Below are 41,526 nucleotides of genomic sequence, written 5' to 3' on the forward strand. Positions count from 1 at the left end.
GCGCCGCGTCCACTGTGACGTCTTGGCCTCGGCCCGACCGCATCCGCCAGATGGCACCGACCGCCACACCCTGGGCAGCCAGGGCGGCCGCGGTGGCCGCCGCCAGGCGGTGACGCGAGCTGACAAGCGGATCGTCGCCCTTGATCGTCACTGTCCCGCCCAAGTCGGCCACGGACAGATCCAGGGATGCGAGCAGATCGGCGAGCACCTGATCTGCGGTGGGGGTCGGAGCAAGCCTGCCCTCGGCAAGTGCCGTCATCGGGTTCCTCTCGTTTCGCCAAATGCGGGTGTGGTCATGCGGCTTCGATGATCTTCTTCGCCCAGACCAGATTGGCTTTACCAGCAGGAGTTCGTTCGATCTCGGGTACGAACACCACCACGCGGGGCTTCTTGTAGTCGGCGAGCTGCGCCGCGACGGCCTCGACTACCTCGGCGTCGGTCATGGAGGCGTCCGGCTCCAGGCTGACGATGGCGGCGATGCATTGTCCCCATCGCTCGTCGTCGGCGCCGATCACCACGGCGTCCTTGATCCGCGGCTCCCGGCAGAGGGCCTGCTCGATCTCCTCGGCGAAGACCTTCTCGCCGCCGGTGTTGATGACCTCGCTGCCGCGGCCCAACAAGCGCACCGAGCCGTCCTCGTGCAGCTCAGCGACGTCGCCGGGCACGACCATGGTGCGCTCGTCGATGGTGCGGTAGACGTGCGCGGTCCGTTCGGGGTCGTCGAGATAGCACGCGAAGCCGGGGACCTCGGCGCACAGCAGCCCGGTTCCACGCTGACCGGCTCGCAGGAGCCGGCCATCGAGTGTCAGCACGCCAGCGCCGGGCACCAGCTGGAACGTCGCGGTCTCGGGTCGGGCCTCCCGGCTGCTGACGGAGACCGCGTACGGGCCTCCCTCGGTGGAGGCCAGGACGTCCACAAGCCGGACATCGGCCCGCGACAGCAGCTGGTCCTTGAGGTTGGCCGACCAGACCAGGCCGGAGCTGGAGATCCTGCGAAGGCTCGATAGGTCGTACGGCTGACCGGCCTCGGCGGCCCGCTGGAGTTCCTCCACCAGCGGTTTGGCGAATACGTTGCCGACGATGGCCAGCTCCGTGACGCGATGCCGTTCGACTAACTGCCAGATCTCGCTCGCCTGGAACGACGCTCCCGCGGTGAGCACGACCGTGCCCCCGACGAGCAGCACGCCGAGGCTGTGGAAGAGCCCGGTCCCGTGCATGAGCGGTGACGCGGGGATCGCGACCGGGGCACGCTTGGCGGCATTGACACTGTCGACGATCCGGTAGAGCTCGGCCGCCGTTTCCGGGGGATCGAGCTCCAGCCCGAGGAAGGCGCTCGTCGCGCAGGTGCCGAAGAGGTTGATCTGGTCGCGCAAGACACCCCTCGGCCGACCCGTCGTTCCGCCGGTGAACAGGAGGAAGCGGTCCGTCACACTCAGGCCGAGGTCGGTGATCGGGGCGTGCGCGGCGAGGAAGCGTTCGTAGTCCAGCATGCCGGCCCCGATCTGGCCGGCATCTGGATCGAGCCCGATCAGGACGGGCCGAGACGACAGGGATGCTGAGATCTCAACGGCCTGCGGTGTGCGCGCGGGATTCACGATCATCGCGTCGATGCGAGCGCCTTCGAGCAGGTCGGTCAGTTCGGACGCGCGGTAGCGGTAGTTGACGTTTACCGCGAGCGCGCCGAGCTTACCCAGCGCGAGGACCACCTCGAGGTATTCAATGCAGTTGTGCAGCACGATGGCCACGCGTGAACCATTGCGCACTCCCACGGAGGAAAGGCCGGCTGCGAGGCGGGCGGAGCGCTCATCGAGTTCGGCATAGGTGCGGGACCGGTCGCCCTGTACGACAGCAATCGCGGCAGGTACCTGCGCCGCCACACCGCTGAGGAGAACTGCCACGCTTTCCTTCACGAGGCCGTGCTCCGGCGCGAACTGAAAATGAATCTGCAGCATCGTGCTGGAATCGCATTATAGCGACTCATAACTTGCATGACGCACCTCGACGAACGCGTGGACGAGTGGGTAATGAAATGACGCTGATGCCGAACATCGTTGTGGCCTCGGTGTCCGTTCATATGCGGTCCAGAAGCTAGGTGGGCCCGGGCCAAATGTCAAGGTTCTTGATACAGACCCTGGCTCACGGTGTCCGGCGTGCCGTCGCAGGGTGCGACGAGCGCGGGTGGCTGCCGCTCCTCGCCGCACTGTATCAAGGCTCTTGACATAGATGCCACTCGTGCCCATGCTTGCGTGCGCCGCCTCGCGGTCGATCGAGAGCGGCCCGCCGCCTCCGCAGCCGCCCGGAAGACGGCGGTGCGGGTGCCACGACCTCACGCCGGGCTGGAGTAGGTCGATCGGACAGGGAAGTCAGGAGACCGTCGGTTGTCTGTAGTCAGTGATGCCCTGCGGGCAGGTTCGGCCACCCTCCATGAGGCCATGGGGCGTCAAGGCGCTCTGCCGGCCGCCGTCAAGCCTGTGTGCGAGGGGTTCGAACTCGCCGGACCGGCCTTCCCGGTGCGGTCCCCGGTCGGGGACAACCTGTGGTTGCACCGGGCTGTCTACGCTGCGCAGCCGGGCGAGGTGCTCGTGGTGGCCGTGCCGGAGCAACCCGAGTTCGGGTACTGGGGGGAGATCCTCTCGGTCGCGGCCGCCGCCCGAGACCTTGCCGGCCTCGTCATCACGGGGGGCGTCCGGGACGTCGCTGCGCTGCGGGACGTGGCGTTTCCGGTCTTCGCGGGCGTGGTGTGCATCCGCGGAACGATCAAGGATCCGGCCGGCAGGGGAGCGCTGGGCGAACCGGTGCGCATCGGCGACGTTGTCGTCCGGCGTGGCGATTTCGTGCTCGGTGACACCGATGGGGTAGTTGTCGTGCCCGCCGCCGACCTGCACCGCACGATCGAGGCGGCCGGAGAGCGCACCGCGAAGGAGAACGAGGTGCTGGCCCGCCTGCGTGCCGGAGAAAGCACGCTCGACATCTACCAGCTTCTGAAGGTGTGAATTTCAATGCCTCAGTTCGATCTGTTCGATCCGGAATTCCTGGACGACCCCTGGCCGACCTACCGGCTTCTCCGGAACGAGGCACCAGCCTTCTACGTCGAGGATCTCGGCGTGTGGTTGGTGACCCGGTACGACACGGTGCTGTCCGCCACCACCGACACGCGCACCTGGTCGAACGCGAAAGGCAACGCGTTCCCGCGCGATATCCCCGAACGGATGGGGAACACCCTCGGCGCGACCGACCCGCCCAAGCACGATCGCCTCCGGCGCCTGGTGATGAAGGCGTTCACCCCCCGGCGGGTGGCCGCGATGGAGCCGGTCGTGCGGACGCGGACCAAGGATCTGCTGAGCCGGCTCGCGGGCCGTGACCGGTTCGACTTCGTCGGGGATTTCGCCACGGACCTGACCTCGAGCCTGGTGGCACTGATCCTCGGCGTGCCCGAGGAAGATCTTCCCCGGGTCTCCAGGATGGTCGATGAGAGTTTCACCGTGGTGCCGGACCAGCCGACCGCCGGTCTGCAGCCGGTCTTCGACTACCTGGCCGGCCTGGTCGAGCAACGGACCCGCGAACCGCTGGACGATGTCATCAGCGGACTGGTGCAGGCCGAGGTCGAAGGGCGGCGGCTGGATCAGCACGAGGTGGTGGTGACCGCCGGGACGATCATGGCCGCGGGATACGCCTCGACCGTGCACGCGCTGGGCAACATGTTCGTCGCGCTGGCCAAGAACCCAGATGCCCGGCGAGAGATCCGCGAGGACCCGAGTCTCGCCGCGGCAGCGTTCGAAGAATCGCTGCGCTATGACGCCGCCGCGCATATCTTCGGCCGGACCACCCTCGTCCCCATCGAGGTGCACGGCAGGGTGATTCCCGAGGGCGCGCGCGTGGGCCTGTGCTATGGATCGGCGAACCGGGATGAACGGGCCTACCCGGAGCCGGACCGGTTCTGGGTGGGGCGCCCGCTGGACAGCCGGCACCTCGGTTTCGGGATGGGACCGCACTTCTGTCTCGGGTCACCGCTGGCCCGCCTGGAGGCGCGGGTCCTGCTCGAGGAGTCGCTTCCGGTCCTCGGGGACTACTCGGTGGACGTCGGACCGGCCCAGCGTCTGCGGACCCCGGCGTTCCACGGCTACACCAGCATTCCGACCCAGGTCTCGACGTCATGAAGCGGCGGACGATCGAGGTGCCCGGGCTGCATCACGGCGGGGCACCGTTCCCGATCGCGGCGGTCGTCGATCGGTTCCTGCAGTCGAGTGCGGTGCACGGGATGGACCCGAACACCGGGGAGATCGCCGGTACCGCGGAGGACCAGGCCGAGCAGGTCTTCCACAACGTCCGGCTCATCCTCGAGGCAGCCGGCAGCGGTCTTGACGACGTGGTCGCGGCGACGGTGTTCATCGCCGACGAATCGGTGCGACGGGTGGTCGACCCCGTGTGGGTGAAGACCTTTCCCGATCCGCGCTCCCGGCCGACCAGACACACGGTTCTCGCCCCGCTACGGCGGCCAATGCTCATCCAAGTCCAGTTCAACGCCGTCCTAGAGGAACGACAGTGATCATCGACAGCCACGGCCACCTCGTCGCCCCTCCCTCGTTCTACGGATCGTGGACCTACCTCGAGGGCGCCGGAAGGCACCACGGGCGACGCCACCTGGAGATCGACGAGGCCGCCCACCGCGCGGCGGCCGACGAGCACGTCCGTCTGCTCGACGCGGTGGGCACCGATGTCCAGCTGGTCTCCCCCCGCCCGTTCGTGCTCAAGCACTCGGCACGCCCCAAGGAGATCGTCCACTGGTGGGTGAGCCACAACAACGACGCGGTGGCCTTCGAGGTGAAGCAGCATCCGGACCGTTTCCGTGGGCTCGCCGGACTCCCGCAGGCCGACGGTGAGCCGATCGAATCCGTCTTCGAGGAACTGGAGCGCTGCCTCGACATGGGGTTCGTCGGGGTCCTGCTCAACCCCGACCCGAGCGAGGGGCGCGGCACCACACCCACGCTCGGCGACCCATACTGGTACCCGCTCTACGAGAAGCTCTCCGCATCGGACGTTCCCGCGCTGGTGCACAGCGCGGGCTGCTTCGGCCGGGAGAACTACAGCGAGCATTTCATCAGCGAGGAGAGCCTGGCCATCGGTTCGTTGATCGAGGCCGATGTGCTGGGCAGGTTCCCAGATCTGAAGCTGATCATCCCCCACGGCGGCGGCTCGATCCCGTACCAGCTGGGCAGATGGACCGCGCACTACGCGAGGGATGCACGGCCCGGGGACAGACCGTACCTCGACCGGCTGCGTGACCTGTGGTTCGACACCTGCCTGTACACCCAGGAAGCGCTGGAGCTGCTGATCAAGGTGGTTGGGCACGACCGGGTCCTGTTCGGCACCGAGCGCCCCGGCAGCGGTGGACATCTAGACGACCTCAAGCCGGTGGTGGAGGCGATCGAGTTCCTCACCCAGCAACAGCGGAACGATCTCTTCGAAGGAAACGCGCGCACGGTTTACCGCAGGATCTGACTCAGGAGTGAAAATGTCAGAAATCGTTGCTGTGGCGGGGAGCTCGCACAGCCCAATGCTGGCGCAGGAACCGGCGATGATGTGGAAACTGCGCGCCGAGCAGGACAAGACCTACGACCAGTTGCATGACACCGAGGGCGCCCTGGTGCCGTATGCCGAACTGGAGGCACGGGCGGGCGAAAGGTTCTCGTCCGACATCGTCCCCGAGATCTGGAACGAGCGCTATGCGCGGGCGCAGGCGTCGATCGAGCGGCTGAGTGCGGACCTGCGCGCGCTCGACCTCGATCTCGTGATCATCGTCGGCGACGACCAGGAAGAGCTGTTCGATTTCAGCAACCTTCCGGCGATCAGCGTGTTCTACGGCGAGATGATGACGATGGAGGACCCGGACGCCGACAATCACGGGCGGCCGATCCCGGCCGAGATCCAGCGCCGCCTCGGCAACGACGGCGCCGTCTATCGCGCGGACGCGGCGGCAGGCCGGTTCCTGATCGAAAGCCTGATCGAGCAGGAGTTCGACGTCGCCTCGACGAATGCCGAGCCGACGGGAACCGGTTTCGGGCATGCCTACGGCTGGGTCCTCGGACGCCTGCTCAGTGGGGCCGACATTCCGGCAGTACCGATCATGCTGAACACGTACTTCCCGCCCAACCAACCGACCGCCGCGCGGTGCTACGAACTCGGGCAGGCCCTGCGCAAGGCCGTGGAATCCCTTCCGGGGCAGCGTCGCGTCGGCGTCGTGGCATCGGGCGGTCTGAGCCATTTCGTGGTCGACCACGACCTCGATCAGCGTGTCCTCGAGGCCATGCGGGCACACGACGCGGCCTTCCTGCGCAGCATCCCCCAACGCAAGCTCCGCTCCGGCACCTCGGAGATCAGGAACTGGGTGACGGTCGCGGGTGCGTCCGAGCATCTGACGGCGCGATGGATCGACTACATCCCGGCGGTACGCACCCTCGGCGGCACCGGCATCGGCCTGGCGTTCGGGCTGTGGTCATGACCATCGACGAGATCATGCAGCGCCTGGCGACGCTGGACACCCCGACCGTGTCCGACGCGCTCGACCGTCTGGACTGCCCCGGCGCGGTGCTCGGGGTCCACGGACTCAGCGGGGGATCCCGGATCAGCGGCCGGGTCGTGACCGTCGAGCTCGGCCCGCCCGACGCCGGCCCGCCCGCGCCGAGCGGTCAGCCACCGTCGACCCCGGCCAGGCACCTCGGAACGGCCGCGGTCGAGGCGAGCGGGCCGGGTGACGTGATAGTCGTGGCCAACGGCGGGCGAACCGAGGTCGCGGGTTGGGGCGGGGTACTCAGCCTCGCTGCTCACCTGCGCGGTGTCGAAGGCGTACTGGTCGACGGCGCGGTCCGGGACGTCGACGACGCGGTGCGGCTGAGCTTCCCGGTCTACGCGCGGCGGGCCGTACCGCGCACTGCCCGTGGTCGCGTTGTGGAGCACAGCTGGAATGAGCCCATCCGCTTCGCCGACATCGCCGTGTCGCCAGGTGATCTGGTGATCGCGGACCGCAGCGGCGTGGTGTTCGTGCAGCGGGTGGCGGCCGTCGACGTGCTGCGGGTGGCGGGAGAGATCGCCGCCCACGAGTCGGCCATGGTCCGGCGGTTGTATGCGGGTGAGCCGGTGTCCCAGGTGATGGGCGCCCACTACGAGGAACTACTGGAGGACCGGTGAGTCAGCTGAGTGAGCGGGAGATTCTGGACCGGTTGCGTGCGCTCGATACGAGTGAGCTCAGCGACGCCCTCGACCGGCACGGGGTCGCGGGACAGTGCCACGGGTTGTTTCCGGTGGACCGCGCCATGCACTTCGCCGGCCAGGCGTTCACCGTGCGCTACGGCCCGGCCGGCTCACCTCCGGGCGACGTGGGTGATTTCATCGACGACCTCGGCCCCGGCACGGTTGTCGTCCTCGACAACCAGGGCCGCACCGACGCGACGGTCTGGGGAGACCTGCTCACCAGCGTCGCGAGCGTGCGGGGCGTGGCCGGCACAGTGATCGACGGGGTGTGCCGGGACAGCTCGGTATGTGTGGACCTCGGCTATCCGGTGTTCAGCCGGGGCCGCTGGATGCGCACCGGGAAGGACCGGGTCCAGGTCGAGGCCTACCAGGCCCCGGTATCGATCGGCGGCGTTCGCGTCGTTCCCAGTGACTACCTGATCGGCGACGCCGACGGCGTCGTGGTGGTACCGGCCGGCGAGGTCACGACGGTGCTCGCCAGCGCCGAGGAGATCCGCGATGCTGAGCAACAGATCCGCAAGCTCGTCGGGGCGGGTGCTCGCTTGCGCGAAGCACGGGAACAGACCGGCTACCACCGGCTGCAGTCGCGGGCCGAGGGCTGATCCGGATGCATGTGCGCATCGATCAGGAACTGTGCCGCGGTAATGGGGCATGCGTCGTCGCCGCGCCCAATGTCTTCGACTACGACGAGGGGACCGACCGGGGGACGGTGCTGATGCCCGACGTTCCCGCGTCCGAGGAAGCCAACGTGCGGATGGCTGCCATGCATTGCCCGACACGAGCCCTCGCTGTGGTGGAGCCGTAGGGCGCGTGCGCCCCGCGATCGGATTCGGTGAGAAATGACGAGGAGTAACAGTGTCGGCAATCACCGATCTGAATCCGGACGACACCCGCGAGGACAAGATGCTGGATTGTGTGAAGAACCGGCGTCGACCGCTACTCGGGACCGGTACATGAGCACCGAGCGGGGAACCGTCGTCGTCGGCGCCGGGCATGCGGGAACACAGGTCGCGTTCTCTTTGCGGGAGGCCGGATATCGGAAGCCCGTGGTCGTGATCGATTCGGAACCGGACCTGCCGTACCAGAAGCCGCCGCTGTCGAAGACCTTTCTCAGCGGTGACCAGAGCATCAGTCAGATCGTGTTTCGCCCGCGTGAGTTCTACTCGTCCCAGGGAATCACGCTACTGGCCGGTCGGCAGGCGGATGGAATCGACCGGAAATCTCGCACGGTCTTGCTCGCCGGAGGTACCGGTGTTCCCTACGAACACCTGGTGCTCGCGGTTGGGTGCACTCCGAAGCGGCCAGACATCGAGGGCGCCGGGCTGGATGGCGTGTTGACGTTGCGGAGCCTCCGCGACGCAAGGCGGCTGAGGAGCAGCCTGCTGACCGCCAGCAGAGTGGTCATCGTCGGCGGCGGATTCCTCGGGCTCGAGATCGCGGCGGCCGCGCGCACCCTGGGCAAGCACGTCTCCGTGATCGAGGTACAGGATCGTCTGCTGGAGCGTGCGGTATCAGCCCCGGTCGCAGCGCATGTCGCAGGCGTGCATGCCGACCGTGGTGTGAACGTTCGCTGCGGAGTCCAGGTCGGACGGATCGTCGACGACGGCAGCGGTCGGGTGGCAGCGGTCGAGACGACCGACGGCTCGGTCGTTCCGGCCGACCTGGTGGTGGTGGGGATCGGCGTGTCCCCGAACGAGGAACTCGCCACCACCGCGGGACTGGACGTGGCCGGTGGGATCGTGGTCGACTCCGAATTGTCGACGAAGGATCCGTGCATATCGGCCGTTGGTGATTGCGCGCGGTTTCCGAGCCCCGATGGAGCCGGCTCGGTGCGTATCGAATCGGTCCAGAACGCGCTCGATCAGGCAAGGTCGGTCGCGAAAAAGATCGTGGGGAGGCCGGCGCCCTACCACGCGATGCCGTGGTTCTGGAGCGAGCAGTTCGGCACGAAGGTCCAGATGGTGGGGCTGACCGGCGGTTGCGACAACGTGCGGCTCACCGGAAGCGTCGACGAGGGAAAGTTCTCCGCTTTTTGTTTCCGCGATGGTCTGCTGCGTGGTGTCGAATCCGTCAACTCGCCTCGCGACCATATCGTGGCCCGCAAGACCATGTCCGTTACGCGACTCTTGTCGCTCGATCAGCTGGACCGAGCCGGCTTCGATTTGCGAGATCTCGGCGGCATCCCGAGATAAGTCCCGCCTCGGTGCCCGACGGCGTACACCGGAAAGGAAGAACGGCGATGAAGAAGATCCTCGTCTTGGTGGCAGGTCTAGCCCTGCTGCTGTCGGGGTGCTCGGGTAACCGGGCCGGACAAGCCGGCCAGGGCGGCGACGCGGTCATCGATCGCAACGCCGAGATCCGGATGATCTACTTCCGGGACAGCCCGACCTGGGACCCGCACAGATCGCCCGCCACGATCGACGAAACCATGCTGTTCCTCGCGTACGACCGCCTGCTGCACCTGGACCGCGAAGGAAAGGTCATTCCAGGGGCGGCCGACCGATGGGAGCTCAGCCCGTCGGGGCTGAGCCTGCACATCCGGGAAGGACTCAGCTTCCACGACGGCACGCCACTCGACGCCGCAGCGGTGAAGGCCAATCTCGACCGGGCGCGCACCCTGCCTGAGTCGGTGGTACGAGGAGACCTGGCCAGCGTGACCGCAGTGGAGACCGAGGGGACGTCCACTGTTGTCCTGCGGACCGGCACCTCCGAGGTAAGCCTGCTCGGCGCCCTGACCGGGCGCGCTGGCGCGCTGATCAGCCCCAAGGCGTTCGACGATCCCTCGCTCGGCGTGAACGCCGCGGGCTCGGGCATGTATCAGATGGTGGCGCACAACCCCAACATCGCGGCCACGTTCCAGCGATTCGAGAAGTACTGGAATCCGGGGGCGGTTCAGGCGGCCGGGATCGAGCTGCGCTTCGTGTCCGATCCAGCCGCCCGGGTCAATGCGTTGCGGTCGGGGCAGGCCGACATCGTCTACCTCGACACCGATCAGATCTCCCAGGTGACCGACATGGGCGATGTCGGGGTGGTCTCGGGCGGTGTCGCGGGAGCGAAGGTCGTCCAGCTCAACCCAGATCGGGTCCCCGCCCTCAAGGACAGCCGGGTTCGGCAGGCGCTCAACTACGCGATCGACCGCCAGGGGATCATCAACGGCGTGATCTTCGGGAAGGGGACGCCGGCGTTCCAGCTCTACCCAGAGGGTCATGCCGCCCACAGCCAGGAAGCCGAGGGTCGTTACCCCTACGATCCGGAGAAGGCCAGGCAACTGCTGACTGAGGCCGGTTACCCGGACGGTTTCGAGTTCACCGTCCTGGCCGGTGTGGACTCCCAGGTCGACCTGCAGGCTGTTCAGTCCCAGCTGGCCGCAGTTGGGGTCAAGATCGGGATCGAGGTCGTCACCGGGAACAACGGGATCACCAGATTCTGGGTCGAGAAGGCCGCGGATGCTCTGGCGTTCCGGATCGTGGCCAAGGCGGACCCCGGGTCGACGTTCGCGCAGTACTTCCTGCCCAGCGCCAGCAACCCCGGTGCTGTGACCAGCGATGCCGTGGTGTCGCTGATGAAGGAGCAGGGTGGTGAGCAGGATCAGGAAAAGCGCGCCTCCCTGCATCGTTCGATCGCGAACCAGGTTTCTGAAGAGCCGTTGAGCCTGCTCTTCCTGTACAGCCCGCAGTTCGGCTGGGCGACATCGGACAAGGTGGCAGGTCTGCGTGTCCCCCTGGTCGGCATGACAACATTCGACGGAGTCGGCGTGGGTCGGTGAAGCGCCGTGTCGAAATTGACACCTACTTATGAGGGCCGATGACGAAATACGATGATTCGTCGATTGAGCGCAGGAAGGTCCCGAGAACTCGGACCATGTATCTAGTGAAGCAGCTGGAGATGGCGATTCGCGGCAAGATCGAGCGAGCCACTCGAAACGTCGGGCTGACGGTGCCGCAGTACATTGCGCTCACGATCCTGCAGCGAAACCCGGGAATCTCGTCGGCGCAGCTTGCCAGAGGGACCTTCGTGAGCGCTCAGGCAGCGAACGAGCTCGTCAACGCCTTGGAGGCGAAGGGGTTCATCAATCGTGCACCGAGCCCGAAACACGCGAAGGTACTTGAGATCCGGCTGTCGAACAAGGGCTCGAGCGTTCTGGATTCCTGCGAGATCGAGATCGACGAGATCGAGGAACAGATGCTCAGCGAGGTGAGTGAGTCCGAGGTCCTTGATTTCCGGCAGACACTGCGGGCCTGTATCACCGCGATGAGCAAACCGGCTGCCGACTGACGCTATTCCCACGTTTCGGCACGAGGCCGATTCGGTGCTAGATCCCGGTCCGGCGAGTGGATCGGGCATAGGAGCACGATCCGGCAAAGACGTCGGCAGTGCCGGCAAGTCAACCCGAGAGGAGTCACCTTGGCCGGTCTCCTGGTAAATCGAATCCTGCGATCGGTTCCCCTGGTCTTGCTCATCACACTCGGTGTGTACGGGCTGGTCTTTCTGATTCCAGGAGATCCCGCGGCCACCCTCGCCGGGGACAATCCGACCCCGGAGCAGATCGCGCACATCCGGCAGAGCCTGGGACTGGACCGTCCAGCGGTCGAGCAGTACCTGGGGTGGCTGCTGGACGCAGTCCGCGGGCAGCTCGGCCAGTCCCTCTACACCGGGGCCGACGTGACCGGGATGATCCTCGACCGGTTCGGCGTAACCGCGTGGTTGTCCGTCCTCGCCGTTCTGGTAGCCGTTGTCATTGGGATTCCGGCAGGAGTTCTCGCCGCGGCTGCGCGAGGGTCGTGGATCGATCGGGCCATCACCGTTGCCGTGACCGCGGGCATCGCTATCCCGGGCTTCTGGCTGGGGCTGATGCTCATCATCGTGTTCGCATTGCAGGCGGGCGTCTTCCCCGCCGGGGGTTACACTCCGATCTCGGAAGACTTCGGAGAGTGGCTCCTACATGTCACTCTGCCGGCGGTGACGCTGGCCGCCGCGCCGGCCGCTGAACTGGCGCGGCACACCAGGAGTGCGATGCTGGGCGTGCTCGAGCAGGACTACATCCGTAGCGCACGAGCCAAGGGCGTCGCGGAGTGGGCGGTGCTGATCCGGCACGGCCTGAAGAACGCCGCCGGTCCGGTCATCACGGTCCTCAGCTTCCAGGCTGCCCTCCTGCTGGGTGGATCGGTGATCGTCGAGCAGATTTTTGGGATGCCCGGGCTGGGCAGCCTTGCGATCCAGGCGGTTCATGACAAGGACCTTCCGGTCCTGCAGGGCGTCGTCCTGGTCGCGGCCCTGATCGTGATGATCATCAATCTCCTCACCGACTTGGCTTACGGCTTCCTCAACCCGAAGGTCCGCGCGGTATGACACACACGACCACCACCTCGAGCCCGGACTCGGCCACGACCTGTGGCGACGCCGCCTGGGAGCGACTGAACGCGACGTACGTCGATGCCGCGGAGGAGACCTCCGCAGCGCCTCCGGTGAGCGCGAAGAGGCGGTTCCTGCGACGTTTCCTGCGCTCCCGCGTTGCCGTCGTCGCGTTGCTCGTCCTGCTGCTCGGAGCGGCTGCTGCCGTCTTCGCGCCCGCGCTTGCGCCCGTCGACCCGCTGGCGCAGGACCTTGGCAAGGTGCTGCGGCCGCCCGGCGGGGAGAACCTCCTGGGAACCGACGAACTGGGGCGTGACGTTCTGAGCCGCCTGCTCTTCGGCGCGCGGGTATCCCTGCTCGCCGCCGTCGAAGGCACCGCGATCGCCCTACTGCTCGGGGTCCTGCCGGGCTTGGCCGCTGGATACCTGGGCCGTCGCGTCGACCGGATCATCATGTTGTTCACCGATGCGCTGATGAGCTATCCAGCGATCATCCTGGCCATTGCCATCATCGGTGCGATCGGACCGGGCCTGACGAACGCAATGCTCGCGGTCGGGATCATCACAGCACCCCGGGTGGTCCGGCTGGTGCGCGGTGTCGTGCTCGGCATCCGCGAGGAGACCTATATCGAGGCTTCGCGGACGATCGGAACGCCGACCGCGCGCATCATCGTGCGCCATGTCCTCCCCAACGCGCTCGCCCCTGTGATCGTCTTCGGATCGATCATGGCTGGGCAGGCGATGCTGATCGAGGCGGGTCTGAGCTTCCTCGGCCTGGGTGTCCAGCCGCCCGATGCGAGCTGGGGCAGCATGCTCGGCACCGCGTTCCGCTACGTCAGCCGCTCACCGACGCTCATCGTCTTCCCCGGTCTCGCGATCGCCGTGACGGTGCTGGCCTTCAACGTGCTGGGTGACGGACTTCGGGATTCGCTCGGCAGGGAGAACAGGGGTGAGCGATGATCACGAACGGGTCACGCGTCGAACAGCCAGCCATGAACGAGACGTCGGCACCGGTGCTGGCTGTGGAAGACCTGACGGTGGAGGTGCCCGTCGATCGTATTTGGCGGCCGGTTGTCGAGCAGGTGTCGTTCTCGGTGCGGAAGGGGGAGACGCTTGGGCTCGTCGGTGAGTCCGGGTCTGGAAAGACCATGACCAGCCTCGCTGTCATGGGCCTGCTCTCCAGGAACTCGGCCCGTATCGCACATGGCAGTATCCGCCTCACCGGGCAGGAGCTCGTGGGTGCGGGTCGCCGCCAGCTCGACCAACTCCGCGGCGACCGAATCGCCATGATCTTCCAGGAGCCGATGACATCGCTGAACCCCAGCATGAAGATCGGCGAGCAGATCGTCGAGGCCGTGCGGCGACACCGACCGGTGTCCAGGGCCGAGGCCCGGCGAAGGGCAGTGGAGGTGCTGGATCTCGTGGGCGTCCCCTCGGCCGCGAGCAGAGTGAACAGCTATCCGCACGAATTCTCCGGCGGGATGCGGCAACGCGCGATGATTGCGATGTCGCTCGCCTGCGATCCCGACGTCCTGATCGCGGATGAGCCGACGACCGCACTCGATGTGACGATTCAGGCGCAGATCCTCGACCTGCTGCGGCAGATGCGCGATGAGCTGGGGCTGGCCCTGCTGTTCATCACCCACAGCATGGGGGTGGTCGCCGACATCTGCGACCGCGTCGCGGTGATGTACCACGGCCAGGTCGTGGAGCAGGCAGACGCGGATGACCTGTTCGAACGGCCGAGGCATCCCTACACCGAAGGTCTGCTGCGGGCGATGCCCACGCTCGTCGTCCGGGAAGGTCGCTTACCCCTGATCCCGGGGCGGCCGCCGCAGGCGACGATGAGACCGACGGGATGCGCATTTTCTCCCCGCTGCCCGTACCGCATCGCCGCGTGCACCGAAGTGCCCCCGGCACTCTTCTCGACCGGTGATACGGGTGTGACGCGCTGCATCCGTCCCGGCCTGCCACTGCAGGGAGCAACATGAACGGCAACGTTGTCCTCTCCGTCTCAAACCTCTCGGTCGAGTTCCCGCTTCGCGGCGGCCTGTTCCGGCGGGCCGCGCGGTTGCAGGCCGTCCAGCATTTGAGTTTCGAGCTACGGCCGCACGAGGTGCTGGGCATCGTCGGTGAATCCGGTTCCGGCAAGTCGACCACCGCGCGAGCGATACTTCGCCTCGAGAAGCCGTCCGAAGGCACGATCTGGATGGACGGCGAGGATGTCTCGACGCTGTCGGAACGGCAGTTCCGGATGCGTCGGCGCAAGATTCAGATGGTCTTCCAGGACCCGTACTCCTCGCTCGACCCGTCCATGGTGATCGCGGACAGCATCGGCGAACCACTGGAGATCCACGGCGGGCTGCGCGGGGGAGAGCGCGATCGCCGGGTAGCCGAGTTGCTCTCACTGGTCGGACTCGGCCCACAGCAGATGAACCGCTATCCGCATGAGTTCTCCGGCGGGCAGCGGCAGCGGATCGCCATCGCTCGGGCCATCGCGATGGAGCCGAGCATCCTGGTGTGCGACGAGGCCGTCAGCGCACTGGACGTCTCGACACAGAACCAGATCATCAACCTGCTGGCGGACCTGCGTGAGCGGCTGGGCATGGCGTACCTGTTCATCTCGCATGACCTGGCGGTGGTCAGACATATCGCCGACCGGGTGCTCGTCATGTACCTGGGTCGTGCGGTCGAGGAGGGCCCCAGCACGCGGATCTTCGAGGCTCCAGCGCACCCGTACACGCGCGCGTTATTGGATGCCTTGCCGACGCCTAACCCCGCGACACAGCGGCGCAAGCGCAAGAACCGTCTCGAGGGCGAACTGCCGGACCCGGCGAGCCTGCCGAAGGGATGCGCCTTCCAGACTCGCTGTCCGCGGGTCATGCAGATCTGCCGCACCGAGGCTCCATCGGCGCGGCCCGTGAGCGGCGGCGGATCCGTCGCCTGCCACCTCCATCCCGACGAGCCGGCAGCGCCACCGCAGCACATTTCCGTCACCTCGGCCGGAATCGACCTCACCGATGAGACGAACGAAAGGCAGCCCCGATGAGACTTCGGGTGGCCACTCTCCTGACGGCCCTCTCACTGATCGCCGCCACGGCATGCGGGAACCCGTCCGGCGCGGGTCCGAACGGCCCGCCCGACCCGAACGCGGTCATCAGGGTGGCAAACCACCTCGCTTTGACCACATGGGATCCCGCGCGCAGCATCGGTGGGCCGGAGACACAGCTTCTCGGCCTCGTCTACGACCGGCTGGTCCACAGCACTCCGGAGGGGGAACCGGCCCCCGGAGCGGCGGAGTCATGGACCTTCGAGAACAGCGGACGGACTCTGCTCCTCAGCCTTCGGCACGGTCTGCGCTTCTCGGACGGCACAGCGCTGGACGCCGAGGTCGTCAAGCAGAACCTGGATAGGGCAAGGGACCTGCCGACATCCACCATCGCGGCCAATCTCGCCAACATCGAGTCCGTGGAGGTCACGGATGCGGTGACGGTTCGGATAAGCCAGCACAATCCGGACTTTGCGCTACCGATGTTGTTGGCCGACCGGCCAGGGATGATCGCCAACCCGAGGACCTTCGCCCAACTGGATGCGGCAGAAACTCCGATCGGTAGCGGACCATTCACCGTCGTTGCGCAGCAGCCGAGTGTGTCCATCACCCTCACGAAGAACTCCTCGTTCTGGGACGCGAACCGCATCAAGGTCGGTGGCGCCGAGATCCGAGTGATCCCCGACCCGACGGCGCGACTCAACGCGTTGCGATCCGGCGAGGTGGATCTTGCCTCCCTGGAGGCAGAGCAGGCAGAGGACGCCCGGCAGCTGTCGGAGCTGCGGGTGGACGCCGGCCCCAGCCTGGAGTCCGCCTATATCTGGTTGAACCCGAGCTTCGATCCCGCGTTGGCCGATCCCAATGTGCGAAAGGCGATCAGCTACGCGCTCGATCGGAACGAGATCGTGAACGGCGTCATGTTCGGGGAAGCCCGGCCTACGGCGCAGAGTTTCCCCAAGGGGCACTCGGCGTACGACGACGCCCTCGACGGGCAGCCCCAGCATGACCCGACGCGAGCCAGAAGACTTCTCGCGGACGCGGGTCTGCCCAACGGATTCTCGTTCGAGGCGGTCGTTTATTCACCGAAGATGGATCGGGTGGCGCAGGCCATCCAGTCCCAGCTGGCGGAGGTCGGCATCACGCTCACACTCCGTGCGCTGCCCGCATTTGGCTCAGCGACCGAGTATTTTCAGAAGAAGAGCGTCGACGCCGCGATCTTTTCGACCCGCAGCGGCCTGGAGCCAAGCCTGCTGTACCGACAGTTCTACCTTCCGGGACAGTACTACAACCCCGGTAATGTGAGCTCTGACGAGGTGTCCGGGCTTATCGAGAAGGCGAAACACGAGCCGAGTGTCGACGCCCGTATGGCACTTTATCGGGAGATCGCCCAAAACGTCGTCGCTCAACCACTCGGTGTCATCCCCGTGTACAGCGCGAATCAGATCGTCGCACACTCGAGGGTGGTTTCCGGTGTGCGGACGTGGATTGACGGGTTTCCTCATCTCGATGAGATCAGTATGAGCAAATGAGTTGACCTGCCCACTCGGCTTCGATTGTCGATACATCATCGGAGGTGTCGGGTGCGCGGAGAGTGAGAGTGTCGAAGTCTCGCTCGAATGATATTTGTTCTCGACTCGGGAGAAATATCTATGCGTGAGGTGGACGTTCTCGTGGTCGGCTCCGGCGTGGCTGGGCTGACCGCTGCACTGGCGGCGAGCCTCAAGGGCGCCGAAGTCGCCGTCATGGAAAAGTCGGCCTATATCGGCGGCACCAGCGCGATGTCCGGTGGAGTGTTGTGGATTCCCGCGAACCGCCACATGGTGTCAGCCGGTCTGGCTGATACCGGCGCCGAAGGCCTCCGCTACCTGGAGCGGGTCACGATGGGGCGGGTGCCGATCCCGGTGCTGTCGGACTACATCGACAGCGCAGCGGGAATGCTGGAGTTCCTGGAGGCCAACACCAGCCTCGAATTCGTATCACGGTCTGATCATCCTGACTACCTGCCCGAGAGTCTCGGCGGCAGGCTCGGGCGGGGTGTCCAGCCGAAAGAGTGGGACCCGTCCCCGCTCGCCCAAGCCTTCGAGCTGATTCGGCGCAGCCCGTCCGGATGGAAGGAGGACCTCCCCGACGTCGAGAAACCAACGCCAAGAAGAACCTTCGTCAGTTTCGGGCGGGCTTTGGTCGGTGGGCTGTTGTTCGCCTGCCTCAGGAACGGTGTGCATGTGCAGACTGCATCGCCGGTGGTCGACCTCTGGTTCGACAACGGGCGAACGCGCGGCGTGTGGATCGAGCACGACGCACATCGCTCGAAGATCGGTGCGCGATGTGGCGTCGTCCTTGCCAGTGGCGGCTTCGAATGGAACCAGGAACTCGTTGACACCTTCCTGAGCGTACCGCTCACGATGCCGGTCAGTTCGCCGTCCAACACCGGAGATGGCTTGCGTATGGTCATGCGCGCCGGGGCGGCGCTGGCGAACATGGGCGAGGCGTGGTGGACGCCGGCTATTCACATCGACGGAGAGTCGTACGAGGATGGCCCGTTGAATCGGTTCATCACGGGCGAGCGCTCAAAGCCGGGCAGCCTGATGGTGAACCGTCGGGGTCGTCGGTTCGTTCGCGAAAGCATGAACTACAACGACATCGCGAGGGCGATGGCGGCGTTCGACCCACTTGGGTGTGAGTATCCGAACCTGCCGTGCTTTCTGATCTTCGACGCCAGGTATCGTGAGTCTTATTCCGTCGCCGGAATTACGCCGGCAGATCCCACGCCTCGGTGGATGCACGAATCCGGTTCCATCGACGTGCTCGCAGCGAGGCTCGGTATTGATGCGGTGGGCCTGAATTGTCAGATTCGGGAATTCAATATGCATGCCGGACGCGGTGTGGACTTGGCTTTCGGCCGTGGAAGCGACCTTTACGATCGTTACGCCGGCGATCCGGTCGTCGGCGTGAATCCGACTCTCCGTCCGCTCGGTCGCGGCCCGTATTACGGGATCGAACTCCATATCGGCGCCCTCGGAACGAAAGGTGGACCGCGCATCGACCGCTGCGGTCGGGTACTCGATTTCGGAGGCGCTCCGATCCCGGGTCTCTACGCCGCCGGAAATGTCACCGGCAGCGTCATGGGTCCCAGCTATCCGGGGCCTGGTGCCACTCTGGGCCCCGCAGCCACCTACGGGATGAAGGCCGGAACGACTGTTGTCGATGACGCCAACTTCCGTAGCTGATGAGGTCAGCGTGGCACCCTCCTGTCAGGCCACCCACAGCCACGGAGCGGGCGCACCATCGCTTCCCAGGCCGGACGCTTCTTCTTGAGCCGCCCAGGTGCTGACGTCGGTACGTGTGCCCGTGTCGACATGCCGGAACGGGGTGACCAGCGGCCACCGGACCCTCCGTGCGGGACCAGTCGCTCAGCTGGGCCGGGACCTTGGTCCCTCCGGCACCGTCCTTCGACCGTGCCCGGCGGCGGTGGCGGCCGCCTACCGTCGGGCGACGGAGGTGACCGATGACGGACGCGTGGACGCTCGTGTTCGACGGGTGGGATCCCGCCGACGAGGGCCGGCGGGAGGCGTTGTGCACCCTCGGCAACGGACGGTTCGCGACCCGGGGCGCCGCCCCGGAGTCGGCCGCCGACGGCGTGCACTATCCGGGCACCTACGCGGCCGGCTGCTACAACCGGCTGCGGGACGAGATCGCCGGGCGGTGCGTCGAGAACGAGAGCCTGGTGAACCTGCCCAACTGGCTGGACCTGCGGTTCGCCGTCGGGGACGGGGAATGGATCGAGCTGTCCGGGGTCGGTGTGCTCGAGCACCGGCTGGAGCTGGACCTGCGCCGCGGGTTGCTGAGCCGCACGACGCGGTTCGTCGACGGGGCCGGCCGGCGGACCTCGGTGCACCAGCGCCGGTTCGTGCACATGGCCCGGCCGCACCTGGCCGGGTTGCACACCGTGATCACGGCCGAGGACTGGTCCGGACGGCTGTGCGTCGCGTCCGGGATCGACGGTTCGGTGACCAACTCCGGCGTCCGGCGCTACCAGGGCATGTCGAGCCGGCACCTCGAGATCGTCTCCACGGAGCAGCCGGACCCGGGCACGCTGCTGCTGGTCGCCCGCACCACCCAGTCGCGGCTGCGCTTCGCGGCGGCGGCGCGCACGCGGGTGTGGCGCGACGAGGTGCCGGAGGAGCCGCCGCGCCGGTTGCGAAGCGAGGCCGACCGGATCGCCCACGAGCTGGATCTGGAGCTGCGCGCCGGGGAGGCGGTGGCGATCGAGAAGGTGGTCGCGCTGGTGACCTCGCGCGACGTCGCCGTCTCCGAGCCGGCAGCCGCGGCCGTGGACCTGCTCGCCGACGCGCCCGGCTTCGACGAGCTGCTGGAAAGCCACGCGCTGGCCTGGCACCAGCTGTGGCGGCGGTTCCGGTTCGAACTCACCGACGGCCGCGGCCCCGGGACCGTCGAGACGCTGCGCACGCTGCGGCTGAACGTCTTCCATCTCCTGGCGTCGGTGTCGTCGCACAACGTGGATCTCGACGCCGGGATCCCGGCGCGCGGGTTGCACGGCGAGGCCTACCGCGGCCACGTGTTCTGGGACGAACTGTTCGTGTTTCCGGTGCTGACCCTGCGCCTGCCCGAGTTGCCGCGCGCGTTGTTGCGGTACCGGACGCGGCGGCTGGACGCGGCGCGGTGGGCCGCGCGGCTGGCCGGGCATACCGGGGCGATGTACCCGTGGCAGTCCGGCAGCGACGGCCGCGAGGAGACCCAGCAGGTGCATCTCAACCCGCGGTCGGGCCGGTGGCTGCCGGACACGAGCCATCTGCAGCGCCACGTCGGCCTCGCCGTGGCCTACAGCATCTGGCAGTACTACCAGTCCACCGGTGACATGGAGTTCCTCGCCACCCACGGCGCGGAGACGATCCTGGAGATCGCCCGGTTCTGGGCCGGGCTCGCGAGCTACGACCCGGCGATCGACCGCTACCGCATCTGGGGCGTGATGGGCCCCGACGAGTACAGCACCCGCTATCCCGGGGCGGCCGAGCCGGGCATCGACGACAACGCCTACACCAACGTGATGGTGGTGTGGCTGATGCTGCGGGCCGAGGAGGTACTCGCCGCGCTGCCGCCCACCCGGCGCATCGAGCTGGAGGAAGGCCTGGGGCTCTCGCGGGCGGAGCGGCTGCGGTGGCAGGAGCTCAGCCGCCGGATGTATGTGCCGATCGCCCCGGACGGGATCATCTCCCAGTTCGAGGGCTACCGGGAGCTACCCGAGCTGGACTGGGACGACTACCGCCGCCGCTACGGCGATATCCAGCGGCTCGACCGCATCCTCGAGGCCGAGGGCCGGTCGGTGGACGACTACCAGGTCTCCAAACAGGCCGACGTGCTCATGCTCTTCTACCTGATGTCCGCCGACGAGCTGCGCGAACTGCTGGGGCGGCTGGGCTACGAGCTGCCCCCGGAGGCCATCCCGCGCACGATCGACTACTACCTGGCCCGCACCTGCCACGGGTCCACGCTGAGCGCGCTGGTGCACGCCTGGGTGCTGGCGCGGGCGCATCGGGAGCAGGCGATGGAGCATTTCGACCGGGTGTTGAACAGCGACATCGCCGACATCCAGGGCGGCACCACCGCCGAGGGGGTGCACCTGGGCGCCATGGCCGGCAGCGTGGACCTGCTGCAGCGCTGCTTCGCCGGGGTGGAGACCCGCCAGGATGCGCTCTGGTTCAACCCGCATTGGCCGGACCGCTACGGCCGGCTCACGTTCGCCATGGAGTACCGGGGACAGCCGCTGACCGTCGAGGTGTGCGGGCGCCGGGTGCAGGTGTCCGCTGGACCCGGCACCGGCCGCCCGATCCGGGTCGGCTGCGGGGACGAGGTGCGCGAGCTGCGGCCGGGCCAGACCGTGGGATTCGTCGCGGAGGGCACATATGCGGCCTCCGCGAGGGTGGACGCGGATTAGCACCGGGGCGTTGCTCCGCGATCCGGGGTCACGAGGGCCATCAGCATGGGCCGTTCGGCCCTGCCGGATGGGCATCGCCTCGTCGATTCTGGTCCCTGCCGGAGAAGCGCGGCTGGCGTCATACGCAGCCACCGTTCGCGGGCATGGGGGGTGCACGCGGCGCGTCGGCGCGATGACCCAGCCCTGGTCTCGTGGGATGGGCTGGAGTTGCACGAGGCCGGACCTCCGGCACGCCCGGGGGCTGCAAACCGTCCTGGGGAGCGACGGGCTGGCAGCCCCCGGGCGCCTACGGCGTTCATCCAGAGAAGACGGGCGGTGCACCCAGGCGTCCATCGCGCTGCCCGGCCCCGACGCGGCGGCCCGGGCCGTGGCGCCCGCGCGCCCAACCCCGACCTGCACGCCAGCGGCGACCACCGCCGCGACCTCCTCGAGGCACTGGTCACCGAAAGCCTGCTCACCGCACACACGCGGGCATCTGGAGTTGATCCACCATGACAACCCGTCGGATTGACACCGTGGTCAACGGCGTCGACATCGAACGCGTCGTGGACTCTAGAATGCTGCTCTCCGACTTCCTGCGCCACGAACTCCGGCTCACCGGCACCCACGTCGGCTGCGAACACGGCGTCTGCGGCTCCTGCACTGTGCAGTACGCGCCGCGGCACAGACAATAGCTGTTGCCACTGAGGGTGCAGTTCAGGTACGCGACCGTGCGTCCGATAATTCCGGGACAGATGGCGAGGGGAAGCGCGTGGACACGTAGGCCAACGGCGCCTGACATGAGGCCACCGGGAGTTTTGCGCTTTCACTCAGAACGTGTTTGAGAGGTGATCCTGTGGTTCACCGAACGTATTCCAGTGGACGGCGTCCGGGGCGCTGCGCGGGCTGGCCGCGGGCCAGGCGGCGGACCAGGAGGTCGATCGCGGCCCAGCGGATCATCGCCTCGGAGATCTCCGGGTGCCGCTCATAGTCACGGGCCAGCCGCCGGTGCGCCAACAGCCAGCCCAGCGTCCGCTCGACCACCCACCGCTTGGGGTGCACTTGGAAACCCCGCTGGCCAGCGGGTTTACCGACGATGTGCACGCTGACGCCCAGCAGCCGCCGCGCCCAGGCCACCAGCCGGCCGGCGAACCCCTGATCGGCGAACACCACCCGGGCCGGCGAGGTCAGGTACAGCCCCAGCAGCATCGTGGTGGCCCCGGCCCGGTCCTGCACGCTGGCCGGGCGGACCATCACCGCCAGCAGCAGCCCGAGCGTGTCGGTGAGCACGAACCTTTTGCGCCCGTTGATCTTCTTGTGTGCGTCGTAGCCGCGGGACTCGCGGCCCACGGTGTCGGCGCCCTTGACGCTTTGGGTGTCCAGCACCGCCGCCGACGGCTCGGGCGCGCGGCCTTCGGCCCGGCGCAGCCGCCGCCGCAGGATGTCCAGGACCTGCCGGGTGACGCCCTGGGCTTCCCAGCGGGCGAAGTGCCAGTAGACCGTCTGCCAGGGCGGGAAGTCCCGGGGAGCTGCCGCCACGCACAGCCGGTGCGGTTGACATAGGCGATCGCGTCCACGATCTCCCGTCGGGGCCACTTCTCCTTGCGGCCGTCCCAGTGCGGAGGCGGCAGCAGCGGCTCGATCAGCGCCCACTGCTCATCGGTCAGGTCCGAGGGGTAGAACCGGTCTCGCATACCCAGCGCGTACCCCGCCAGACGACGACCTCACGATCACCTCTCAAACACGTTCTCAGAGGCGTTCGAGATGCGGGGATCGAGAACGGACTCGGTGTACGAGGCGAGTACTCGTGCAGCAGGGAGATCGGCCTCTCTGGCCTGGTAGGAGCGGAGGGGAGGGGCTCCTACCAGGAACTGATCGTATCTAATCCATCGCCGGATCCGGATATTCTCCTTTTCAGACCGAAGGAGTCGTCCCGGTGCCACCGCAGTGGTGCTTAGCGGAGCGGGCAGCGGTTTCTGTTAGGAGGCCATGGCGATGGCCTGGACCTCGACAAGCAGCTCCGGAAAAAGCAGGCCGTGCACGGAACAGGCGAAACCAACGGGTCCGGAGCCCGGCAGCACCTCGTTCTTCGCCGCGACGAAGTCGGTGAGCGCGTCGGCGATCACCAGGTCCTCCGTGTGCTTGTAGAAGATCATCATCTGGGTGAGGTCGCTCGGCCCTACCGCCGCCAGTTCCAACACCTCGCGCAGGTTCCCCAGGGCCTGTCGGGTCTGTTGCGCCAGCCCTCCTTCCACCACCTTCAGGTCCCGATCGAGGCCGACCTGTCCGGCGATGAACACGACCCCGTCCTGCCGCACCGCCGAGTGGAACCCCGGCACCATTCCGCGCATGTGCTCGGGATCGAAGACGTCGCGTTTCATCCGACCTCCGTTCCTGGCTCTGTCCGACTCACGTGATCCGGCCGTCACCGACCGGCGCTACCCGCGCGATGCTGTTCGGCGCCTTGAAGTGCGGGATCACGTGCCGGCCGATGAGTTCCATCGAACGCAGTACCTGCTCGTGACCCATGCCCTCAAGCCGGAGGGTGACCTCGTCGTATCCCATGGCCTCCAGACGCCGGCCACGCTCGATGAAGTCATCCGGCGTTCCGATGAGGATGCTCGGCGTCCGCTCGATCAGCGCATCGAGATCGTTGTTCTTGATGATCTCCTGGAGTTCCTCGCCGGTGCGGGCCATGTAGGCGTAGTCGGGCGACTCCTTGGCCAAGCGGCCGTAGGTGAGCTCCGAGATCGCGCCGAGGAAGCTCATCGCGATCGGCCCGGCAATGGCCTTGGCCTCCTCCCGCGTCTCCGCGCAATATGCCGTGATCACGCAGTTGCACATCCGGTCGAACACCGCACCGCCCACCTGGCGCGTCGGGTTCTTGATGGCCGTCTTGTACGCCGCTGCCTTTTCCTCGAGTTCGTCCCAGCCCAGCCAGTTGTCGAAGTTGATGATGCCGATCCCCATCTCACCGGCATAGCGGTTCGACTCGAGGCTCGTGCCGACCATCATGATCGGCGGATGCGGATTCTGGTACGGCCGCGGGGACAGACTCATTCGAGGAATGTTCAGGCGCTCCCCGACATGCTCGAACTCCTCATGGGAGAGAGCCTTGCCGATCACCTCCAGGGATTCCATCATCTCTGCGCGGACGGTCGTCGCATCGGCGCCGAACGCTGCGAGTTGGAACGGGTTGTTGCCCCGTCCGACCCCGAGGATGGCTCGCCCATCGGACACGATGTCCAGCGTCGCGATCCGCTCGGCCACCCGAAGCGGATGATTGATCTTGTGCGGGAGGAGCACGATCTGGTGCATGAAGTTGATGCGGCTCGTCTGCGCCGCGATGTAGGCGTAGAGGATGTCCGGCGCAGATGTCGTCGCAATCGGACTCAGGCCGTGCTGTTCCGACCCACCCCAGAAGTCGAAGCCCATCTCCTCTGCGAACTGGACCTCCTTGACGAGCTGCTTGTAACGATGGTAATGCGACGTTCCAAGTGGCGTTTCGCCCTCCTGTAGCAGCCCCCAGTGCAAGCCCATCTTGAAATCCTTTCTCACATTACTGACGACCGTTTTTCGGCGCGGTTCCAGCCTATGACGCGCGGTCAGGTTCTCCGACCGTCGGGGAATTTCGAGTTCCTGAACGCCCTACTCCAGGCCGAAGGGATTGTCGATCACGATGAGCCAGTGTCCCTCGGTCTGACGGCGTACCACATCGATGTTGGTTGCGTTCATCTCGATGGGGGAGCCGTCCGGGGCGGTTCCGGTGAGCGTCCAGTCGCCGGCGACGAGGGCGATCTCCTCGGACTCGACCACCTTCCTCACAGCGGTCACCGTCAGTGTCGGCTGGATCGCGAAGTACTCCGACAGCGCTTCCCGGACGGCTTCTCTACCCACGTACCTCTTGCCGTCCTGAGCGACGAAGGTGGCCGTCGGCTCATAGAAGGAGAGGGCGCCCTCCATGTCCTGGCCATTGATCGTTTTAACGGCCATCTGGACGACATCTTCCGGCCTGCTGGCACGCACGTTGACTCCTCTTTGGGGATCCGATGGTGTGTTCACCGAATTTCCTGATCCACTGTCGATCGAAGGGACAGCGGTCCCGGGCGGACGCGCTGACCATATGACCGCAGCGGCACCTTGGCGCCGCCATCGCCGGATGGGGATGGAGACAAGTGACCATTGGTTTATCCGGTATCCCCAATGGTTTTTGAACCCCCTGTCGACCACGCTGCGGTCGACGGCTACCGTCGCCCGAGGTTGTGCAGCCAGTGGAATCGGGGACAACGATGTCGAACGAGCCCGCCGTCCTTGAACGCAGCCGCGAACTTGACCGGTTCTGTGAGGCGCTGCGGTTGGCCCGGAGCGGCCACGGTCGGGTGCTGGTCATCGAGGGCCCGAGCGGAATTGGCAAGACGCGGCTGCTCGCGGAGGCGCGCGGGCTCGCCAGCGAGATCGGGCTTCGCGTGTTACACGCCCGCGCCGGAGAGCTCGAACGCGACTACGCATTCGGCGTCGTGCTGGGGCTGCTCGATCCTGTCGTAGCCAGCGCAACCACCGAGCGGCGCGAGTTCATGCTCCGTGGCCGCGCCTCGTTGGCGGCGCCGTTGCTCGACGGGATGGACGACGGCACTCGACGTGTTGCCTTGAACGACGAGCACTCTTTACTGCACGGTCTGTACTGGTGTCTGGTCAATCTCACCGAGGAACAGCCCACCGCGTTGGTGATCGACGACGTGCATTGGGCGGACCAGCCCTCACTGCGGTTCCTCGTCTATCTCGCACAACGCCTCGCCGACCTGCCGCTGGCGATGATCGCGGCCATCCGCAACGGGGACCCGGCCGAGGAACCAGAACTGGTAACCCGGCTCGTCGACGCCTCCTCCGCACCGACAGTGCGGCCCGCGGAACTGAGCCTGGACGCTAGTCGGGAGCTGCTGGTCGAGGCGCTGCCGGACGCCCTCGGGGACGATTTCGTCCAGGCGAGTTGGGAGGCGACGCGGGGGAATCCGTTCCTGCTCCGGGAGATCGTCTCCGAGGTTCTCGCCGATCCAGTTGCCTGGCGGGAGAACGCCGCGGCCCGGGTCGCGGCGTTCGCCCCACACTCGGTGAGCCGCAACGTGGCCCTTCGGCTGACTCGGCTCGGCCCCGACGCCCTGCTCCTGGCACAGGCTCGTGCCGTCCTCGGCGACGGATACCCGCTGGTTATCGCCACGGCATTGGCGGGGCTCGACGGTCCCGCCGCTGCCACCGCCACAGAGCGGCTGATCGACGCGAACATCCTCAGCGGGGCCGAGACGATCGCGTTCTCGCACCCCATGATCCGATCCGCGGTCTACGAGGGGCTCGGCTCCGCCGAGCGCTCGGCCATGCACGTGACTGCCGCGTTGCTGCTGCACCGTTCCGGGGCGACCGCAGAGATTGTGGCTCACCACCTGTTGGCAGGAACCCCGACCAGCGCTGGATGGGCGCTCGCCACGCTCCACGACGCAGCCCGGGCCGCCGCTCGCAAGGGTTCGCCGAAGTCCGCGGTGCGACTCCTGCGCCGGGCCGTAGAGCTCTGTCCCGACGATCGGGCGGCCCCGCTGTTGATCGATCTCGGCCTCGCCGAGGCGGCCGCCGGCGAGCTGACCGCACTCGGCCGGTTCGAGGAGGCCCTGAGCATTCTCGACGACCGGCAGGAACGGATCCGCGCGATGTACGCGCTGGGCCAAACCCTCTATCGCTACGGACGCCACGACGAGGCCGCGACGATCTTTCGCCGTGGCGCCGAGCTCACCCGCAATGATCCCTCCGCCATGTTGACGTTCGAAGCCGGGTTCATGTGCGCGGCGCAGTATGTTGTCGCGCTGCGTCCCGAGCTGCGTGCTCGGCTGCGGGCACAGGGAGACCTCCGAAGCCGTTCGCGTGGGACAACGGCCGACCGGGCGTTGCTGGCCAACCTGGCTCTCGACACCGCGATGAGCGTCGGCGACCAGCCGGCGACGTGGACGGCGGAGCTGGCCCAACACGCACTCGACGACGACGCCCTGTTTCGCGCGGAAGGCTCGGAGAGCATGGCGATGAACCTTGCGATCCTCGCGTTGCTCTGGTCGGGGCGCCCTGGCGATGCCCAGCGGGCGATCGACCTCGTCCTCGCCGATGCCCGCGAACGTGGCGCGACGCTCGCCTTCGCCGAGGCATCGATGGTCCGTGCTTTGATCATGTACACCCGTGGGCAGCTGGCGGAGGCGGCGGCCGATGCGCAGGCTGCTATCCACGGTATGGAACGCGGCTGGCATTCCGGTGTGCCCGCCCCGCAGTCCGTCCTCGCGCAATGCCTGATCGAACGCGGCGAAGTCGATCGCGCCGCTGCCGTGCTGCGGGAGGTCGCGCCGCTCCTGGGCAGCGTTGCGACTCGCGGCATGAAAGCGTGGTTCTATGCGGCCCGCGGTCGATTGCGCCTCGAACGCCGTGACGCTCCTGGGGCGTACGCCGACTTCCTCGCCGCCGGGGAATGCCTCGATGAGTACCTCGCCCCGGCCAGCCCGGCGCTTATTCCCTGGCGTTCGCTTGCCGGGCTCGCCGCGTGTGCCGCCGGTGACCGGAAGGGTGCCCTGGCTCTGATCGACCACGAGTTGGCGCTCGCTCGCCAGCTCTGCCTGCCAGCACAACTCGGTGCCGCGCTGCGGCGCCGCGGCACCGTCGAGGCGGGGCCCGAGGCGCTGGTCCATCTCACCGCAGCTGTCGCAGCGCTCGAAGTGGCCGACTCGCAACTCGAGCTCGGGCGTGCATTGCTCGAACTAGGCAGCCGACAGCGTCGATCGGGGGCTGTGACCGAGGCGCGGGAGAATCTCCGGCGCGCCCTCGATCTCACCCATCGGGGTGGCGCCACCGCGATCGCCGAGCGGGCGCGCGAGGAGTTGCTGGCCAGCGGGGCACGCCCCCGACGACACGTACTGACCGGCGTTGCATCGCTGACCCCCAGCGAGCGCAGGATCGCCGAGCAGGCCGCAGCCGGCCATACCGCTCGGGCCATCGCCGAGGAGCTGTTCCTCAGCAAACACACGGTGGAATGGCACCTGCGGCGGGTCTACCGGAAGCTGGACGTGTGCTCGAGGGTGGAGCTCAGGGAGAAGCTGGACGGGCACCACTCCGGTTCTCCGGTGAGGTGACGGGCCGGTGGGCCACGGCCTGCATCTCGATCAGCAGCTGTGGATGCGGTAATTGGTGGACCGCCACTGTGGTACGGGTCGGCCCGGACTCGTCGAAATACTCGCCGTAGATCTCGTTGTATCCGGCGAAGTCGTTCATTGACACCAGGTAGGTGGTGATCTGGACGAGATCGGCGAGATCGGCGCCTACGGCCTGCAAGATGTCACGAATGTTCTCGATGACCCCGCGCGTCTGCTCCCGGATGTCCAGCCGGATCGTCCCGTCCTGGTCAAGCCGAGCGCCGGCGATGGTGTCGTCTGGTCGGCGGCTGCTCGTCCCCGAGACGAAGACGAACTCGCCGATGGTTTTGACGTGCGGGTATCTCCCTCGCGGCGTCGCCTTGCCGGGGAGCACCCGGCTCTGGTTCCTGGTCATGCTCCTCCTCGAGTGCGTGCTCATCCGTGCTCGGAGAGCTCGACGCAGACGTTGGTCAGCTCGGAGTAGAAGTCGAGCGAGTGCCGGCCGCCCTCGCGACCGATGCCGGAGGCTTTCATCCCGCCGAATGGCGAGCGCAGGTCGCGGAGGAACCAGCTGTTCACCCATACCAGTCCGGCCTCCAGACGGGGCGCCACGCGGTGGGCGCGGTGCACATCGCTGGTCCATACGGTGGCCGCCAGGCCGTAGTCGCTTTCGTTGGCGGTCTGCACTGCCTCGTCCTCGTCGTCGAACGGTTGGAGGTGGCAGACCGGCCCGAAGATCTCCTCGCGGTTCACCCGAGCGTCGGATCCCAGGCCGGCAAGCACGGTGGGCTGGATGTACGCCCCGCCGTCACGGTCGTCGCCGAAGGTGGGGACGCCGCCGCCGGCCAGTACTGTGGCCCCTTCCTGCGTCGCGAGGTGGTAGTAGCTGAGCACCTTGTCGCGATGGCCGTGTGAGATCATCGGGATGACCTGGGTGTGCGGGTCCGCGGGCCAGCCGTAGCGCTGTTGCCGGGCCTGGTCGGTCAGCCGGTCGCGGAACTCGGCGAACACAGCGCGCTGGACCAGTACTCGTTCGGTGCATAGACAGACCTGCCCGCCGTTGGTGAATACCGACCGTGTGGTGCCGGCCACCGCGGCGTCCAGGTCGGCGTCGGCGAAGACCAGCGCCGCGTTCTTGCCGCCGAGCTCGAAGGACACCGCCTTGAGCCCCGCCGCGGCCGAGCGCATGATCGCGCTTCCGGTACCGGACTCGCCGGTGAACGTGATCGCGTCGATCCCGGCGTGGCTGGTGAGCAGCTCGCCGGCCGCACCCGGCCCGTGGCCGTGCACGAGGTTGAACACCCCCTCGGGTACGCTGGCGCGGTCCATCACCTCGGCGAGCACGGTCGCCGACGAGGGAGTCTCCTCCGAGGGCTTGACGATCACGGTGTTCCCGCAGGCCAACGCGGGCGCGACCTTCCAGGTGGTGAGCAGCAGCGGTAGGTTCCACGGAACCACCACGGCCACCACACCCACTGGCCGCCGCACGGCGTAGTTCAGCGCCCGGCGGCCGTCCGCGGTGGTGGTTTGGAAGGCCTCCAGCGGCGCTCCCGCGATCAGGTCGGCGAACGCCCGGAAGTTCGCTGCGCCGCGCGGGACGTCCAGGGTTCGGGCCTGGGAAACCGACTTTCCGGTGTCGGCGACCTCTGCCGCGACCAGGTCCTCGTGGCGGCGCTCCAGCTCGTCGGCGATCCGCCGCAGCAGGGCGGCGCGGTCGTCGGGGGAGGTGCGGGCCCACGGCCCGTGCAACGCCCGGCGCGCCACGGACACCGCCGTGTCCACGGTCTCTTCATCACCTTCGGCGACCTCCAGGATCATCCGTCCGGTCACCGGGCTGATCTTCGGGAAGGTCGCATCAACGGGTAGGAACCGCCCACCTACGTAGTGGCGCAGCACGCCGCGCTCGGTGCCGGGCTGTCCGGCCATCAGCTCCGGCGACCATCGGGCAGCTCTCATCAGGGGTCCTCCCGTAGGGCGGCTAGGGTCGAGCCCGGTCCGGCGCTGGTGGCAGCCGGAACACGCGGCCTGGGACCGGGGCGTCCCCGTCGGCCAGCCCGACGGTCGTGCGGATGCGTACGGCGGACCCTTCGGGATCGAGCACGTCGAACAGCAGCGTGTGCATCCCGACCGCGCGTGCCCCGCTCAAGTTTGCGGGGAGATCGTCGACGAACAGGCAACGAGAGGGATCCTCGCCCAGCGTCTCCGCCGCCGCCGCGAATGCCTGCGGGTCGGGTTTGAGCACGCCGAGGCTGGCGGCCTCGAGGATCGCGTCGAAACACACCAGTTCCGGGAACCGCCGCGGCCAGTCCGCGCCGAACCAGTGGGCCATGTCGTTGGTGAAGGCCACCAACCGGACCCGCTCGGTGAGCTGGGTGATGAGACCGCGCATCTCGGCGCGGATCCCCCGGCATTCCCGCCACAGGGTTGCGATGTCGAGCTCGGGCCGACGCTCGCTCCATCGTCGCCAGTAGTCCCGCTCCTGTAGCACTCCCCGTTCGACGGCCTTGTACTCCCCGTCCCTGGCGAACGGGCCTCCGGGCAGACCCGGCGCACCGGTCAGCTCGAACAGGGTTGGGATCACCACCCCACCCATGTCGAGGATGACCGTGGTCAACGCCGCGCCGTCCACGGTGGGTATGGCCCGGCGGGCTGTCACTCGGCGCAGCGTCCGCCGTCGCCGTGCCGCCCAGCCCGACCACTGGGCCGACCGCGGAGCCGTTGGCTCACTCTGATCTCTGGGCACTGGTCAGTCCAGGACCGTGACGACGCCGGTGTCCCCGTCCACCCGGACGCGCTGGCCGCCCTTGAGCTTCGCCACCGCGTGGCCGGTCCCGACCACCGCCGGCAGCCCGTACTCCCGGCAGACGATGGCTGTGTGGCTCATGATGCCGCCCACATCCGATACCGTGGCCGCGATCTTGGAGAAGACCGGCGCCCAGGACGGCGAGGTCGCCGGGCACACCATGATGTCGCCCTGCTGGATGCTGTCGAGCTGGGACAGCTGCCGAATGATCCGGACCGGCCCCTCGACCACACCGGGTGAACCGGCCACTCCCCGGAATACCCGCCCCGAGCGGGTGTCGTCGGAGTCGTCGAGCCATTCGTTGACGGTCTCGGTGGTGATGCCCCACAGCATCACGGTGAGCGGTTCGGTGACCGCCTCCGGTGTGGGGCCGAGCGCCGGCACCGGCTCCCACTCCTGCAATGCCTGGAAGATCCGACGGCGCTCGGCGATCACCGGCCGCCAGTAGTCCCGGGACCGGGCCACGCCGCCCACCGACCAGGCCGCCACCAGGTCGTAGAGGGTTTCCGAGACCTCGTAGCGGCGGAGGAAGAACATGTCCTCCGGATCGTCGAAGATGCCGTGCGCGACCAGCGTCCGGGACAGTTCCTTGGACTTCGCCCAGAACGTCGCCCACATCCAGTGTTCGATGTAGAGCGCGTGCTCCTCGATGTAGACGAAGACCGTCCGCGCCAGTTCGACCACCTCGTCGAAGGAGAGACGGTCCTCGGGCACCAGCAGGTCGCGGTACTCCTTGGTGATCCGCTCTCGTTCGGCGAGCAAGCGTTCGGTGGGGCGGTCGATCACCTGGCCGGCCTTAAGTCGGGCGACGTAGTCCCGGACCGAGGTCAGCGGGATGTTCGGGTCGTCAAGCCACGTGTCGTACACGTGATAGCCGCCCGGGTGACCCGGGTCGGTGTTGACCAGGAACCAGGGATCTGAGGTGGCCTCCCAGTCGGCGACCCACTCCCGGCCGGCCTGGCTCCCGGCGAGCTGAGCAAACAGCGTCTGTGCGTCTTGGGAGGTGAGGACCTCGGCGTCGATGCCGAGCCGAACCGCTTCTTTGGCCAGGCGCTTGAGTTCGTCGTCGGGGCGGTACAGGTCGACGTGCAGCCCGCCGATCATCCGTGCGATGGACTGATCGCTGATGTCGGGGAACGCCTTCTTACAGAAGCCGAAGAACGTAAGATAGGCGGCGTAACCGACGTTGAGCATCTCGAAGTGGTACTGGTACGTCTCGTACATCGTCTGAACGAGAATGTCGAAATCCCGAATCAACCGGTAGCCGGCCGAGTGCCCCAGGTGGGAGAAGACCGTCTCCTCCGGCTCGAGGTCGGGAAGCGGATCGAAGCGCAGCGCCCGAATCCGCTGGTGCGCCGCGACCACCTTCTGCTTCCACTTCGTGTAGATCTCGTCCCAGTTCTCGTAGTAGTGCCCGGCGCGGCGGGCGAACTCCTCGGCCCGGGCGGCCACCTGCTCGGGTGGCGCGGAGATCGGGGAGACGTACAGCCGACCGTTGACGATCCGCTGGTCGTTGCCGAAGGCCGGGGGCATGGCGAAGATCCGCGTGTTGAACGCGCCCAGCGCCTGCCACCAGCACTCGCACTGAATCTCGTCGTATGGGTGTATCACCTCCGGGTGGTGCAGCCGGTCCTGGAACCAGAAGCGGTTCTCGTCCTGCTCGCGGCGCTCCTCGCCGAACAGGTGATACCAGTTGTACATGCGCTCCCAGCCCTCCGCGCCAGGCGGCGTGGGAACCTCGAAGGGACTGGGGAACCGGTTCTCGGCCATACGGCTCGTCCTTTCCGGTGAGGGATCTGCGGGTGGTTCGATCAGCCGGGGTGGCCGCCGGCCGCGCCGGGCACACCTGCGCCAGCGGTGAGGGTGGCGAGGACGGACTGCAGAGCGGTGCGGCCACCGGCCACCCCGGACCGGGCGCGGCGGGACCACACCGTCTCCGGGCGGGTCTGCAGGAGGAAGACGTTGTCCGGCGCGGCACCCTCGTCGAGGGCGAACTCACCGTCCTGCGGACATCCGGACCGCTGCTCGACCAGCCGCGCCAGCCGGACCAGTTCGCCGATCTCGGCGTCGGTCAGGCTGGGTTGTTCCCGGCGGCCCTGCGGCACGGCGGCGGCGACGACGCCGTGTGCGGCATGGGGGTCGCGGACGGCTGCGCTCTTCTTGACGGCGACGTCGCGCCGCAGGATCTCGCCGCTGACCTTGTCCACCACGAAGCGGTCCGGGGTGACCTGACCGGATACCAATGGTTCGCCAAGTCCCCAGACCGATTCGATGACGACCTTCGAGGGGTCCCCGTTGGACGGGTTGAGCGTCATGAACACCCCGGCCGCGGTCGCCGGCACCATTCGCTGCACCACCACCGCCATCGCGTCGTCGAGGGCGGCGGAGCCGATGCGCAGCCGGTAGCTGAGGGTGCGGGCGGTGAACAGGCTGGCCCAACAGGACCGGACGCAGTCCTGCAGCGCCTCCGCGCCGTCTACCCAGAGGTAGGTGTCGTGCTCGCCGGCGAAGCTCTTGTCCGCTGAGTCCTCGGCCGCCGAGCTCGATCGCACCGCGACCGGGAGATCGGTCCCGACGGTCCGACGCAGCTGCTCGTATGCCTCGTCGATCGCGTCCCGTGTGCGGTGTCCCGCGGTGGCCTCGACGACGCGGCCACGCAGCTCGGCGGCGAACCGCTCCAGCTCGCTCGTCGGCTGATCCGGGTCGAACCTGGCCAGCTGCTCGTCGATGTCGCGCCGCAGGTCGGGACCGAGCGCTGCGCGAAACGCCGCGGTGGTGACCACGAACCCGGGTGGGACCCGCAATCCGGCCTGGCTCATCTCGGCCAGTCCGGCGCCCTTCCCGCCGACCAGGGCGCGATCGCGACAGCGGGCTTCGTCGAACCAGATGATCGTCGCGGTCACGTTCGTCCTCCGCCCGCCGCGGTGGGCGGTGCTGATGGTTCGTCAGCGACCGCCACCAGCGCGACGACGGCCGCGTCGACGGTCGCCTCGCCGGTGGCGGCCTGGGCCGCCTCGTCCGTGGCGACCAGCACCCGAGAGCCGCGCCCACATTCCATCAGGTCGACCGCGACGAGCGGGTGCCCACCGATCGGCTGCACCAGCACCAGACGCCGCCCGTCCAATCCGGTGACCTGCCGGTCCGCCCAGACCGGCCCTTGCACCTCCCCGATGAGCATCAATCCACCCGTCCCTCGATGGCCTCGACGACCTGCCGGATGACCTGGCCCGGCCCTGCCGCGAGAACCTCCGCGGAGGCGCTGTGCGGCTTGGGGTACACCTGAGCGCTGTGCACCAGTCCGTGCTGCTGGACCGCGGCGGTGCCGGCCTCCACGGCCTGACGGACCGCCGCGAGCGTGCCCTGGATGCCAGCGACCAGATAGCCGCTACTCACCCGCTCGATCGCAATGCACCGGACGTCGGCGGTCTTGAGCATCGCCTCGATCCCGGCGGACAGCGCAACCACGCCGCGCGTCTCGATCAGACCGATCGCTCGATCCGATGCCATGCCTAACCTCCAAGGAAACTGTCAAGAAAGATCAACTGGGCAGGACGGCCTGCGGGTCGAGACCCAGGGCCGCCACCGGGGGACTCGGGCTGGCGAACACGATCGAGGAGACCGCCCGGCCGGAGACTGCCCGCGCGGTCTCCTCCCCGATGTCCGCGGCCTCCTCCACTGTCGCCAGGTCGCCGGCGATCGCCACCGACACCAGACCGCCGCCCACCTTGATCACGCCTCGGATCTCGACGTCGGTCGCTTTCGCCATCGCATCGACCGCGTCGAAGATGGGCACGAAGCCCTCCGCCTCGATGAAGCCGACCGCCTGATTCGCCATGGTTCTCTCCTCCTGAGCAGGGTGGGTGCACTCGAGAAGGCCGGTCAGGCCGGCCAGTGGACGACCGCGGCACCGGTCCCCCAGATCGGCCCGGAGGCGAGGACCTCGCCCGGACCGACTGCGCCTTCGGCGCCGACCAGCCAGGGCAGCACGCGCAGCTGGCTGTCGGCCGCGGCCGCCCGGCTGTATGCTTCGCGCAGATCGAGCGCGGCGGCGAGGTCGCCGGCGGCGAGCAGGCCGAGCAGCCGGCTGTTCCACTGCTCATGTGCCGGGTCACTGATCTCGTCCTCCTTCGGACTGATCCAGCGTGGGGTGAGCCCGGAGGACAGGCCGGAGACTCCGACGACGGCGATCCGTCGGCCGAGCCGGCGGGCCGCTGCGACACCGGCCGCACCCACCCGGAACAGTGCGTCGGCATCCGCGTAGAGGTTGCAGGAGACCTGGGCCATCGGCAGCGTGCGGTCCGGGTCGAGAAGTCGGCTCGCCACGACCGTGCCGGTGTCGATCGGGAAGTGCTCGTAGTGGGTGCGCCGGGCCTGCATGCCGACGGTGTCGATCTCGGCTGCCCACGCCTCGGCGAGCGCGGTGTCGGTGCGCAGGTCGTAGTCGAGGTGGCCGAAGTCGTAGGCGTACCAGTTCTCGTCGGTCCGCTGCCCGCGCGGGTTCGGATCCAGCTGAACCTGGTGGCCGAGCACCGTGAACCACTGGGTGGACAGCAGCAGGACCGCGTCCGGGTTCGCCGCCCGAAGCCGGGACCCGACCTCGAGCACCGCCTCGGCCAGCCGCTTCCAGCTGGGCGCCGGGGAAGCGGCGAGCAGGTGCGGCATGCCGGGGACCAGCGCACCGCCGACAACTGTCGCCTCAGACATCGCTGAACTCCTCCGGCACCCACTCGACGACCGCGTTGCCGGTGCCGATGATCGTCCCGTAACCGAGTACATCGCCCGGGATGGCCGGCCAGTCCAGCGCGGCCAGCAACCAGGTCAGGCTGCCGGCCTTGGTCTCCGAGGCGGTCTGTGCGATGTGTTGGGGGACGAAGTCGGCCACCGCGCGGGTCGGGCCGGTGCGCACCAGATCCAGCAGCCGAATGTCCCACTGGTACTGGTGGTGACTGAAGGGGTGCTCGCGCGACATGTCCTCGGGCAGGTCCGCCTCGACGTCCCAGTGCAGGTGCGACAGCGAGTTCGAGGCGAGCAGTACCGCGCGTCGTCCGGTCGTCTCGATCGCCCTGCGGGTGGCCGCGCCGAGCACCTCCATCTCGTCCAGCGCGGCCTCGGCGTAGAAGTAGGGGTTGTTGTTGGCTGACAACGAGACGACGGGGATGTCCCAGGACGGGTTGGCCAGGTGCAACGCGCCGATCGTGGCGTAGTCCACCCGAACGCCGGGTTCACGGAGCTTGCTCGTGACCAGCCCGGCCTCGGCGGCGCAATCGGCGATCGTCTCCGCGAGCTCGACGTCGGTCGTCATGTTGTAGTGGTAGCGGAACAGGTGCGGGAAGATCGGCTCGACGGAGACCCCACGCGGGTTCGGCACGCAGTTCACGTGATGGCCGACCATGGTGATCCAGTGCGGTGCATGGACCACGAGCACGTCCGGGCGCAACCGGGTCAACCGGCGGCGGAGCTCGGCGTAGGCCCAGCGCAGCACCTCCCAACCACCGGTCGAACGCGGTTCGTTCTGCGGGGGGTTCTCGGCGTAGATCAGATGCGGTGGATGCGGAGCGAGGTAGCCGGCCGCGATCCCCGGCCGCGGCCGGTCGGTAGAACCGACCACGGCCGGGGCTGCGATGGCGGTCCGTCCGGTCGTCACCGGGAGCTGGAACACGCGCGCCATAGCGCTCAGCCCTTGGCGAGCCCGAGAACCCGCTCGGTGAGCTCGCTGTCCGGCTCGGTCAGCGCCATGATCTCGTCGAAGTGGTTGAACTCCGGGCGCGGCCAGTACTCCCCCGGCAGCCCGGCGGCCCGCCAGGCGGTGATGTAGTCGACCGACTGCCGCTCCATCTCTGCAGGCTGGAGCCCGCCATGCGTCACCAGCAGCGGCGGTGCCGATTCGGGCAGGTTGAGAATGGGACTGTTACGCATCACCTGGTCCGCCGTGAACTGCAAGTCGGGCTGCGCGAACGTGTAGGGGATCGGACGGAGGTCGAACAGGCCGCTGATCGCGCAGGCGCCACGCACCAGGTCCTGCGGCAGCCCGTAGTCGTCGGCCCAGTAGGTGTCGAGCACCATCGCCGCACCGTGCCCGCCCGCGGAGTGCCCGACGACGGCGAGCCGTTCCGGGTCGGCGCCGTAGTTGGCGATGTTCCGGTAGGTCCAGGCGACCGCCGCCCGGTGCTGGCGGACGATCTCGTCGATGGTCACCCGGGGACACAGCGCGTACGTCGGGATCACCACGGTCGCGCCGCGGGCCACCGGCCCCCGGGCCACCAGGCTGAACTCCGCGCTGGTCAGCGATTTCCAGTAGCCGCCGTGGATGAACACCACGACCGGACCGCCCGGCTCACCCGGGAACACGTCGAGGCGTTCGTCGAGGGTCGGGCCGTAGGAGACGTCGAGGTGGCAGGTGAGCTCGTCGCGGGCCCGGGCACTCTCGCCGACGTACTGCTCGGCGTAGGCACCGAAATCCGGCACCGACACCTCGATGTCGTACTGCTGGTTGAGCTCCTCCCGAGAGCGGAACGCGATACCGCTGGGAGCACGGTAGAGGGGTCGCATGGCCGTGGACGCTAATCCCGACGAGCCGGGGATCCAGACGTGCTGTCCGGAACCGCTGGACACCCCTGACAAACCCATTACCAGGGAAAACCCATCCCCCAGGGGGTGTTTCGGGGTGCATAGACTCCGGCCATGGTCGGCATCGATCGGGTGCCTGGCGCCGGCGTCGCCTCGGTGACCAAGGCTGTGCGCCTGCTCCGGATGTTCACCCCGTCGGTCAGCGTGCTCTCGGTCCGTCAGCTCTCCGAACGCACCGGTATCCCGCGTAGCACCGTGCATGCCCTGTGCACCTCGTTGGCGGCGGAGGGCATGCTGGAGCTGCTCCCACAGGTCGGGTACCGGCTCGGACCGACGCTACTCGAGCTGGGAGGTCAGCTCATCGAGCGGAGCGGGCTCGTCGAGGCCGCCGAGCCGGTGATGGGCCGGCTGCCCCGGATGCGCGGGCTGGAAGCGCACCTGGGGCAGCTGGTCGGGGGTTGGGTGGTGTACCTGTACCACCGCAGCTTTGACGCGCAGCGGATCCCGATGGCCAACTGGGTCGGGCTGCGCGCACCCGCGTTCCTGACCGGCTGCGGCAAGGCCCCGCTGTCGCTGCTCGAATCCGCCGACGTCGAGGCCCGGCTGCGGAGCCTGTCGGATCAGGTGCCGGCGCCGGACACAGCCGCGCTGCGCGATGAGCTGACCGCCGCCCGGGAACGCGGCTACGTGGTGTCCCGAGCCTTCCAGCAGGACCGCACCTCGGTCGCCGCGCCGGTGGTCGGGCCCGACGGCCAGCCGATCGGAGGGCTGTCGCTGGCCGGCCCGTCGTCGCTGTTCACTCGGGGCCTCACCGAGCAAGCCGCGCAGGACGTGCAGGAAGCTGCCCGGCACGCTGGGATACGGCTGCTGCGTGAGCGCCCGGTACCGCCGCGGGCACACCCGACCAACTGGTGACGGTCAACTGATCGGCCGGCCGCAGCCGCGGGTGTCCAGCCATGCCGGACCGGCGCCTCGCCTTACCCCGAGCGGGCATCCAACATGCCTGTGGAACCGATCACAGCCGGCGTGAGGAGACCCGCCGGCGGTTCTGCATTCGCTTTCCCCGCCGGCGACCGATACCGCCGGTTGATCCGAGAGGAGCCTCGCAGTGACCGACCGTCCGGTTTCGCTCTCTGCCGCAGATACAGTCATCGTCAACGGTAATGTCCTCACGGTCGATGCTGAATTCAGCAGCGCCGAGGCGATCGCCGTCAAGGACAACAGGATTGTCGCCGTGGGCCGCAACGACGCGGTCCTGGAACTGGCGGGTTCCGCCACCAAGGTCCTCGACATCGACGGCGCCACCGTTATTCCTGGCATCATCGACCCGCACGGGCACATCGGCACGTTCGGGATGGAAAAACACTTCGTCGATCTGAACGGGGCCCGCTCGGTCCGGGAGATCTGCGCTCGTATCCGCGAGCGGGCCCAGCAGGTACCGGCCGGAACCGTGATCGTCACGACCCCGGTGGGCGATGGCCCCTACTTCTTCAACGTGCCAGGGGCCTTGGAGGAAGGCCGGTTCCCGACGCGCCGCGAGCTGGACGAGGCCGCCCCGGAGCATCCGGTCTACATCACCGCCCCGACCAACCGCATTCCCAACTCCGCGGTCTTCAACAGCCTCGCCTTCGAACTCGCCGGGATCACGGCCGATTCGGTTCCGGCGGGCAATCCCAACCGGGTCCAGATCCGCAAGGACGCCTACTGGTTGGACGGCATCGAGATCCCCCGTGATCCCGCCACCGGCGAACCGACCGGCGAGTTGCGCACGATGAACCCGCTCTACCCGCAGTCATCGTACTTCGATGTGGTCACCGGCTTCGTTCCGAAGCCGACATACGAGTTCGTCCGCGAGGGCATTCGTCTGCTCGCCCCGGATTTCGTTTCGCTCGGCACGACGACGCTGCTGGAGAACCACCTCACCTCGCCCGAGGAGTTGCGAGCCTACGCCGAGCTGGATCTGCCACTGCGGGTGTTCTACACCGTGGAGCTGGACCCGAACCGTCCGATGGCCGAGCTCGAAGAACTGGTCCGGGCCATGGCATTCGCCGCAGGGAAGGGTTTCGGCAACGACCGGGTCGGGATCGCCGGGGTGAGCATCGGGCTGGACGGCCCGCACTGGCAGGGAACGGCGGTGCTCGATGAGCCGTACGTCGGCCCCTTCGGGGACCTTGTGTCGCCGGGGACGCTGGCGCCGGTCGAGGCGTACCGGGCGGTGGTTCGGCTCGCTGCCCGGTACGGGCTGCGCATCCACGGCGAGGCGGCCGGGCGCGGCGCGATCCAGATCTTCCTGGACACCATGGCCGAGCTCGACCGGGAGACGCCGATCGCAGACCGTCGGTTCATCCTGGAGCACTGCGAGTTCCCGACCCGCGAACAGATCGCGGAGTGCAAGCGGCTGGGCATCATCCCGACGACGGCGACCAACTTCATCTGGGGAAAGGGCGACGAGGTCTACCTCGACCGGCTGGGCCCCGACTACGCGGAGAACGCCATCCCGCTGCGATGGTGGCTGGATGCCGGGGTGCCGGTCTGCCAGGAGACCGACTGGGGTCCCCGGTCGCCGATGTTCACGATCTGGGAGTCGATCACCCGTCAGACCGGACTCACCGGAAAGACGATCGGCGCCCACCAGAGCATCACCCGAGAGGAGGCGCTGCGCATCTTCACCATGAACTGCGCGTACGCGCTGTTCATGGAGGACAAACTCGGCTCGATCGAGACCGGCAAGCTCGCCGACCTCGCCGTGCTCTCCGCGGACCCGATGACATGTGCCGAGAACGACATCAAGGACATCGACGTGATCGCCACCATGATGGACGGCAAGGTGGTGCACGCCCGGGACGACTTCCCCGCCTGATATGACGCCAACCCAGCGAGTGACACGACATCGGCACTGTTCGATCTTCCACTCTGCCGCTACACCACACTAGAACCGGCGGGCACGACGGGGCGACCGACCATGCCGCAATCGGAAGGAAGTGAGGCATGTCGAGCAGCGCGGCGCTCGGGCAGCCAGCCCGCGACGGGGACTCACGCTGTCCGGTGGGGGCGGCGCTGGCGGAGCTGCGGCGGGGACGGATGGTGCTGGTCGTGGACGACGAGGACCGGGAGAACGAGGGCGACCTGATCATGGCCGCGGAGAAGGTCACCCCGGAGGCGATGGCCTTCCTGATCCGCCACACCAGCGGGGTGGTGTGCGTCGGGCTGTCCGCCGAGCGCGCCGAGGCGCTGCGTCTGCCGCCGATGGTGGCCGAGGGCGAGGACCCGCGGGGGACCGCGCTCACCTACCGCACCCTGCCCGAGGGCCCCGCCCCCGGCACCGAGCACGTGGCGCTGGTGCGCGGGCAGGTCGACCAGGCCGGCGACCCGGCCGCCGCCCCGGTGCTGGTGCGGGTGCATTCGGAATGCCTGACCGGCGA

At 67.8% G+C, this 41,526-nt stretch carries 39 protein-coding genes and 1 pseudogene (1 of these 40 only partly in view); 23 read left to right on the top strand and 17 right to left on the bottom strand.

What is annotated here, in order from left to right; genetic code table 11:
• Positions 1-259: the 5' portion of a CoA transferase gene (locus tag G567_RS0101880; protein ID WP_051232050.1), read on the bottom strand. Its footprint begins 1,163 nt before the window's first position; only the first 259 of its 1,422 coding nucleotides appear in the window; its start codon is at positions 257-259; its stop codon lies off the left edge, out of view.
• A 34-nt stretch (positions 260-293) separates the two neighbouring features.
• The gene (locus G567_RS26260) at positions 294-1,952 is read right to left on the bottom strand and encodes an AMP-binding protein (protein ID WP_084795684.1); all 1,659 of its coding nucleotides are present in this window, start codon (positions 1,950-1,952) and stop codon (positions 294-296) included.
• Positions 1,953-2,378: 426 nt separating this feature from the next.
• Here G567_RS26260 and G567_RS0101890 point away from each other — a divergent pair, with 426 nt between their 5' ends.
• The 19 genes and pseudogenes from G567_RS0101890 to G567_RS0101980 form a co-directional block, all read left to right on the top strand.
• Positions 2,379-2,993, top strand: coding sequence for an RraA family protein (locus G567_RS0101890; RefSeq protein WP_028928627.1), 615 nt, complete (start codon positions 2,379-2,381; stop codon positions 2,991-2,993).
• Positions 2,994-2,999: 6 nt separating this feature from the next.
• Positions 3,000-4,157 carry a cytochrome P450 gene (locus G567_RS0101895; RefSeq protein WP_028928628.1) on the top strand — a complete coding sequence of 386 codons (1,158 nt, stop codon included), beginning with the start codon at positions 3,000-3,002 and terminating at the stop codon, positions 4,155-4,157.
• Positions 4,154-4,546, top strand: a complete 393-nt coding sequence (locus G567_RS0101900; protein WP_028928629.1) for a RidA family protein — start codon at positions 4,154-4,156, stop codon at positions 4,544-4,546. Before G567_RS0101895 ends, G567_RS0101900 begins: the two co-directional genes overlap by 4 nt.
• A complete protein-coding gene (locus G567_RS0101905) occupies positions 4,543-5,499 on the top strand; it encodes an amidohydrolase family protein (RefSeq protein ID WP_028928630.1) in 957 nt (318 codons plus the stop codon). Before G567_RS0101900 ends, G567_RS0101905 begins: the two co-directional genes overlap by 4 nt.
• Before the next feature lie 55 nt (positions 5,500-5,554).
• The gene (locus tag G567_RS0101910) at positions 5,555-6,499 is read left to right on the top strand and encodes a DODA-type extradiol aromatic ring-opening family dioxygenase (RefSeq protein WP_051232054.1); all 945 of its coding nucleotides are present in this window, start codon (positions 5,555-5,557) and stop codon (positions 6,497-6,499) included.
• A complete protein-coding gene (locus G567_RS0101915) occupies positions 6,496-7,185 on the top strand; it encodes an RraA family protein (protein ID WP_028928632.1) in 690 nt (229 codons plus the stop codon). The genes G567_RS0101910 and G567_RS0101915 overlap by 4 nt, the downstream gene beginning before the upstream one ends.
• Entirely contained in the window at positions 7,182-7,850 is a 669-nt protein-coding gene (locus G567_RS0101920; RefSeq protein WP_037055291.1) for an RraA family protein, read from the top strand. Before G567_RS0101915 ends, G567_RS0101920 begins: the two co-directional genes overlap by 4 nt.
• A 5-nt stretch (positions 7,851-7,855) precedes the next feature.
• A complete protein-coding gene (locus G567_RS0101925) occupies positions 7,856-8,053 on the top strand; it encodes a ferredoxin (protein WP_028928634.1) in 198 nt (65 codons plus the stop codon).
• A 148-nt stretch (positions 8,054-8,201) separates the two neighbouring features.
• Positions 8,202-9,440 (top strand): NAD(P)/FAD-dependent oxidoreductase, encoded by a 1,239-nt coding sequence (locus tag G567_RS0101930; protein ID WP_028928635.1) that lies wholly within the window; start codon positions 8,202-8,204, stop codon positions 9,438-9,440.
• Positions 9,441-9,487: 47 nt separating this feature from the next.
• Positions 9,488-11,014: an ABC transporter substrate-binding protein gene (locus G567_RS0101935; RefSeq protein ID WP_028928636.1), complete on the top strand. Its 1,527-nt coding sequence runs from the start codon at positions 9,488-9,490 to the stop codon at positions 11,012-11,014.
• 104 nt (positions 11,015-11,118) lie between these two features.
• Entirely contained in the window at positions 11,119-11,523 is a 405-nt protein-coding gene (locus tag G567_RS26265; RefSeq protein ID WP_051232056.1) for a MarR family winged helix-turn-helix transcriptional regulator, read from the top strand.
• 129 nt (positions 11,524-11,652) lie between these two features.
• Complete coding sequence (locus G567_RS0101945) at positions 11,653-12,597, top strand: ABC transporter permease (RefSeq protein ID WP_028928637.1); 945 nt, start codon at positions 11,653-11,655, stop codon at positions 12,595-12,597.
• A gap of 116 nt (positions 12,598-12,713) precedes the next feature.
• Positions 12,714-13,559: an ABC transporter permease gene (locus G567_RS0101950; protein WP_261763823.1), complete on the top strand. Its 846-nt coding sequence runs from the start codon at positions 12,714-12,716 to the stop codon at positions 13,557-13,559.
• Positions 13,556-14,590: an ABC transporter ATP-binding protein gene (locus G567_RS0101955; RefSeq protein WP_245585498.1), complete on the top strand. Its 1,035-nt coding sequence runs from the start codon at positions 13,556-13,558 to the stop codon at positions 14,588-14,590. The genes G567_RS0101950 and G567_RS0101955 overlap by 4 nt, the downstream gene beginning before the upstream one ends.
• The gene (locus tag G567_RS26270) at positions 14,587-15,648 is read left to right on the top strand and encodes an ABC transporter ATP-binding protein (protein WP_084795691.1); all 1,062 of its coding nucleotides are present in this window, start codon (positions 14,587-14,589) and stop codon (positions 15,646-15,648) included. The genes G567_RS0101955 and G567_RS26270 overlap by 4 nt, the downstream gene beginning before the upstream one ends.
• Before the next feature lie 8 nt (positions 15,649-15,656).
• Positions 15,657-17,177 carry an ABC transporter substrate-binding protein gene (locus G567_RS0101965; protein ID WP_028928640.1) on the top strand — a complete coding sequence of 507 codons (1,521 nt, stop codon included), beginning with the start codon at positions 15,657-15,659 and terminating at the stop codon, positions 17,175-17,177.
• 120 nt (positions 17,178-17,297) lie between these two features.
• Positions 17,298-18,875, top strand: a complete 1,578-nt coding sequence (locus G567_RS26275; protein ID WP_051232060.1) for an FAD-dependent oxidoreductase — start codon at positions 17,298-17,300, stop codon at positions 18,873-18,875.
• Between the two features lie 278 nt (positions 18,876-19,153).
• Positions 19,154-21,601 carry a glycoside hydrolase family 65 protein gene (locus tag G567_RS26280; protein ID WP_051232062.1) on the top strand — a complete coding sequence of 816 codons (2,448 nt, stop codon included), beginning with the start codon at positions 19,154-19,156 and terminating at the stop codon, positions 21,599-21,601.
• Between the two features lie 491 nt (positions 21,602-22,092).
• Positions 22,093-22,248, top strand: a pseudogene (locus G567_RS0101980) (2Fe-2S iron-sulfur cluster-binding protein); the annotation flags it as partial.
• A 193-nt stretch (positions 22,249-22,441) separates the two neighbouring features.
• Here G567_RS0101980 and G567_RS26285 read toward each other — a convergent pair.
• From G567_RS26285 to G567_RS26300, 4 genes are all read right to left on the bottom strand, one after another.
• A protein-coding gene (locus G567_RS26285) for an IS5 family transposase (RefSeq protein ID WP_245585499.1) occupies positions 22,442-23,274 on the bottom strand; the annotation gives its coding sequence in 2 pieces (ribosomal slippage) (positions 22,442-23,112 and positions 23,112-23,274; 834 coding nt in all).
• Positions 23,275-23,559: 285 nt separating this feature from the next.
• Positions 23,560-23,961, bottom strand: a complete 402-nt coding sequence (locus G567_RS31685; RefSeq protein ID WP_051232064.1) for a RidA family protein — start codon at positions 23,959-23,961, stop codon at positions 23,560-23,562.
• A gap of 28 nt (positions 23,962-23,989) precedes the next feature.
• A complete protein-coding gene (locus G567_RS26295; protein ID WP_037055297.1) occupies positions 23,990-25,120 on the bottom strand; it encodes an LLM class flavin-dependent oxidoreductase in 1,131 nt (376 codons plus the stop codon).
• A gap of 108 nt (positions 25,121-25,228) precedes the next feature.
• On the bottom strand, positions 25,229-25,606 hold the full coding sequence (locus tag G567_RS26300) for a YybH family protein (RefSeq protein WP_051232065.1): 378 nt from the start codon (positions 25,604-25,606) through the stop codon (positions 25,229-25,231).
• Between the two features lie 263 nt (positions 25,607-25,869).
• Here G567_RS26300 and G567_RS0102005 point away from each other — a divergent pair, with 263 nt between their 5' ends.
• Positions 25,870-28,734 (top strand): ATP-binding protein, encoded by a 2,865-nt coding sequence (locus tag G567_RS0102005; RefSeq protein WP_028928642.1) that lies wholly within the window; start codon positions 25,870-25,872, stop codon positions 28,732-28,734.
• Here the strand turns inward: G567_RS0102005 and G567_RS0102010 are convergent.
• The 11 genes from G567_RS0102010 to G567_RS0102060 all read right to left on the bottom strand — a co-directional run bounded on the left by G567_RS0102010 (position 28,688) and on the right by G567_RS0102060 (position 38,086).
• On the bottom strand, positions 28,688-29,149 hold the full coding sequence (locus G567_RS0102010) for a RidA family protein (RefSeq protein ID WP_028928643.1): 462 nt from the start codon (positions 29,147-29,149) through the stop codon (positions 28,688-28,690). The genes G567_RS0102005 and G567_RS0102010 overlap by 47 nt on opposite strands.
• A 20-nt stretch (positions 29,150-29,169) precedes the next feature.
• Complete coding sequence (locus tag G567_RS0102015) at positions 29,170-30,690, bottom strand: 2-hydroxymuconic semialdehyde dehydrogenase (RefSeq protein WP_245585500.1); 1,521 nt, start codon at positions 30,688-30,690, stop codon at positions 29,170-29,172.
• A gap of 22 nt (positions 30,691-30,712) precedes the next feature.
• A complete protein-coding gene (locus tag G567_RS0102020) occupies positions 30,713-31,390 on the bottom strand; it encodes an HAD-IA family hydrolase (protein WP_147200952.1) in 678 nt (225 codons plus the stop codon).
• Positions 31,391-31,480: 90 nt separating this feature from the next.
• Positions 31,481-33,307, bottom strand: coding sequence for a PEP-utilizing enzyme (locus tag G567_RS0102025; protein ID WP_028928646.1), 1,827 nt, complete (start codon positions 33,305-33,307; stop codon positions 31,481-31,483).
• 41 nt (positions 33,308-33,348) lie between these two features.
• A complete protein-coding gene (locus G567_RS0102030) occupies positions 33,349-34,440 on the bottom strand; it encodes a PEP/pyruvate-binding domain-containing protein (RefSeq protein ID WP_028928647.1) in 1,092 nt (363 codons plus the stop codon).
• Positions 34,437-34,715 carry a EutN/CcmL family microcompartment protein gene (locus G567_RS26305; protein ID WP_051232068.1) on the bottom strand — a complete coding sequence of 93 codons (279 nt, stop codon included), beginning with the start codon at positions 34,713-34,715 and terminating at the stop codon, positions 34,437-34,439. The genes G567_RS0102030 and G567_RS26305 overlap by 4 nt, the downstream gene beginning before the upstream one ends.
• On the bottom strand, positions 34,715-35,044 hold the full coding sequence (locus G567_RS0102040; RefSeq protein WP_028928648.1) for a BMC domain-containing protein: 330 nt from the start codon (positions 35,042-35,044) through the stop codon (positions 34,715-34,717). The genes G567_RS26305 and G567_RS0102040 overlap by 1 nt, the downstream gene beginning before the upstream one ends.
• 31 nt (positions 35,045-35,075) lie before the next feature.
• Positions 35,076-35,372 (bottom strand): BMC domain-containing protein, encoded by a 297-nt coding sequence (locus tag G567_RS0102045; protein WP_028928649.1) that lies wholly within the window; start codon positions 35,370-35,372, stop codon positions 35,076-35,078.
• Between the two features lie 44 nt (positions 35,373-35,416).
• Positions 35,417-36,241: a DODA-type extradiol aromatic ring-opening family dioxygenase gene (locus G567_RS0102050; RefSeq protein ID WP_028928650.1), complete on the bottom strand. Its 825-nt coding sequence runs from the start codon at positions 36,239-36,241 to the stop codon at positions 35,417-35,419.
• Complete coding sequence (locus G567_RS0102055; protein WP_084795695.1) at positions 36,234-37,205, bottom strand: DODA-type extradiol aromatic ring-opening family dioxygenase; 972 nt, start codon at positions 37,203-37,205, stop codon at positions 36,234-36,236. The genes G567_RS0102050 and G567_RS0102055 overlap by 8 nt, the downstream gene beginning before the upstream one ends.
• Before the next feature lie 5 nt (positions 37,206-37,210).
• A complete protein-coding gene (locus tag G567_RS0102060; protein WP_051232070.1) occupies positions 37,211-38,086 on the bottom strand; it encodes an alpha/beta hydrolase in 876 nt (291 codons plus the stop codon).
• Positions 38,087-38,218: 132 nt separating this feature from the next.
• Between G567_RS0102060 and G567_RS0102065 the strand changes: the two genes are divergently transcribed.
• From G567_RS0102065 to G567_RS0102075, 3 genes are all read left to right on the top strand, one after another.
• Complete coding sequence (locus G567_RS0102065) at positions 38,219-39,019, top strand: IclR family transcriptional regulator (protein WP_028928653.1); 801 nt, start codon at positions 38,219-38,221, stop codon at positions 39,017-39,019.
• 193 nt (positions 39,020-39,212) lie between these two features.
• Positions 39,213-40,964, top strand: coding sequence for an amidohydrolase (locus G567_RS0102070; RefSeq protein ID WP_028928654.1), 1,752 nt, complete (start codon positions 39,213-39,215; stop codon positions 40,962-40,964).
• A gap of 128 nt (positions 40,965-41,092) precedes the next feature.
• Positions 41,093-41,526: 3,4-dihydroxy-2-butanone-4-phosphate synthase (locus tag G567_RS0102075; protein WP_028928655.1), on the top strand; the 434-nt coding region annotated here is incomplete at its 3' end.

It is taken from the genome of Pseudonocardia asaccharolytica DSM 44247 = NBRC 16224 (genome assembly GCF_000423625.1).
Classification (GTDB): Bacteria; Actinomycetota; Actinomycetes; order Mycobacteriales; family Pseudonocardiaceae; genus Pseudonocardia; species Pseudonocardia asaccharolytica.

Bases quoted from the DNA above. Each gene is read 5' to 3' on its own strand.
- G567_RS26260 (WP_084795684.1), bottom strand. From the start codon at position 1,952: ATGCTGCAGATTCATTTTCAGTTCGCGCCGGAGCACGGCCTCGTGAAG.
- G567_RS31685 (WP_051232064.1), bottom strand. From the start codon at position 23,961: ATGAAACGCGACGTCTTCGATCCCGAGCACATGCGCGGAATGGTGCCG.
- G567_RS0102005 (WP_028928642.1), top strand. From the start codon at position 25,870: ATGTCGAACGAGCCCGCCGTCCTTGAACGCAGCCGCGAACTTGACCGG.
- G567_RS0102040 (WP_028928648.1), bottom strand. From the start codon at position 35,044: ATGGCATCGGATCGAGCGATCGGTCTGATCGAGACGCGCGGCGTGGTT.
- G567_RS0101925 (WP_028928634.1), top strand. From the start codon at position 7,856: ATGCATGTGCGCATCGATCAGGAACTGTGCCGCGGTAATGGGGCATGC.
- G567_RS26280 (WP_051232062.1), top strand. From the start codon at position 19,154: ATGACGGACGCGTGGACGCTCGTGTTCGACGGGTGGGATCCCGCCGAC.
- G567_RS0102055 (WP_084795695.1), bottom strand. From the start codon at position 37,205: ATGGCGCGCGTGTTCCAGCTCCCGGTGACGACCGGACGGACCGCCATC.
- G567_RS0102050 (WP_028928650.1), bottom strand. From the start codon at position 36,241: ATGTCTGAGGCGACAGTTGTCGGCGGTGCGCTGGTCCCCGGCATGCCG.
- G567_RS26275 (WP_051232060.1), top strand. From the start codon at position 17,298: ATGCGTGAGGTGGACGTTCTCGTGGTCGGCTCCGGCGTGGCTGGGCTG.
- G567_RS0101955 (WP_245585498.1), top strand. From the start codon at position 13,556: ATGATCACGAACGGGTCACGCGTCGAACAGCCAGCCATGAACGAGACG.
- G567_RS0102065 (WP_028928653.1), top strand. From the start codon at position 38,219: ATGGTCGGCATCGATCGGGTGCCTGGCGCCGGCGTCGCCTCGGTGACC.
- G567_RS26270 (WP_084795691.1), top strand. From the start codon at position 14,587: ATGAACGGCAACGTTGTCCTCTCCGTCTCAAACCTCTCGGTCGAGTTC.
- G567_RS0101935 (WP_028928636.1), top strand. From the start codon at position 9,488: ATGAAGAAGATCCTCGTCTTGGTGGCAGGTCTAGCCCTGCTGCTGTCG.
- G567_RS26305 (WP_051232068.1), bottom strand. From the start codon at position 34,715: ATGCTCATCGGGGAGGTGCAAGGGCCGGTCTGGGCGGACCGGCAGGTC.
- G567_RS26295 (WP_037055297.1), bottom strand. From the start codon at position 25,120: ATGGGCTTGCACTGGGGGCTGCTACAGGAGGGCGAAACGCCACTTGGA.
- G567_RS0102060 (WP_051232070.1), bottom strand. From the start codon at position 38,086: ATGCGACCCCTCTACCGTGCTCCCAGCGGTATCGCGTTCCGCTCTCGG.
- G567_RS0102010 (WP_028928643.1), bottom strand. From the start codon at position 29,149: ATGACCAGGAACCAGAGCCGGGTGCTCCCCGGCAAGGCGACGCCGCGA.
- G567_RS0102015 (WP_245585500.1), bottom strand. From the start codon at position 30,690: ATGAGAGCTGCCCGATGGTCGCCGGAGCTGATGGCCGGACAGCCCGGC.
- G567_RS0101895 (WP_028928628.1), top strand. From the start codon at position 3,000: ATGCCTCAGTTCGATCTGTTCGATCCGGAATTCCTGGACGACCCCTGG.
- G567_RS0101900 (WP_028928629.1), top strand. From the start codon at position 4,154: ATGAAGCGGCGGACGATCGAGGTGCCCGGGCTGCATCACGGCGGGGCA.
- G567_RS0101910 (WP_051232054.1), top strand. From the start codon at position 5,555: ATGCTGGCGCAGGAACCGGCGATGATGTGGAAACTGCGCGCCGAGCAG.
- G567_RS0101915 (WP_028928632.1), top strand. From the start codon at position 6,496: ATGACCATCGACGAGATCATGCAGCGCCTGGCGACGCTGGACACCCCG.
- G567_RS0102025 (WP_028928646.1), bottom strand. From the start codon at position 33,307: ATGGCCGAGAACCGGTTCCCCAGTCCCTTCGAGGTTCCCACGCCGCCT.
- G567_RS0101930 (WP_028928635.1), top strand. From the start codon at position 8,202: ATGAGCACCGAGCGGGGAACCGTCGTCGTCGGCGCCGGGCATGCGGGA.
- G567_RS0102045 (WP_028928649.1), bottom strand. From the start codon at position 35,372: ATGGCGAATCAGGCGGTCGGCTTCATCGAGGCGGAGGGCTTCGTGCCC.